We start from the raw sequence: 57,671 nt of genomic DNA, 5'->3' as shown, positions 1-57,671 counted from the left end.
TGTAAGAAGCGGTAACTATTCAACCATAGGATATTGTAAGTTTGAAGGACCTTTAAAAATAGTTCAGCGTAATGATACGCCCTTACTAATTCCATTTTCAGATGAAGATTCAAAAGGAATTGAAGATCCAAGAATTGTCAAAATAGAGGGTGTTTACTATATTACTTACACTGCTTACAATGGAATTAATGCCTTAGGAGCTCTAGTCACGTCAACTGATTTACAGACTTTTGAACAACAAGGAATTATTGTTCCCAAATTCACTTTTGACGAGTTCAAACTACTAGCCGAATGTAACAATTTGGTAAATGCAAAATATTTTCGTCACGTTCGCCATTTTGAACCTAATGAAGAAATATTCCTTTGGGATAAAGATGTAATTTTCTTTCCAAGAAAGATAAATGGAAAATTAGCTTTTTTACATCGAATTCGCCCTGGTATTCAATTGGTTTTAATCAATAGTTTAGATGAATTAACTAAAGAGTTTTGGAATGACTATTTCTTACACTTTAATGAGCATATTATTTTAGATCCCGTAGGAACTAATCATGAATCTGGTTTTATTGGCGGTGGTTGTCCTCCTATAGAAACGGAACTGGGCTGGTTACTCATTTATCACGGCGTTTTTGATACTTCTGAAGGCTATATTTATACAGCTGCGGCTGCTTTATTAGACATCGATAATCCTACAAAAGTAATTGCAAGATTGAAAGATCCTTTATTTGAACCCGAACTTGATTATGAAAAAAATGGAGTCGTTTCTAATGTAGTATTTCCAACAGGAACTGCTTTATTTGATGATACACTTTATATCTATTATGGTGCGGCAGACAAATGTATTGCTTGTGCTTCGTTAAGTTTAAAAGCATTATTGCAAGAATTATTACTAAATCCAACTCCATATGAAAGCTAATTTATTTCCAACGTATAATAATTCCTTTTTAGTTTATAATGAAGCCAAAAGGAACTTGAATGAAAGTGATTTAATGATACTCATAATGAATTCTAAATCCGAAACAATTTCTACTGATAAAGAAAACAAACTGCCAGAAATTGTCTTTATTTCATCGTATCCACCAAGAGAATGCGGTATCGCAACTTATACTCAAGATTTGAAAAATGCTATTCAAGAGAAATTTGGAAATTCTTTTTCTTTAAAAATTTGTGCTTTAGAAACTACAGAAGCAGATTATGAATATCCCAAAGAAGTTAAATACAGAATAAACACTCAACTTGAAGCACATTTTACAGCATTATCAACAAAAATCAATGCAGATAAAAATATAGCTATGGTTTTTTTGCAACATGAATTTGGCCTTTTTGGCGGTATTTACGGAAATTATTTGTTGAAGTTCATGAAGCATCTAAAGCGACCAATAGCGACTACTTTTCATTCTGTTTTACCCAATCCAGATCAAAAATTAAAAAAAGTAGTTCGAAAAATTGCTGATTATTCAAATTTTTTAGTGGTAATGACTAGTATTTCAAAGTCTATTTTGATAAGAGATTATGGTATTGCCGAACGAAAAATTATCGTAATCTCTCATGGAACTCATTTAGTAGCTTCATTTGATGATTTACAATACAAAATTAAAAACCTATTTAGTGATAGAATAGTACTAACAACCTTTGGTTTGTTGAATCAAGGAAAAAGTATAGAAACGGCTTTAGAAGCGCTACCTCAAATCATTAAAAAATTTCCCAATGTCATTTATTTAATCATTGGAAAAACGCATCCAGAAGTACTAAAATGGGAAGGTGAAAAATACCGAAATTTTCTATACGAAAAAGTACAAGAATTGCATTTGGAAAATAATGTTCGATTCATTAATAAGTATTTATCATTAGAAGAATTAATGGATTATTTACAACGAACAAAGATCTATTTGTTTACCTCTAAAGATCCAAACCAAGCGGTAAGTGGCACATTAGCTTATGCAATGGCTTGCGGTTGTCCTGTAATTGCAACCCCAATTCCACATGCCAAAGAATTTTTAAATGGAGCTGGAGTAAATTATGATTTTCAAAACGCCAATCAACTTGCCCAAAAAACAATTGAATTACTTAACAATCCAAAGCTGTTAAAAGAAATGCGTTTGAATGCTTTGCATAAAATTAGTCCAACGTCTTGGCAAAATTCGGCTATTGCTCATATCGATTTAGTTAAAAATAATAGCAATAAGTTAAAAATTGAGCTACAATATGAAATACCAGAAATTTCATTAAATCATATTAAAAGAATGACAACTGAAGATGGATTAATTCAGTTTTCAGCAATTGCTACACCAAATATTCAATCGGGTTATACTTTAGATGATAATGCAAGAGCATTAATTGCTGTTACCAAACACTATCAGCTAACGAATGAAGAAACTGATTTAGAATTGATAGATATTTATTTAAAGTTCATTCTTTTGTGTCAACAGGAAAATGGAAGTTTTCTAAATTATGTAGATAAAGATGGAAATTTCACACCTAATAATTCTAATGAAAATTTAGAAGATGCTAATGGTAGAGCTATTTGGGCTTTAGGAGAATTTATTTCATTACAAGAAATTATTCCCAATAACTTAATTAGAAAAGCAAAATTTTCAATTGAAAAAGCTTTAATAAACATTCATAAATTTCGTTCTCCAAGAGCAGTTTCATTTGCTATCAAAGGATTGTATTTTTACAATTTAGATACTCAAAGTCCAAGAATAAATTACATAATTACTTCATTAGCAGATAATTTAGTTTCAAAATACCGCGGAATTTCAGATAAAAAATGGAAATGGTTTGAAGATTATTTAACCTATGCAAACAGTATACTACCAGAAGCAATGCTTTTTGCAGGATTAAGCACAGGAAGTGAATTGTATAAAAACATTGCTAAAACTTCATTTGATTTTTTGCTTGATCTTACTTTTAAAGAAGACCAAATTAAAGTTATCTCAAATCAAGGTTGGTATCAAAAAGGGAAAAAGGTTAACCAATATGGAGAACAACCAATAGATGTAGCGTATACCATTTTAGCTTTACACACATTTTATCAAGTATATGAAGAAGAAGCTTATAAAGAAAAAATGAAAATAGCTTTTGATTGGTTCTTAGGTAAAAATCATTTGCGCCAAATAGTTTATAACCCAAAAACAGGAGGATGTTATGATGGTTTAGAAGAAAATCATATCAATCTCAACCAAGGAGCAGAATCCACAATTAGTTATTTATTATCCCGTTTAGCTCTGGAAAAGGTAATGAACACGGCAAAAGTAATGGGATACCATGAAGAAGTTTTTCAAAATAAGTGAATCATGTAACTTAAATTACGTATTGTGTAACACATTTTAAGTCATACAACCGCACCTTTGTAATATAAATTAGTAACAAAATATTATAATGCATTATGATAAAGAGTTAAAGTAATTTGTTAATCAATAATACGCATTTAACTTAAATAAAAAAAACATGAAAAAAGCAATCCTAACGATCGCATTAATTACATTATCAGTTTCAAATTCTGTTGCACAAGAATCAACTTCAACAGATAATAGAGAAAAATTATTTTTTGGATTAAAAGTAGGAGCTAATTATTCCAATGTGTATGATTCTGAAAGCGAAGATTTTGTTGCAGATAGTAAATTTGGTTTAGTAGCTGGAGCTTTTGTTTCTATTCCATTAGGAAAGTTTATTGGAGTTCAACCCGAAGTTTTATTTTCTCAAAAAGGATTCAAGTCTTCTGGTACATTTCTAGGAACAGAATACAAAGCTACTAGAACTACTAATTATATTGATGTTCCTTTGTTATTAGCGGTTAAGCCAGTTGAGTTTATAACCATTTTATTTGGACCTCAATATTCTTATTTAATGAAACAGAAAGATGAATTTACAAGTGGTAGTTTTTCTTCTTCTGAAGAAGAGGAGTTTACTAACGACAATATTCGTAAAAACACTTTTTCACTAATTGGTGGTGCCGATTTGAATTTTAATAATTTCGTTATTGGACTAAGAAGTGGATGGGATTTGAAGAACAATCAAGGAGATGGATCATCAAACACACCACGTTATAAAAATATGTGGTATCAAGCAACAGTTGGTTACAGATTTTAATTTTAAAAAAAACAAACAATGGAAAATCAAAATAACGGAAAAATAATTGTTGGCAGCTTGTTAGTAGGAGCTTTAGTAGGCGCTACTGTTGGAGTATTGTTCGCACCTCACAAAGGAAAAAAAACAAGAAAAAACATTGCTAACAGTGTAAAGAAAACAGCCAAAAAAATTAAGAGTGAAATTAATGAAGATGGTCAATATTTAAAAGACAAAGCATCAGATTTTGGCAATCTTATAGAGAGCAAAATTAGTACTGCGGCAACTTCTTTCAAAGATAAAGCCAATGAATTACTTCATAATGGTTCAGACCATCAAATGAATAAAAAATAATAAAGAAAGACCATGATTTCTTTTTTTATAGAAATCATGGTTTTATTAACATTAAACAAGAAAAAGATGAAAACATTTATTTTAAAGACAGTTTTAACTGCTAGTATAATTGGTTTTTTTATGACAAGTTGCAACAATTCACCTACTGCAAAAGAAAGTAATTTAGAGCAAGCGAAACAAGACGTAATAGATGCTCAGGCAGAATTAGATCAGGCTGAAAATGATTCTATTAGTAATTTCAACACCTATAAAAAAAGTATTCAATTGAAATTAGTTGAAAACCAAGAACTAATAAGAGACTTAAAAATGAAGATTAGTTCCAAAGTAAAAGTTGAAAGAGACATCGATCAAGTTGAAATTAATAAGTTGGAAAGCAGAAATGCAGAATTAAAACTTAAAATTGAAAACTATGAGTTGGGCCCAGAACAACGATGGGCATTATTTAAAGTAGATTTGAATAATGAATTGGATGATTTAGGAAAATCTATATCAAGTATGGCAGAACGTAACCAGAAAAAATAATTAATATGAAATCAATTTTACTATTGCCAAGACATTTTTATTTGCTAGCATTTTTATTTGTTAGTTTAGTAACATTTATCTCTTGTTCTAAGAAAATTCAATTTGAAAATTCAAATATTGTACCAGCAGCTCGAGGTGAAGTAACGGTAAAGAAAGACAATAATAACAACTATAGTATTAGGTTAGATATTTCTTATTTAGCTGAGCCTGAGCGTTTACAACCGCCAAAAAAATATTATGTAGTTTGGTTGTCTTCTGAACAAAATCAAATACCATTAAATATTGGTCAAATTGTTGGAACTTCTAAACTTCACGTTAAGTTTGAAAGTGTTTCATCATCAAAGCCAAAAAGAATTTTCGTCACCGCAGAAGACGATGTAACAACACAATATCCAAGTCGTTATGTTGTTTTGGAAACAGATAAGTTTTAGTTTGGGGGGTTAATTTGGGGAAACTGCCTTCGGGCAGTTTTTTTTATTAAAAAAAGCTCTCATTTTATTGAGAGCTTTTCTTGTATTATTTTTTATTTTCAATCCATTTTCTAGCATTCACAAAAGCTTCTAGCCATGGCGAAACTTCGTCTTTTTGTCCTCTTTCTGGATAATGTGCCCAGTTCCAAGGAAAAGTAGAACGCTCAATGTGTGGCATCATTACCAAATGTCTTCCAGTTGTATCACACATCATAGCGGTGTTAAAATCAGAACCATTTGGATTGGCTGGATAACTTTCGTAAGCATATTTGGCTACAATATTATATTTCTCTTCTGAATAAGGTAACTTGAATTTTCCTTCTCCATGCGAAATCCAAACGCCTAAAGTTGTTCCTTCCAATGTAGATAACATCACCGAATTATTCTTCTGAACCGTTACCGAAGTAAAGCCGCTTTCGTGTTTGTTCGAAGTATTGTGATGCATTTTTCCATGAACATCATGTTCTGGATTGATTAATTCCAATTCCATTAACAATTGACAACCATTACAAATCCCAACAGAAAGTGTGTCTTCGCGTTTGAAGAAGTTTTTTAAAGCGGTATTCGCTTTTTCGTTGTATAAAAACGCTCCAGCCCAACCTTTAGCCGAACCTAGAACATCTGAATTCGAAAATCCTCCAACAGCTCCAATGAATTGAATGTCTTCCAATGTTTCTCTTCCCGAAATTAAATCGGTCATGTGTACATCTTTTACGTCAAATCCTGCCAAAAACATAGCATTTGCCATTTCACGTTCCGAATTACTTCCTTTTTCACGAATGATAGCTGCTTTTGGTTTTGGTTTTGAAGCATCAATCACAGGTAATTTACCAGTAAAATGCGATGGGAAAGTGAATTGTAAAGGTTGATTTTTGTAATTATCAAAACGTTCTTGAGCCATTCCGTTTTTAGATTGTTTGGAATCCAATAAGAACGAAGTTTCAAACCAAGTATCTCTTAACGTAGCTGGATTAAAAGTGAAACTATCTTCATGATTAATTACAGTGAAAATATCTCCTTCAACTACGGAACCAATTTTGAAAATTTCGACGTTTTGTGCAGCAAATTCTTTCTCTACAGCTTCATCCGCTTGGAAAACTACTGCAATATTTTCGTTGAATAAGGCTTTAACGGTGTCTTTCTCTCCGAAAGAAGTTAAGTCAATAAAAGCGCCTAATTTGGTATCAGCAAAACACATTTCCAATAAAGTTGTGATTAAACCACCACTTCCAATATCGTGTCCCGCTTTAATTTTTCTGTCTTTAATTAAATCTTGTAAAACATTGAATGCTTTTTTGAAGAATTCTGAATTTTGAATCGTTGGAACATCATTCCCAATTTTATTCAAAACCTGACCCAATGAACTTCCGCCTAATTTGAAACTATCTTGCGATAAATTCAAATAGTAAATATTGCCGCCATTTCGCTGTAAAACAGGCTCAACCACTTTGGTAATATTGGAACAATTTCCAGCAGCTGAAATAATAACCGTTCCAGGTGCAATTACTTCATCATTTGGATATTTTTGTTTCATCGAAAGCGAATCTTTTCCTGTTGGAATATTGATTCCCAATTCAATAGCAAAATCTGAACATCCTTTAACTGCTTCATATAAACGAGCGTCTTCGCCTTCATTTTTACAAGCCCACATCCAGTTGGCAGATAATGAAACCGAAGCTAAACCATCTTTCAATGGTGCCCACACTAAATTGGATAACGCTTCACCAATAGCTGTGCGTGAACCAGAAACTGGATTTACCAAAGCCGCAATAGGTGAGTGCCCAATAGAAGTTGCAATTCCTTCTTTTCCTTTGAAATCCAATGCCATTACACCAACATTATTTAAAGGCAACTGTAATGGACCTACGCATTGTTGTTTGGCAACTCGTCCGCCAACACAACGATCCACTTTATTGGTTAACCAATCTTTACAAGCAACAGCTTCTAATTGTAAAACATGATGTAAATACGTTGGAATTTCTTCTGTTGAATATGCTAAATCGCTATAATTAGTAGCAATTGTTTTATCTGTCATTACTGTTTTTGGTGAACTTCCGAAGAAATCTTCCAAAGCATAATCCATTGGTTTTTCACCTGTCGATTTGGATTCGAATGTAAATCTATGATCATTGGTAACATCACCTACTTGATACATTGGTGAACGTTCTCTGTCAGCAATTCTTTGTAAGGTTTCGATGTCTTTTTCACCAATAACCAATCCCATTCGTTCTTGTGATTCGTTTCCGATAATTTCTTTTGCCGAAAGTGTTGGATCGCCAACAGGTAATTTATCTAAATCGATTAATCCTCCAGTTTCTTCTACTAATTCAGAAAGACAATTCAAATGTCCCCCAGCGCCATGATCGTGAATCGATACGATTGGATTGTTATCACTTTCTACCAAACCACGAATAGCATTTGCAGCACGTTTTTGCATTTCTGGATTCGAACGTTGGATGGCATTTAATTCAATTCCTGAACCAAAAGCTCCAGTATCTGCTGAAGAAACCGCAGCTCCGCCCATTCCAATTCTATAATTTTCGCCACCTAAAATAACGATTTTATCTCCTTCTTGTGGTTTCTTTTTAATCGCTTGATCTAATTTTCCGTAACCAATTCCACCCGCTTGCATGATTACCTTATCGTAACCTAATTTTCTAGCCTGTGCTGAGCCTGTCGAAGTATTTTCTTCATGCTCGAACGTTAAAATAGAACCTGTGATTAAAGGCTGTCCAAATTTATTTCCAAAATCAGAAGCTCCGTTCGAAGCCTTAATTAAAATATCCATAGGAGTTTGGTACAACCAAGGTCTTTCTGCCATTCCGTTTTCCCATGGACGTTTGTCATCTTGAGCGGAGTCGAAAGGTGCTAAACGAGAATAAGAAGTCATGTAAACTGCAGTTCCTGCTAGCGGCAACGAACCTTGTCCTCCTGCTAAACGGTCTCGAATTTCTCCACCTGAACCTGTTGCAGCTCCGTTGAATGGTTCAACCGTTGTAGGGAAGTTATGTGTTTCTGCTTTTAAAGAAAGTACTGATTCGAATTCCTTTTCTTGGTAAAAATCAGGTTTGTCAGCGCTTTTTGGAGCAAATTGGGTTACTTTAGGACCTTTTACAAAAGCTACGTTATCTTTATATGCCGAAACAATATCGTTTGGATTGGTTTCTGATGTTTTCTTGATTAATTTGAATAGAGAAGTTGGTTTTTCTTCGCCATCAATCACAAAGGTTCCATTGAAAATTTTGTGACGGCAGTGTTCAGAATTCGCTTGTGAGAAAGCAAAAATTTCAGAATCGGTTAACTTTCTTCCTAATTTCGTTGAAAGGTTATTCAAATAATCCACTTCTTCTGGACTTAATGCTAAACCTTCTGATTTGTTATATACATCAATATCCTCGATATCTATTATTGGTTCTGGTTGGATATTTATCGTATAAATTTCTTGATTTAATTCCGAATACTTTTGTGAAAGCATTGGATCGAAATCAGTATAATCAGCAGTTACTTTTTGGAATTCTTCAATTCTGATAATGCCTGAAATTCCCATATTCTGAGTAATTTCAACGGCATTTGTACTCCAAGGCGTAACCATTGCGGCACGAGGTCCAACAAAAAAATCCGACAATACGGATTTTTCTATTTTATGTGCGTTGCCAAAAAGCCAATTTAATTTGTTGCTGTCTTCTGATGAAATCTCGTTTTGCGTTTGTACCGCAAAAACCGTGTTGGATTGGTTTCCGAAGAAATGAATCATTGTAGTTGTTGTTTGTGTGTTGTTTTAAAATGCAAATTTATTCTAAAAAAAAGAACAATCAAAATTATATTTAATTAATCAAAAGTTGTCCAATTGTAAGCTCCTATATCAGATGGATTAGTTCTTGATAAGTTTAATATATCAAATGTTCCGTTTGAAAAGGTGAAATTTGCTGTTCCTCTTGCCGCTGAATTTTCTCCAATTTGCAATTGGTTTTGATTTGGATTTTTAAATTCTGGTCGGTTTACAGTTGAGTTAGTTGCAATTAAACAATTGGTATAATTAGCACTCGAAGTAAATTGGTATAAAGGATTGTTTTGGAATTGGTTACTAAAATCAGCGAATTTAATCAAACAATTTTCAAAAGAATAATTGAATGTTGTTCCTTCTTTTTTTAATGAAATTCCTAAATTACTGGAACCGTAAATAATACAATTTTTAAAATTAGCACTTTCTAAAGGTGTTGGAACATTGTTTATTGGGTCGTCACTTAAAACTACACAAGTTTGATTCGGTCTTGGCCAATAATTGGCAAACGTACAATGCGTAAAATCATAAGCACCGCCAAAAGTTCCTGCAAAAGCGGTTTCACCACAATTGTTAATCACTACATTTTGTCCTGTTATTTTTCCTGTTCTTGCCAAAATTCCCACATTGGAACAGTTGTAAACTTGAACATTATTCAAGGTTAATGAAGGGTTTGCTGTTCCGTCATTTCCTGTTACGAGCATACCAACGGTGGCATTTTTCACGGTTAAGTTGGAAAGTATATTATTCGTACTTCCTTGTGTAAACCAAATCGTTCCCCATTGTCCAGGCGTTTCTGAAAATCCGGGTTCTAGTCGATCACCTTCAAAAATTACTTGATTTTCAATAGTACCATTTACCTGTAATGAAGCATTATTAGCCACAATTAATCCTGATTCGGCATGAAAATGAATTCTTGCACCTGCATCAACGGTTAAAGTTTCGTTAGGCGGAACAGCAGCATAGCCATAAACAACATAGGGTTTGGAATTGTTCCAATGGAGTTCGTTGCCGTTTATGGGGTCATTATCATCTAAAAAGAATCCATAAATTTCATCATCACCAATGGGCAATGTTTCTGTTGTTCCATCACCAAAACGTTCTGGATAAAGGAAGTAAGCATCTTGGATTAATGTTACTAATTCCACTTTTTGAAAATTGGTACCAACACCAAATAATAATTGATCCGTATATAAAAAATCAGTAGGATTTGAACTTGCAACATCGGCATTCACTGAAACAAAAATAAACATACTGTCTTTGGCTAACATTTCAACATTCAAAAATTCTTTTCCTGGCATTCCATCTACCATCAATTGGTATTTGGAACCAGCGCCTTTTCCTAAACGAATAGATGGAATGGATATGTTTTTATTACTTCTGTTGTAAACTTTTAAGGTATAAGTACTAGAACCAATATCTGTAAAAACGGTATCTAAATAAATAGTATCTCTTGAGAAACCAAGATTACCATTACTAGGTTCAAAGGTAAAATCTTCTCTGCAAGAAGTTAGAACTAAAAAGAAACCCAAGACTATATATAGATATGTTTTCATGTATGCTATTTTGTGTAAAAGTAAGTATTTTTTCTAATTAATAAACGCAATTATTAGCGTTTTCTTATGATAAATTACCCATTTGAAATTTGTATTTTTGTAAAAAAATATAGTTTATGTTCGATAAAGCTCGTGTTTTGGAAATGTGCAAGCAGTTCAGTAAAAACACTTTAATGGAAACTTTAGAAATAGAATTTACAGATGCAGCAGAAGGCATGCTACAAGCTAAAATGCCTGTGAATCCGAGAGTTCACCAACCAATGGGATTGCTTCACGGTGGTGCTTCGGTGGCTTTGGCAGAAAGTGTGGGAAGTGCTGCTTCAGCCATGTTTGTCAATACGGATGAAGAAGAAGTTAGAGGAATTGAAATTAGCGCCAATCACTTAAAAAGCAAACGCGAAGGAATGGTTTATGGAACCGCCAGAATCATTCATAAAGGCAGAAGCATTCATTTGTGGGAAATTAAAATCACGGATGAAGAAGGTGCTTTGATTTCGTTGTGTAAGTTAACAAATATGGTTTTACCAAGAAAAAAATAATGCCAATTTTCAAAGAAATACAAGCGCTTTTAGCCAAAGAAAACCCGTTCGTTTGTTATATAAAACCAAATGAAACCAAATGGAATTTACTCATACAAAACAACGATGAAATTATTCCGTTTTCGGGGCAATCGGGTTTTGTTTTTGCGCCGTTTGATGCTGGTTTAAAGGTTGTAATTCCAATCACTGAAGCTGATTTATCAACAGGAATTTTGGAAGAAATCAAAGCAAATAAATCAATCAATTTAGATGTTTTGGTGACCAATCAAAAAGAAGCTTTTGAACAATTAGTAACCAATGGCATTCAAGCGATTACCAATGGAAATTTCGAAAAAGTAGTGCTTTCAAGAAAAATAGAAATTACCAAAGAAATTACTATTATAGAAACATTTCAGAATTTAATTTCTTCTTATCCAACGGCGTTTCGTTATTTGTTTTTTCATCCGAAAGTGGGTATTTGGTTAGGAGCAACGCCAGAGCAATTGGTAAAAATTAAAGACAATCGTTTTGAAACTATGGCTTTGGCTGGAACCCAATTGTATTCAGAAAATGTAATTTGGGAAACCAAAGAAATCGAAGAACAACAATTTGTAACCAATTATATTTTAGCTAAAGTGAAAAATAAAGCTAATATGGTAAAGGTTTCTGAATTTCAAACAGTTAAAGCTGGAAATTTAGCTCATTTACAATCATTAATTTCGGGCGAACTAACGAGTGATTTTCAAGCATTGGAATTGATTGAAAGTTTACATCCAACACCAGCAGTTTGTGGTTTACCTAAAGAAAATGCGATTGATTTCATTTCCAAAAATGAAGGGTATGACAGAAAATATTATACTGGGTTTTTAGGTGAATTCCAAATGAACAATCAAACCGATTTATTTGTAAATTTACGCTGTTTGGAAGTAGAAAAGAATACTACAAATATTTACGTAGGTTGTGGTATTACTAAAGATAGCATTCCAGAAAAAGAATTTATTGAAACTGAAAATAAATCAATGACGATGCGTAATATTTTAGTTTTCAGTGCTCAGTAAATAGTGTTCAGACAAAATAACTTAGTGACTTAGCGCCTTCGTGGCAAAATATAAAAATATGAAATTAGACATACTAGCTTTTGGAGCGCATCCCGATGATGTGGAATTAGGTTGCAGCGGAACGATTGCCAAAGAAGTGAATTTAGGAAAGAAGATCGGAATTATCGATTTAACTCGAGGTGAATTAGGTACTCGTGGCTCAGTGGAAACTCGTAATTCGGAATCGGCTAAAGCTTCTGAGATTTTAGGCGTTTCTGTTCGGGAGAACTTAGACATGCGTGATGGTTTTTTTGTGAATGACGAAGCACACCAATTGAAAGTCATTCAAATGATTCGAAAATACCAACCTGAAATTGTGTTGTGCAATGCTATTGATGACCGCCATATTGACCACGGAAAAGGGAGTAAATTAGTAAGCGATGCTTGTTTTTTATCGGGTTTACGTCAAATCAAAACGGAACTTAATGGAGAAGTTCAAGAAGCTTGGCGACCAAAAGTAGTGTATCATTACATCCAATGGAAAAACATAGAACCTGATTTTGTTGTGGATATTTCAGCATTTATGGAAACCAAAATGCAATCGGTTTTGGCATATAGTTCGCAATTTTATGATCCAAAATCCAATGAACCTGTAACGCCAATTGCCTCAAAGAACTTTTTAGATAGCATCAAATACCGTGCGCAAGACTTTGGAAGATTAGTAGGAGTGGAGTATGCTGAAGGTTTTACGGTTGAAAGATATTTGGCTGTCAATAGTTTAAGTGATTTGAAATAAAATTGCTGTAAATTTTTTATAAAAAATGTTTGTAAAAGTTTAGAATTGCACTATATTTGCACTCGCAAAACAAATGGTGATTGTAGCTCAGTTGGTTAGAGCGTCGGATTGTGGTTCCGAAGGTCGCGGGTTCGAGACCCGTCTTTCACCCTTAACATTGGAAAGCCCTGAAGAAATTCAGGGCTTTTTTTATTTACTAATTTATGATTTAAGGGTTTTCGTACTTTTTGGATTTTTTATATATTTGGAGAAACAAATACATCATTAATAATGAAACAAATACTTATTCTATTTATTAGTATTACCACTTTTGCTCAATCGAAACTAGATAAAGAAATAGCAATAATTTTAGAAGAAGGAAAATTACTTTATAATTCTGAAATAGCGTCGTGGTATGGAACAGATATTTTTTTAGAAGTTTATAAAGAAAGAGAAAAAATAGGAGGGTATTTCTCATATACAGATTCAAATAATCTTTCGAAGTGTATATTTTTTTCAAAAGAAGATAAGCCAAAAGTTATTGGTGCAATTAATTTTGAATCAACTATTAAATTAGAAACAGCTAAAGCTGATTTGAAAGTTAGAGAATTTACTAAAAATGAACTTGAACTTTATAAATTAAGAAAAGAGGCTCTAACTATTATTTATTCGGACACGATTTTTAAAACGTATTCAAATACAAATTTTAATGTAATTCCAATAATTAACAAAAATCAGAAAAAAGTTTTTGTTTTAACAGGACCAAAAATTAATAATATAGTTATTCTAGGAAATGATTACTTATTGAATTTTGATAAAAATAATAAGTTATTAAATCGTAGAGCTTTACATAAAAATATAATACCAATTCAAATTGATGAAGATAAAGAGCTTGAAGCTACGATGCATAATCATCTTCATGAAACGGGTGATTTGATAACATCAACTGATATTTGTACATTAATGTTATATGGAAAAATATACAATATGAAACAGCATTTTGTTATTTCAGAAAAATATGTCTCTATTTGGAATTGTGAAACAGATACTTTGAATGTTATGACAACAGAAGCATTCGAGAAAATGGCAAAGTAGAATATAAAAATAAAAAGCTCCGAATTATTTCGGAGCTTTTTATTTATGCAAAGTAGCATTTATAATTCTCAATAAAATTCCGTAACTTTATAGTTGCCCTAAGTTAATGTCTAATTAAATCGTAGGGGTATGAAAAAAGGAATTGTAATTTTTGTTTTGTTCTGTTTTTCATTTGTTTTCGGACAAGAAAAAGAAGCAGAAAATAACATTCAAATAGGTTCTTTGGGTTCCAGTTTGTATGTTGGAAAAATAGGAAGTGTTGGTGTTTTCTACGAACATTATTGGGAATCGTGTTCCAATTATGTGAAAGCTCTTGGATTGGAAATAAACAGTTTAGTGGCTGAAGTTCCTCAAAATGGATTTTCTTATGGAAACGGTTTAGAAGCTAGAATTGGCTATAAAATGTATCTTGTCAAACAGCGATTTACTGGATTTTATTTGAAATCAAGTTTGGTTTACGGTACTATAAACTTCGATGAAAACAATAATTCCATTTTCGTTAATTCCAATTATAACGGGAAATACAGCTATTTTTCTGTTTTTTCTCCAGAATTAGGTTACGATTTTCTGATGGTTAAAAAACTTCGCGTTGGTTTCAATTTGGGAACCCAATGGCAATTGGAAACAAAAGGAACTAGAGATGTTGATAACCAAGATTTTGACAACTGGATTTTTAGAGCCGGATTGCGATTGTCGTATGATTTTCACTTCAATTGATTTTATTTCAGCCCAACTTGAACTAACATAACAACTCCAATAAAAAGTATTAATACCAATGACAATTGTTTGAAACGATCTTGTGGAACAAATTTTAAAATTCTTTTTCCAATGTAAGTTCCAATTAACCCAATTACAAACAAAAACGGAACATAAAGCAATTCGTCTTTACCAATGTAACCACTTTGGAAATAAACAATAGTTCGGGTAAAGTCGATAAAAAAATCAATTGCTGCTGATGTAGCGATAAAAACACTTTTTTCCAAATTAAAAGCCGCCATCGTAATTCCTCTAATTGCTCCGCCAGTTCCTAGAAGTCCAGCAGTAAATCCAGAAAGTGAACCACCAATTAAAGATTGTTTTAGTTCAGGTTTGACTACCAAATTCTTTTTAATCAAGAACAACAAACTGAAAAAAATCAGAAAAATTCCCAAAGCTATTTCTAAGAAAAAAGAATCCAAATAATTGGAAAGTATGCCACCAATAATTACAAAAATCACTGATGGAACACCAATTTGAAGCAATAGTTTTTTATCCAAACCTTTTCTGAATAAAGCAATTTTACTCAAATTACTCGACAAATGGAAAATCGCCGTTAATCCGAGAACCGATTGAAAAGTAAAGAAAAAACTAGCAATGGGAACAAAAAATACGGAAGAACCAAAACCACCAATGGTTCCAATAACTTCAGCTACTAAAGACAAGAGTAAAAAAAGCCAACTAATTCTCTCGAACATATCATTGTTTTACCAAATATAAACAAAAAACTCCTACAAGTTATGCAGGAGTTTGTTATTTCAGTTGTTTTACTGAATTATAATTTATCCATATTTTGAGCCAATGTCTCAATAAATTTGGTAATTGGTCCTTTGATCATCATCGCCATCATTGGATTGAATTCGCCTTGAAAATCCAATTGCACATCAGTTGTGTCGTTAACTGCAGTTAAATTAGCAGTTAAAGTAAAAGGTAATTTACTTGAAGCCGCACCCAAAACTACTTGTGAATGTGGTGTAGCTCCTTTTTTTACCAATTTAATTTCTGGCATTCCTTTTAAACCAAATTCAAAACAATTTTCATCAATTACTTCAAATTTTGCAATGTTTTCAGGCATTAATTTTTCAAAATTCTTTACGTCAGTCAACGCGTTGAATAAATATTCCGCTGATTTGGCTACGTTTACCTTTGGACTTTCTAAGTTCATATGTTTTTTTGTTTGTAGTTTATTATTTATTGTTTCAAGTTTCAATTTTGTAACACAAAGTTTCACGAAGTTTTACACAGAGATGCACGGAGTTTTTTTAACTGGATTGTTTTGAGAGAGTTTACTTCGTCAGTTCGCTATTGCTCGGGTCACAGAGACGTTTCACTTGATTTTTGAGCTTGTACTTGAACTTGTTTTTTGTTTCAAACTATGTTGTCTAACTTCTAACTTCTAATCTCTAACTTCTATCTTCTTTTCCAAACTAAACTTCCACATTCCACTCCGCTGGATTGGCGTTCCAAGCAGCTAAAGTTTCCATTTCGTTTTCTGAAACGTATTGTTTGTCAACGGCTTTTTTAATTAAGTTTTCGTAATTACTTAATGTGTAAACATCTAAATTCGCAGCTTGAAATTTCTCTTTCGAAATTGGAAATCCGTACGTGAAAATGGCTGCCATTCCTTTTACATTGGCACCTTCATTGCGTAAAGCTTCAACCGCTAATAGACTACTTCCGCCAGTTGAAATTAAATCTTCTACTACGATTACATTTTGTCCTTTTTGTAAATAACCTTCCACTTGGTTTTGGCGACCGTGTTTTTTTGGTTCCGGACGAACGTATACAAATGGTAATCCCATCGCTTCTGCAACCAAAATTCCTATTCCAATAGCACCAGTGGCTACACCAGCAATTACATCGGGTTTGCCAAATTTGTCTTCAATTTGTTTGGCAAATTCATCACGAATGTAATTTCTAACCGCTGGAAATGACAGAATTATACGGTTATCACAATAAATCGGAGACTTCCAGCCTGAAGCCCACGTAAAAGGATTTTTAGAATTTAATTTAATTGCGTTTATTTGTAAAAGCAATTCGGCTGTTTGTTGTGCTGTGTTGGTATTAAAAATCATATTGCAAATGTATAAAGTTTTTGTGAACGATAGACCACTTTTTTTGACAAATCAAGTACAAAAAGAGACTGATTTCAAACTTTTCTTATTGGAAAGCATTGATATCAAGAAGTTGATAGTGAAAATGTTTCAGAATAAAATTCAGCAAGCATTTTTATATCATCCCGATGAGAAATTAATCATGAAAACTTTGAAAGCCAAACTTCCAGTAGTGAAAGCCGGCGGTGGATTGGTTTATAATACCAAAGGCGAAGTCTTATTCATTTTTAGAAACGGCAAATGGGATTTACCCAAAGGCGGCACCGAAAAAAACGAAACCATGGAAGAAACCGCCATTCGGGAAGTGGAAGAAGAAACTGGCGTTACAGGTTTAAAAATCACCAATAAACTCCAAAAAACCTATCATATTTTCAAACGCAACGGTCGCTACAAGCTAAAAGTTACGTATTGGTACGAAATGCAAACCGATTTTAATGGAACGCCACAAGCACAAGAAGAAGAAGGCATTGAAAAAGTAGCCTGGATTAAACCAGAAGAAATTCCAACGGTTTTAGCCAATTCGTACGAAAATATCAAGTTGTTGTTTGAAGGAGAGAAAGTGGTTTGATTTGAGAAGTTAGAGGTTAGAGGTTAGAAAATAGATTATGAGTTTAGAGGAAAAAATATCGAATAATAATAAAAAATTAGTAGATTGTCAAGTAAGGTAGCTTTCAGAATATCAATTTTCAATCTAATAATAATTTTATTTTTAATATTAGATAATCTTATACCAAATTATAAATCTGAAGTTTCTTATTTGAATTCAATTTATGGTTTTTCTGAGAAAAGTAGCTATGTTAGAGTTTCAAATAAAAGACCAGCTATTGATTTTAAGATTATACTTGAGCTAACGGATGATAAAAAATATAGATTGGGTTTTAATCCAGAAAATGAAAAATTCGAAAAGGGAATAAAAATTAAAGTTTATAAATCATTTATATCCAATAATGTAAACTTTATTGAAATCTATGATGATAGTTGGGAAAAATATTACTGTGGACTCTTAAGAAACTATGCTGTTTTATTTCCTTTTATACTTTCAATAATATTATCAATTTTTAGTTTTCAATTTTTAGAAAATAAAATTATTCATATTGGATTGATTTTGTCAATGATGTATCTGACAATTTTATTTTTTACTTATAATTTTTATTTTTAGTCTAATTCACCCTAAAAACCGGATACAACAAATGCGCTTTTTCGTAATGCGGTGATTTTTTGTACACCCAGTCTAATTGAGCGGCGCCGTTTTCTGCGAACTTTTTATCTTCTTGTTTTTTCTGTTCCAATTCGGCTTTGATTTTTGGGTTTTTATCCAGAAATTCTTTAGCTAAATCTTCAAAAACATAACTCGAAAAATATTCTTTTTGTTGTAAAATCGCATCAAAGAAATTCCAATTGAAATAACTGTCAACGGCTTCGGGTTCTAGTGTTTCCAATAAATATTTAATACCTTTTTGTTCGGTTGAAAACACATAATCACCAGCGAAAAACTGTATTTTTTCCGTTTGACGCTCTACTTTGGTATTGTAATGTCCGTAATGTCCTTCGTAAGGCGATTTTGCCGTTTCGTATTGCGCAATTTTATAGGTTTCTACTTCAATAATCGTATCTTTTTTCAATTGGGAATATTCCATTTTGTTCAATAGCAATACATCTAAAACTGGCCATTGCGATTGTGGAATCATATATGCTTTTGGAACGGTCACAAATTGAGTCGCTTTGTACTTGCCATAAAACGGAATTTTCTTCGTAAAAGGGCGACTTCTATCATAATACAAACGGTTTTTTCCTGAAACGTCGCTTGGTTTATAACCCGCTTCAAATCCTTTGAAATCGATATACGAAACTTTGGAAGAATCAATCGCCCAATCAATTGGATACGAATCACCCGCTTTATAAGTAGTCGCAGCAGCAGCTCGAACCGATTTAATTTTAGCATGATTTTTTTCAGCATAAGAAATCGCACTTACCATGAATTCGTAAGTTACTTTCACGCGTTTGTTGTAGGCTTTCAACATGTGTGTTTCGGGAACGAATCCTAAAGTGTTGAATAAAGTGGTGTAACCTGTTGCATATCTTGGCGTATCTGGAAATTGATTGAAACCGTTTTTTTCTGGCGTAGTGCCGTAAACATTCACATACGGTACCACATCAATTTTCTTTTTTTGCATGTCTTTCACCATTTCGGGATACATTTCATTAATGAAAAATTCTCCCAATGCGCCGCCCAAACGTTCATGTTGGGTTGCAATGCAAGTAAAGGTATATTGGTAATCCGCTCCGTTGGAAACGTGATTGTCTAGGAAAATATCAGGTTGTAATTCTGAAAAAATGGCTTGAAAACTTCTTGAATTTTTAGAATCCGATTTGATGAAATCGCGGTTTAAGTCAAAATTTCTTGCATTTCCTCTGAAACCGTAAGCTTCTGGACCGTTTTGATTGGCTCTTGAATAGGAATTTCGGTTCAACATACCGCCAATGTTATATACTGGAATCGCTGCAAACAATACGTTTTTTGGCGCTTTTACTTTTCCAGTGGCTAAATTGCGAAGTAGTATCATAGTAGCATCAATTCCGTCAGGTTCTCCAGGATGAATACCATTGTTGATTAGAATTACGGTTTTATTGGCATTTGATTCAAAATTGGCATCGGCTGAAAACAAGACCAAATGCAAGGGTTTTCCGCTGTCGGTTTTGCCTTTTTCTATCATTTGGATGGTTGGAAAAGCAGCGTCTAATTTTTGGTAGAAAGCAATACATTGTTCGTATGTAGTGGTTTGATTGCCGTTGCCTGTTTCATAAGGGGTTACCAATTTATTTTGTGCCAATGTTACTATTGAAAAGAAAAACAAACTGAATTTTAGTAATCGCATATTGAAAGGAAATTTGAGTTTCAAAAATAAAGTTTTTTACTTGAACCACATAGAAACATAGGTTAATTGTTAGTTGAAAAAAGTCGTTTTTACTCTCTTTTAGTTCACATAGGCTATCTGTAACCCAACTTTGGGCTATTTTATTCTTTTTCCCTTATGTTTCTATGTGGTTAAATCTTTACTCATTTAAAATCATTAAATAGGTTAATTTAAGAATGAAATAGCTTAAATCAACAATCATCACTATCTTTGCCGTATGAGTCGAAATCCGTTTTCCAACAATGTTCTTTTGAATCTTGGTATTCCAAGTTTAAACAAAATGCAAGAAGTAGCGCAACATGCTATTTTAAATGAAGATAATGTTTTATTGCTTTCTCCAACAGGTTCGGGGAAAACTTTGGCGTTTTTATTGCCTATTTTCCAATTATTGGAAGAAGACATAAAAGGCGTGCAATGTATAATTTTAGTTCCTTCGCGTGAATTAGGGTTGCAAATTGAACAAGTTTGGAAAAAAATGGGCACGCATTACAAAGTCAATACGTGTTATGGCGGCCATTCGATTGATATTGAAATCAATAATTTAAGTAATCCACCAGCCATTTTAATTGGAACACCTGGAAGAATTGCCGATCATTTAGACCGTGGCAGTTTTGCTACCGAAAATATCAAAACCTATGTTTTAGACGAATTTGATAAGTCGTTGCAATTGGGTTTTCATGAAGAAATGTCGTATATCATTGGGAAAATTACTAGAGCTAACAAACGCGTTTTAGTTTCTGCGACTTCAGGTGTTGAGATTCCGAAATATACCAAAGTGATTAACCCAAAAGTTGTCGATTTTATTCCCAAAGAAAAACAGAATGAGAATTTAGATATTCGTATTGTATTCTCGAAATCGAAAGATAAAATTGACTCGCTTTTTCAGTTGATTTGTTCGTTGAATTCGGAAGCAGCGCTAATTTTTTGCAACCATAGAGAAGCAGTGGAACGCATTCATGAAATGTTAACTGCCAAAGGAATTATTTCCACGTACTACCACGGCGGATTAGACCAAGACGAGCGCGAACGAGCGTTGATTCAGTTTAGAAATGGTAGTGTTTCGTATTTGATTACAACCGATTTAGGCGCAAGAGGATTGGATATTCCTGAAATGAAACACGTAATTCATTACCATTTACCAGCCAAAGAAGACGAATTCACGCACCGTAACGGAAGAACCGCTCGTATGTTAGCCACAGGAACCGCCTACGTTATCATCCACGAAACCGAAAAGAAAGCCGATTATTTTGATTATGGCAAACGAAGATTAGATGTTTCCAATGCGAAATCGTTACCCAAAGCACCTTTGTATCAAACGCTATACATTAGCGGCGGCAAGAAAAATAAGCTGAATAAAATTGACATTGTAGGTTTCTTTTCTCAAAAAGGCCAACTAGAAAAAGACGACATCGGTTTGATTGAAGTGAAAGATTTCATTTCGTTTGTAGCGGTAAAATATGCTAAAGTAAAAACCTTGCTGCAAAACATCAAAGACGAAAAAATGAAAGGCAAGAAATACAAAATTGAAGTAGCAAGGAAAGTGATTAAGAAGGAAGAGGAGTAGGGTTTGATGAAAAGTTTTAAGCTAATTTATTTCTTTACCTTAGCTTGTAAAACCTCTATCAAATCTTTTTTTGAATTTTCACTTTCTGTTGAAAATCCAAATTTCAATATTCCAAATCCCATTAATAACATAAACAATGGGAATATAACAACGTGAATTGGTGTCTCTCCGAAAATTGCACCGAACAAAGTCGAAATGAATGCGAATGAAACTCCTGCAAACCAAAGTGTCATTAATCCTTTCACAAATGATGCTGGTTTCAATTCAATTTCAATTTCAGTACCACTAAATTTATCAATAATTTTTCCATTAATTACAGGAAGAAATGAATTTCTATAATTTATAATTCTTGTTACATTAAAACAATCACCAATGATACTTCCTTCAAATTTTTTATCGGTTAAAATAATTTTATTCCTATGACTGAAACTTTGTTTTGGTATACTACTAGATTTTAATTTTTCTATTACTTCTGTTTTTGAAAATTCGGTAATAAGGGTTAACTTTTCACTTGGTAATATTTTCATTTTCTTAATTTTGATGAATTAATGACATGTCTTAACAATTCCAAATATACCAATTTCCTTCAAAGTTAAACAAATAATTATCTTATTCTACTACCAATTATTTTAGCTCCATAAAGGTTGTTCTTTCCAATTTTTTGGAAATCCCATTTCATCAAGTGCGATTGAAGGATTTTCATTTAATAATTCTATAATTTTTTCTTTTACGGTGTGACCTTCTGAAACCTTATTTAAAACAAATACTATACAAGAAATGCAATGAAAAACAGAATTTAAATTTGATGGAATTTCGATGAAGTTAAATTCCGTCTTGTGTAAACTTTTTGGAGGGAAATCTATGTTTCTATTCCATAATCTGCTATGATGAGCAATAATATTTCGTATGGTATTAAAAGATTGAAGCCAACTTTTTAAGAAACTAGCATTTGGTAAGTTGAATTCTTTTGCAATTCGGTCTTTTGCTGTAATATCGTTTTTAAGATTACTGTATATTTTTGACAAACAACCGAATGAAACCACTTCTAAAGTTTTGTAGGCTGGTGGTCTGTTTTCATTGCTGTATTTGTTGTAATGGCTTTCAATGAAAATTTCTTTAGTTCTTGCTAATTCTTTATCAATATCATCTAATGAATCAATAAAAAAGCTTTCATTAAAGAATATATTTTTGTCTTCAAACCACCATTGTTCTTTTTCAATAGACAAATAATAAATCATCTTTGTTCGAAGTGCAATTTCGATTCGTTCCAGAGCATCAAATAGAAGAAGTCTTAATTTGCGGTCAAAAGTGTATAAGTCAATGACACTTTCAAAAGTAGTATTTGGTTTAAATGTATGATTGTTTTTATCAATCTGAAATTCCCACCAAAATCCTTGTAATCTGAAATAGCTGATGTTTTTGAGAAAACTCTTTGCGGTTTCAACATCATTAATAATCATTCCTCTTTCTTGAAGTAACTCAATTTGTTTATCAAAAGAGAGTATCTTTTTTGGGTAATCTTTTCTGTTTGGCATATACTATAAAAAAAAGACCCGCCTGGGTACGCGTTACAATAAAGTAATGAAGCGTGGCGAGTTCGATTAGTACAAAAATACAACTTTTTTTAAATGTACCAAATTTTTTATGTTTTTTTATAGCGTCTTTAGGTTATTAAAAATTGAAATAGCTAGGTAAGTTATTTTATTTTTTAAATACCTCAATAGGTTTTGGATTCTCAGGAAATCCGATAAGTTCATTATTATAAAAATACATATTATAAATTAAACCTTTTTTGACCCCTTGAAGTAAAATACTATCTCCAATTCTTTCATTCATACCCATTTCCATTTTTTGAATGCTATCCTTTGATTTTAGTTCATAAATTGAATAATAATTTGGGTTTTCAGAGATTTCTAATTTAAAATTCCTGTTTTCAATTTTAAATTCATAGTTGGTTTTTGTGTAAGGATGATTTTCTATCCAAGAATTCAAAAAAAATGAAAATATCCAATAACTGATAAAAGAATTAATTAAGAACACAACAGAATACTTTTTATTAAAAAAGAAAACAAGGCAAGCAATAAGAATATTTGCCCCAATTATTTCCAATCTATAAGACTCCACACCTAATGACATGAAAGGATAAGGTTTAATTATACTGATCCAATATTTCATTAGAAAAATATCGACTAGTATTATTAGAAAAGCAATAATGATTATGTTTTTCTCTGATTTGGTCATTTTTATTTAAATAATATAAAACCTATTAAAATTCCATTTTTGTTTAAATGGTCATGATAGATAATTGCAATAGGTTCATTCAAGTATTTTGAAACTAATTTATCAATTTTCTTTTTGGGTAATTTGAAAGCTAATCTACTATCATTTTCATCTTGAAATTCGGCTATAATTTTATTTTCAGTTATAAATTTTACTTCCCGTTTTATAATTCTAGAATTATAGTCGTAAAAAACAAATAAATTCAAATTCTCATATTCATCTGTAATATTCAATTCGATTGTGTAAATTTTTGAATTAAAATAATTACTTTGAATTAATAACTCTGAATCTTTCGTTAATTTCCAAGTCGTTAATGTGTCAGTTTCTACTTTAGCAAAAGTAGTATTTGAAATTCCGAAAAATAAAATCAGAATTGCTACTTTAATATAATTTCTCATTTAATTAATTAACATAAGTTTAAAATAATTACAAAAAATCAAATATAATCAAAACAACCAAATTCCCCTACAAAAAAATCCCAAGTCCAGTATTTTTTGGAATTTGGGATTTGAGTCTTTTTAAGGTTTATTTTTTTTACCTGATGTTTTCAATGAATTTTGGAATTTCACTAATCGGGTTTTCTTTTAAGAAATTGATAAACGCACTTCCAATAATGGCGCCTTTTTGGTGTTTTGTGGCTTGTTGAAAAGTTTCTTGGTCTTTGATACCAAAACCTACAATTTGAGGATTTTTTAAGTTCAAATCAACAATTCTTTGGAAATACTCCATTTGCTCCAAACCAAAACCCGATTGACTTCCCGTTACCGCAGCCGAACTCACCATGTAAATAAAACTATCCGAAACCGCATCAATCTGCTGAATGCGTTCTACTGAAGTTTGTGGCGAAATCAAAAAGATGTTTTTCAAGTTGTATTTTTCGAAAATCGCTTGGTATTCGGTTTCGTAAACGTACAAAGGCAAATCAGGAATAATCAAGCCATCAATGCCAACTTCCGCACATTGTTGACAAAATTTCTCTATACCAAATTGCATCATCGGATTAAAATAGCCCATGATAATCAAAGGAATTTTTACACTTTTACGAATGTCTTTCAGCTGCTCAAATAGGAGCGAAGTCGTCATGCCGTTTTCAATAGCTTGTGTCGAACTTTCTTGAATGGTTGGACCATCCGCTAATGGATCGGAAAATGGTAAGCCAATTTCAATCATTTCCACACCGTTTTTTTCCAATTCCTGAATAATGGAAACGGTATCGTTCAATTTCGGAAATCCTGCTGTGAAATAAATCGAAAGCAATTTTTTGTTTTCTTGTAATTTTTGGTTTATTCTGTTCATTTTTTAAGATGCTAAGTTTATGCCACGAAGGCACAAAGACACAAAGTTTTTTTTATGTTTTACTAAATTAAACCGCAAAGCTTTTAACATGAAGATTTATAATATTTTGTGAGCTTTGTGCCTTCTTTGTGTCTTTGTGGTTTAAAAAAATTGTGTCTTAATAAATTAAAATTTAAAATAATCAATATACGTATTCAAATCTTTGTCGCCTCTTCCTGATAAGTTGATGACTACAATTTCGTTGGGTTCAAATTGTTTTTTATCCAAAACTGAGAAAGCGTGAGCCGTTTCTATGGCAGGAATAATGCCTTCTGTTTTTGAAATTTCCAATCCAGATTGCATGGCTTCTGAATCGGTTATAGCAATAAATTCTGCACGTTTGGTATCGTGTAAATGCGCGTGAAGTGGCCCAACACCAGGATAATCTAATCCAGCGGAAATGGAGTACGGTTCGGTGATTTGTCCGTCTTCGGTTTGCATTAATAAGGTTTTGCTTCCGTGAATAATGCCAATTTTCCCCAAAACAGATGTCGCAGCGCTTTCACCAGAATCTACGCCATGTCCAGCCGCTTCTACAGCAATTAACTTTACGGATTCTTCATCTAAAAACTCGTAAAAAGCACCAGCAGCATTACTTCCGCCACCAACACAAGCAATTACATAATCTGGATTTTCTCTGCCTTCTTGCGTTAGGAGTTGGGACTTAATTTCTTTGGAAATCACACTTTGAAAACGCGCTACCATATCGGGATAAGGATGCGGTCCAACCACCGAACCAATGATATAAAACGTATCAATCGGATTGTTTATCCAATCGCGAATCGCTTCATTTGTGGCATCTTTCAAGGTTTTCGAACCCGAAGTGGCTGGACGAACTTCTGCGCCCAACATTTTCATGCGAGCCACATTTGGCGCTTGTCTTTTGATGTCGACTTCACCCATATAAACAATGCATTCCAATCCCATTAAAGCGCAAACCGTTGCTGTTGCTACGCCGTGTTGACCAGCGCCAGTTTCTGCGATTATTCGGGTTTTTCCTAAGCGTTTGGCAACTAAAATTTGACCAATCGTGTTGTTGATTTTGTGCGCGCCAGTATGACACAAATCTTCTCGTTTTAAGTAGATTTTTGTATTGTATTTTTCCGATAATCTTTTGGCAAAATACAAAGGCGTTGGTCGTCCTACAAACTGTTGCAACAACTCATTAAATTCTTCTTGAAAAGAAGGTTCTGCCATGATTTTTAGGTAATTCTCTTTTAAATCTTCTACATTCGGATACAACATTTCAGGAATGAAAGCGCCTCCAAATTGGCCGTAAAAGCCGTTTTCGTCTACGTTATATTTCGTGTTCATAAAGCAATTTTTTAAATTTTTCTAATTCAATTGTATTTTTCAAGCCGGGTTTTGTTTCAAATTGACTATTTACGTCGATAGCGATACATTTTTCAGCCACTTTGGTTTTTTGGAACTCTATAATCGCTTCTATTTCATTTATTCCAATGCCACCACTCAAGAAAAACGGTTTTTCAAATGGATAATTTTCCAATACATTCCAATCGAAAGTAACGCCGTTTCCGCCAGGCAGTTTTCCTTTGGTATCAAAAAGAAAATAATCAACCATTGGAAGAAATTGTTCTAAAACGCTGAAATCAAAATTAGTACCAATGGAAAATACTTTGATAATTTCGACATTCAGTTGTTTGATTTCGGTACAAAAATTTGCGGATTCGTTGCCGTGTAATTGTACGATATCCAATTGATATTGATTAATTTTCGATCGAATTTCTGTCGCCGTAGCATCTACAAAAACCCCAACTTTTTTGGTAGTTTCAGGAAGTTCAGGAAGCAATCCAACATCCATCATCCGACTCGATTTTTCCCAGAAAATAAAACCCAAGTAATCTGGTTGTAACGCGGCAATTTCTGTAATGTTTTCTGGATATTTCATGCCGCAGATTTTTAATTTTTTCATTTTCTTTTATTTATTACCACATAGAAACATAGTTTTTGGTTTACTTAATTGAGGCGTTTCCCTTTTTTAAGTTTTCATAGTCTATGTTTATCTTTAAAAACATCATTATATTTTACCTTTTTCACCACATGGAAACATAGTTTTATGGTTTACATAATTGAGGCGTTTCCCTTTTTTAAGTTTTCATAGTCTATGTTTATCTTTAATAACATCATTATATTTTACCTTTTTTACCACATAGAAACATAGTTTTTGGTTTACTTAGTTGAGGCGTTTCACTTTTTTAAGTTTTCATAGTCTATGTTTACTGAGAATTCCTCTTACATTTTTAATCTATGTTTCTATGTGGTTAATTTCAAAAATTAAGTGGATCATTTTTAAAAAATTAAGTTGGTTATAAATCTTTTAGCTTCCAAACCTGGATTTTCGGTTTTCATGAAATGTTCACCCATTAAAAAACCTTGGTAACCAAAAGGTTGTAATTCTTTTACCGCTTCAACCGAACTAATACCACTTTCGGAAACTTTTACAAATTCGTCTGGAATTTTAGCTGCTAATTGTTTGCTGTAATCCAAACTCACTTCAAATGTTTTCAAATTGCGATTGTTTACGCCAATCATGTCTAAACTTGGCATAATCGACTTTTCTAATTCTTCCAAATTGTGGACTTCCAATAATACTTCCAATGCTAAACTTTGAGCAAATTCAGATAACTGTTTGATTTCTTCTCGGGTTAAAACCGCGGCAATAAGTAAAATTACATCGGCTCCGTGTGCTTTGGCTTCCAAAATTTGATACTCGTCAACAATGAATTCTTTTCGTAACAACGGAACATTTACCGAAGCTTTTGCCAATAACAAATCGTCTAAACTGCCACCAAAATATTTGCCATCCGTTAATACCGAAATCCCGCAAACGCCAGCATTTTGGTAACCCAAAACCACATCTTCCAACGAATGATTGTTGTTAATCACCAATTTTGATGGCGAACGACGTTTGTGTTCCGCAATAATTCCTGAAACGCTGTTTCTTAATAATTTACTCATGGAATACGTTCGAGAGTTGAACAAAACTGAAGCTTCCAATTGTGAAACTGGAATGATGCTTTTCTTTAATTCGACTTCTCGTTTTTTGTCGATGATGATTTTATCTAAAATATTCATAGCTATTATTTTTTTGTCACATCGAGCGGAGTTGAGATGTTCATAAGTTCTCAATTCCGATAATTCGGAACAGGCATTCGCTCGAATTGACAACTATTAATTACTTATTTCAATTAATTTTTTCAATTTTTCCAATGCTTTTCCGTTAGTTAAACTTTCTTGTGCTTTGGCTAGAGCTTCGTCATAACTTGATTTTTCAATGGTTTGAATAGCAATCGCTGCATTGACACAAACCACATTATTTTGAGCGATTGTTCCTTTTCTAGAAATGACATCGTAGAAAATTTTTGCAGCTTTATCAATGGTTGTTCCGCCTTTGATGGCTTCCAATTTACATTCGGGTAATTTGAAATCTATTGGTTTTAAAATTTGTTCGGTTGCATTGGAAATGATTTTTACTTCATCTGTCAAAGACACTTCATCAAAACCGCTTAATCCGTGTAAAATAGAGTAGTTGGTAGTAGTGTTTTGGTACAAATACGCATACATTCTGGCCAATTCCAAACTAAAAACACCCACCATTTGATTTTGTGGAAAGGAAGGATTTACCATTGGTCCCAACATATTAAAAAACGTTTTCACGCCTAATTCTTTTCGAATCGGACCCACATTTTTCATAGCAGGGTGAAAAAGTGGTGCGTGCAAAATGGCAATATTGGTTTCCTCGATGGATTTGGTTAGAAAATCTTGATTATTAGTGAATTTTACACCCATTTTTTCCATTACATTACTTGATCCTGAAATCGAAGAAACGCCGTAATTTCCGTGTTTGGCGACTTTAATTCCAGCACCCGCTACGATGAAAGAAGCTAAAGTGGAAATGTTGAACGTATCTTTTCCATCGCCACCTGTTCCACACAAATCGATGGTATTGTAAGCAGAAAAATCAACTGGAATACACAATTCCAACAAAGCTTCACGGAAACCTGATAACTCTTCAATGGTAATGCTTCGCATCATGTAAACCGTCATAAAAGCCGCAATTTGACTTGGATTGTAACTTCCTGAGGAAATGTTTACCAAAACGTCTTTGGCTTCTTCTTTGGTTAAAATTTCGTGATTGATTAATCGATTTAATATATTTTTCATTTGATTTTTTATTGACTGAACACTTCTAACTGACTTCTGAACACTAATTCTGAAGCCAATTTTCTAAGATTTTTTTTCCAAAAGGCGTTAAGACACTTTCAGGATGGTATTGCACACCTCGAATATCAAAATGAGCATGTTTCATCGACATAATTTGACCGTTTTCATCAGTTGAAGTTACGATTAAATCGGCTGGAAGGTTTTCATTGGAAACCACCCAAGAATGGTAACGACCCACTTCAAATTCGTTTGGTAAATTGTTGAAAATGAAGTCGTCTTCGGTTTTTGTGACTTTGGTAGCGACTCCGTGATAAACTTTTTCTAAGTTGGTTAATTGTCCGCCAAAAACTTCTCCAATAGCTTGTAAACCCAAACAAACGCCAAAAATACTTTTGCTTGAAGCATATTTTTTGATAACGTCTTTCAACAATCCCGCTTCATCTGGAATTCCTGATCCTGGCGAAAGTAGAATTTTATCAAATTTTTCTAGTTCATTCAATTCAAATTCGTCGTTTCTAAAAACGGTTACATTGGCATTCAAATCCTCTAAATAGTGGACTAAATTGTAGGTAAAACTGTCGTAATTGTCTATAACTGCTATTTTCATAATTTTTGTTTCAAGTTTCAAGTTTCAGGTTAGTTGAAACGTTTAAATATTTTCTGCTAAATCTAGTGCTTTTTGTAAAGCGCCTAATTTGTTGTATACTTCTTGCATTTCGTTTTCTTCGGAGGAACTTTCTACAATTCCGGCTCCGGCTTGAAAATGTAGGGTATGATTTTTGCTCAAAAAGGAACGAATCATAATCGCGTGATTGAAATTGCCTTCAAAATCTAATACTCCGATGGCGCCACCGTAGAAACTTCTGTTGGTTTTTTCAATGTTTTCAATCAATTGCATAGCTTTTACTTTTGGTGCTCCGGTTAATGTTCCTGCTGGGAAGGTTTTGGCTACTAATTCCATAAAAGTATGCTTTTCTTTTAATTTCCCAGTGACTTTTGAGACCAAATGAATCACGTGCGAGAAAAACTGCACTTCTTTGTATTTTTCTACTTTTACTTCGTGGCAACTTCTGCTTAAATCGTTTCTTGCTAAATCGACTAGCATGACGTGTTCGCTATTTTCTTTGGCGTCTTCTCCTAGTTTTTTGGCTAATTCAGCATCTTGTTCGTCGTTTCCTGTGCGTTTGAATGTTCCTGCTATTGGGTGAATTTCTGCCAAATTATTTTTGATTACCAATTGCGCTTCAGGTGATGAGCCGAATATTTTGAAATTTCCATAATCGAAATAGAATAAATATGGAGATGGATTGATGCTTCGTAAAGCGCGATATACATTGAATTCATCGCCTTTGAAACCTTGTGAAAATCTTCTAGACAATACCAATTGGAATACATCGCCACGTAAACAATGTCTTTTGGCTAACGAAACGTAGTTTTTGAATTCGTCATCAGTTAAGTTGGATGTTCCATTTCCTGATTTTTGGAAGGAAAAAGAAGCAAAGTTTTTTGCTTGTAATAATTGCTCGATTTCAGCGATATTGTTGTTACCATTAAAGCTATGACAGAACAAATACGCTTCATTTTTGAAATGATTAATTGCGATAATGTTTTGATAAACAGCGTAAAAGATTTCAGGAATTTTGTTTTCTAATGACTTTTCAGCAATCGTAACTTTCTCAAAATATTGAATGGCATCATAAGCTAAATAACCAAATAATCCTTGCGTAATGAATTTAAAATCAGATTTTTCGGTTTGGAATTGATTAGCGAAATTCTCGATTTCTTTGGCAACATTAACATCGGAATCAATTGGAATGATTTCTGAAAAACCATCTGGAAAATTCGTTTCAATTTTTTGATTTTCCACTTTTATGGAAGCAATCGGATTGAAACAGATGTACGAAAAACTGTTGTCATTCGCATGATAATCAGAACTTTCCAATAAAATACTATTTGGAAATTTATCGCGAATTTTTAAATAAACACTCACTGGCGTAATGGTGTCGGCTAGAATTTGTTTGAAGTTGGTATTTAATTTATATTTTTTCATAATTTTTTAATTTTTAGCAATAAAAAAAGGCTTGTCGTGATTGACAAGCCTTTTCTATGTATTTGGTTTTAAATGATACTATAGCAGGTTTCGCTCACGACGTTTGACGTAAGTTAGACCACCACCAAGTATTGTTTAAAATTGAAATCATTTTTTACTATTGTATGATGCAAATATTGCTAATTAATTTTTGAATAACCAAATTATTTTAAAAAATTAATATTTGTTCAGGATTTGGGCAATTGTTTAAATAGTATTCTAAATCGTCTTCGTGGCAAACGCCGGGATAATCTCCGTGATGCGATTGCATGTCTTTAATTAGTTGAAAATGAAGATGTGGTGCATAGTTTCCATTCACGGATTCGTCGCCTAGCGTTGCGATGATTTCTCCTTTTTTTACTTTTTGACCAATGGTTTTATTCTCCAAACTTTTTACTGATAAATGTCCGTATAAGGTATGAAAAATTTCTCCGTTGTGTTCGTGTTTTATGATGATGGTTGGGCCGTAATTGCCATAACCTTCGTTGTTTTGGAAGCTGTGAATTTCGCCATCGTAAGCGGCTAAAATGGGTGTTTCGGCTTCAATCCACAAATCTAAACCAATGTGAATGTCACGTTCTTTGGCTTCATTTTGTTTGAAAACATTGCTTTTTCGATATAAATTTCGTTTTTCGTTGTAACCGCCGTACGCAATGTTAGCATTGTTTTTTTGGTATAAAGCGTTCAAATAGTCTTGAAAAGCACTAACGTTACTAACGTCAATTTTAGCGAGTTCTTCATTGGTTACAGACAAATCCAAAAAAACATAATTGTCTTTTTCAAAAGTTGATTGAATGACTTGCGTTTTGGGTAATTGGTTTAGAAAGTTCATATTTTTTTCTACGAATATAAAAAAATAAGCCTGAATTTCTTCAGACTTATTATAGCAATTTTTCCCTTTTTTGTGATTTACATTACTAAACTTACTTCTAATTCGAAGTCGTCGTAGATGAAGTTGTCACCTAAACTATCGAAGAAGCTTTTTGACTTGTATTTAATGTCATATTTTGTTCTGTCGATGATTACTTTAGTAGTTGCAGTTGAACCGTTTACTACTAAGTCAAAAGTTACAGGATTAGTAATTCCTTTGATAGTTAAATCAGCAGTTACTGAGTATGTTCCGTTTCCTTTATCACCAATTTTTTTGAATTCTAAAGTAGCTGTTGGGAATTTTTCAACACCAAAGAAATCATCTGCTTTTAAGTGACCGTCTAATTTTCCTTTCATGTCACCAGTTAAATCTGTAGTGTTGATAGTAGTCATATCCACTGTGAATTTTCCACCAGTTACTTTGTCTCCTTTCATTACCAAAGCACCATCTTTGATTTTGATAGTTCCATCGTGTTGACCACTTACTTTTTTTCCAATCCAGTGAATGTTACTTTTTTCTACGTTTATTTTTTTAGTTTGGGCGTTTACAGTAAACGATACTAAAGCTACTACAGCTAATGCAATTGATTTTAAATTTTTCATTTTAATTATTTATTTGTTATTAGTTATTTTACAATTTCGAATAAATCAGCTTCTGATTTTCTTACCTTTTTGGCAAATTGATTAACATCTTCTTCATGACGGTAACCAACAGTTGCCACTAAAGTTGCGTTTAAACCAAGTGCATTTAAACCAAGAATTTCGTTGTATTTTTCTGGTTCAAAGCCTTCCATTGGCGTTACATCAATTTTCAATTCGGCAGCGGCATTCATTAGGTTGGCCAAAGCTAAATAGGTTTGTTTTGATGTCCAAATCGCTTTTTTGTCTTTTGGCATTGGGACAATTTTTGATTTCATGAAATCGCTGTAACCTTGTAAATCAGTAACATTTAAGCCTCTCGTTGCAGCGATATTTTCCATGTAAGTGTCAATGTGCGCATCATCGATATCGGTATAATTAGCAAAAACGAATAGGTGAGAAGCATCTACAATTTGCGATTGTCCCCAAGAAACAGGTTGTAATTGTTTTCTGATTTCTTCGTTTTCAATGATTAATACTTTATAAGGTTGTAATCCGTATGAAGATGTACTTAAACGAATAGCTTCTTTCAAGACAGCTAAATCAGCATCTGATACTTTTTTTGTAGCATCAAATTTTTTAGTGGCGTAGCGCCAATTTTGATTTTCAATAAAATTATTCATGTGTTTATATAGTTCTAAATTTTTCTAATAAAGTGTTGAAGATTTCTAATTCTTCTGAAGTCAGGTTTTTGGCAAAACTCATTTCATGTTCAATTACAATTGGATCTAAAACTTCCAAAAGTTTTTGTCCTTTTTCTGTAATAGTGATTTCCATCTTTCTGCGATTTTCCGAACAAACTTCTCTTGTAACGAGTTCTTTTAATAGTAATTTATCAACCAATCTCGTGGTATTACTAGTTTTAGCAATCATGCGCTCTTGAATCATACACATATTAGCCGGTTTTCCTTTCTGACCTCTTAAAATACGTAAAACGTTAAATTGTTCAGAAGACAAATCATGAGGTTTCAAAATTTCATTAAATTTGTCTGCTACTACATTTTGAGTAAAGAGCACGTTTAATAATGCCTTTTTTGCTAAAGACATTTCGCTGGTTGTTTTTATAATTTCTTCAATCTTCATTTTCCGTTACAAAATTTGTATGTACAAATGTAGTAAATGTTTTTATTTGTATATACAACTATGTGTTAAATTTTTATTAAATAATTGAAGTTGGTTTTTGGAATGCTTAATTTTAACAAAAAAGTAATGATGTTGAGAAAGTTAGTACTATTATTTTTTGTTGGTATTTCCATGTTTGCACAGGAAGTTCCTAAGGAAAAACAAGTCTATAAAGAGGGATCAATTGAAGTAAAGTCGTATGATTACCAAAATTTAGCACTTTTACTTCAACCGAAGGACGAAACGGTTTATGTTGTGAATTTTTGGGCGACTTGGTGTGCGCCTTGTATTAAAGAGTTGCCCTATTTTGAGCAATTACATGAAAATTACAAAGATAAAAACGTAAAAGTCATTTTGGTAAGCTTAGATTTTCCAAAGAAAGCCCAATCGAATTTACTTTCATTCATCAAGAGAAAGAAATTAAAAGCTACTGTAGTTCATTTGGATGATCCTGATGCCAATTCGTGGATTGAAAAAGTGGCGAGTGAGTGGAGTGGAGCTATTCCGGCAACTCTAATATATGATAAGAACCAAAAAAAATTTTATGAGCAAGCGTTTACTTATGAAGAATTGGAAAATGCATTGCAACTTCTATTAAAAACCAATTAATTAAAAAGGAATACTATGAGAAATTTTAAAATGGCAGCTACGGTTGTTTTGTTTGGGTTATTAACTGCTTTTGGGGTTAAAAATGCGGTTTCAGGTTATCAAATTGGCGATATGGCTACTGATTTCAAACTGAAAAATGTGGACAGCAAGATGGTTTCTATGGCAGATTACAAGGATGCTAAAGGATTTATTGTAATTTTCACTTGTAACCATTGTCCGTATGCGGTGGCTTATGAAGATAGAATTATAGCATTGGACAAGAAATACAAGAAACTAGGTTATCCTGTTATCGCTATAAATCCTAACAATCCAGAAGTGCAGCCGCAAGACAGTTTTGAATTGATGCAAGTGCGTGCCAAAGAGAAAAAGTTTACCTTTCCGTATTTGTTTGATGAAGGTCAGCATATTTATCCGCAATATGGTGCTACCAAAACGCCTCATGTTTACGTGTTACAAAAAACGAAAGCTGGAAATGAAGTAAAATATATTGGAGCTATAGACGACAACCACAGCGATGAAAAAGCGGTAAAGACCAAATATGTGGAAGCAGCCGTTGATGCGTTATTGAAAAACCAAGAAGTGGCAACAAAAACTACCAAAGCAATTGGTTGTTCCATTAAAGCTTAGTATTTTTGGCAAAAAATAAATGATGAATTTGAGTCAAAACGAATGGTGGTCGCAATATCTTGGTGATGCTAATGCAGTTATTTTAGATGTTAGAACCGAAGATGAAGTTGCCAATGGAAAAATACCAGGAGCAATTAACATTGATATTTACAAAGGTCAAGGGTTTGTTTATCAAGTAGACGAACTTGACAAAACCAAAAACTATTATGTGTATTGTGCCGCTGGAGTACGAAGTGCTAATGCTTGTGGCGTAATGCAGCAAATGGGTTTTGAAAAGACGTATAACTTAGTTGGTGGTTTTTCGAATTGGGAAGGCCCAACGGAATAGAAAAGAAACCTCTTGAAAAAGAGGTTTTTTTGTGGGTTGAATTTTGTGTTTTTAACACTACAAATACTTTATTTAATTAATATATTTATTGGTGATATCTATTTGCATATAATTTTTAGATTTAAAAATAATTAATGACAATGGGAAAATAATTATTGAAAGTGCACTACCCAAGCCAACAGCAAAGTCTAAGATTGGAAAAATTAATAAAATTATTCCATGTAAAAAGAAAAAGAAACAAATTACTAAGTTAAATAATATAAATATTTTTTTGTTGATTGTTCTTTTTGATACTTGAAATCCAACAGTAAAAATTACAAGTGAGATATAGAAAATTACCAATTCCAGTTCTTTAAAAATGAAGTTTGGAACCCAAAATAATTTTTCTGTTTCGCTTGTGTTGTTTAAGGAATAGGTAAAAGGGACGAATAAAATAATTACTATTAATAGATTTAACAGATTTATAGTTTTATGAACTCGAATATAATTCCAAATTTCTTTTATCATTTCTTGATAATTTCTATTATTGTTTATTTTAAGTTAATGGTTGGTAACAGTTACCGCTTTTGTGTGTAATATTTATTTAATATATTTAAAGGTACTGTAGTCAAATTCGTGAGATTTATTTCCAATAGAATCGTAACCAATTTCGATTCCGATATTTTTATTGTTTAAATATTCACCACTTTTCCTGATTTTCCCATTTCTATGGAAGCAATTGTATTTTCCATTTTTAATTCCTTTCTTATCAATCTTAAATAGACATTGAACTTGTCCATTATCGAAATATTCAGCTGTATTTATTTCAGTGTTATTTTTATAAAATGAAATTGCATATACTGTTCCTTTTGGTCTTTCATAAACTTTAAAAAAAGTTTTTCCAGCTAAATTCGAATAAATAAGAGGTTTTGGATTAAAATCTGTTTTTGCAGTATCCTCGAAAATTTCTGTTGAATTTTTTTCAATTAATTTAAGAACTTTTTTAGAATCGATTTTTTTAATCGCAAAAATTTTATCACTTAACTCAACCATTTGATTCTGTTTTTTCAAATCAAATTGCACATCTTCTTTGCAGCTATAAATTGCAAAAAGTAAGACACATATAGTAATTATTTTCTTCATTATTGATTTTTAGTTTGTAGGAATGGTTTTTTTTGTTTTCTGGCTGAGCAGTCTACTTGATTGTAAGTAGTGTTTAATCATCAACTTTAATCATGATACTTCCACTAATAATATCATGAAGTGCTCTTCCTTTCTGGTTCATTAAAATAAAAATAAGTGAAATCCAGCCTAAAGAAATTTTCAAAAAGTATCTCAATAAGGATTGAAAAAAATTAAGCTTTTTAGTTGTGTCTTTATTTTGTCTAACTCTAATTGAATTTTTATGATTTCCGAATGTACCATTTAATGAAATAAAAATAGGCTCATACATTAATATGCAAATGAAAAGTAAAATTCTTAATGATTCAGAAACATTATTCATCGAGTTAAGGATATCACTTAATAAATAAAAACAAGCAATTAATAACAAAGTATCAATTGTTGTTGACTTCACCCTATCGATTACAGATGCGTAATTAGTATTCATTTTTTATAACATTATTTATGATGGCATACATGAAATATTGGAGATTATGGATATCATATCTGACTGCCGTTACAAAAACTAGTACGGGTAGAAAGATTTGCATAAGCGTAATTTTTTAAATGTACATTAGTAAACGTTTATTGTTCTTCAATTTCAATTTTATTTGTCTTTAAATTGTACTTGTAGTATTTTCCCGTTGCAGTACATAACACACCAAAAACTTCCATTTTACATAGTTCTCCATAGAGTCTAAATGTGCAAATATCAGTTGCTGTTATGTGTGGAGTTGTCTTTAAATGTGAGTGAAATGATGTAACCACTTTTTCGCCATTTGATCCTTTTGAGTATGCAGGAATCATTCTTGAGTGAAATTTTTTCCATCTAATGATAATTCCTTCAGAATCTGCCCAGAAAAGATAATCATTCCCAAACGGAATAACTCCAGATTCTGTTGTACCCATTACTATATAGAGTTTAAATCCTGTATTTTCTTTAAACAGAATCAAATTTGGGCTATATCCTTCTTGAATAGTTACATTATATTTGCTATCGGAAAGTTGATTAATCATTTTAATCTTAATATCAAGTAGTTCTTTTTCTGAAATCTTTAAAGGAGAAGATTCCATACTTACAAGTAAAGGTTTATTTAAGTTTGTAGCAATGTATGTATACCTTGCGATACTCTCTTTCTGATTTTTTCCATAGTAGGTTACAAAAATTGAATCACCAGAATGTCTAACTACATAACCGTCATATTTCTTTTTTAGTCTTATGTTACCCATTAATAAATCTGTAGAATTCCAAACTGCTTTCTCATATTTGTACATTAAATCAGCTTCTGAAATTATTGAATCTAGTTTTAACTGCAGACTTTCATCTTGTGAATATGCATTATGAAAAAATGTAGTTAAGAAAAATAGAATTATAATCTGTCTCATAGTTTTTTGTGTATGTATATTTTAACTAACGTCCTCAGAACATATGACTGTTGTCTAATTTCAAGATTAACATTATCAAATATATTTAAATTTTTGAAAGAAAAAACGTAAAGAAAAAAGATTAATTAAACTTTACAAATAAAATACTTGCCTAAAATAGTAAAAAATACTTGTTAGCGAAAGTGATTATTTTATCATTTCCATGATTGTTTTTACATAAATCCAATCCTTCCCTTTTCGTTTATAAAGTTTTAAGTATGCACTGGCTTTTCTTCCCGGACCAGATGTTATCTTTCTTAAAAGTAAATATTTTTTATCTTTTGATATTATTGGTAATCCGAACTCTTGAATAGTTCCTATTTCTTTGTCAAATTCTTCATAGAAATCATATTTTATACCTTTCTCATAATCTTCTTCACTCTTTATTACAAAATCATCAATCTTTTTTTTGTCAATAAATTTATAGTCTTTTTTATTTTGAGTTAAAATTAATTTTACATTTTTATATTTGTTAATTTGATCAAAATAATAAGTTGAATCGGCAAGATTAAAAAAAGGCTCGATTTTTGAAAAAATATCTTTATGGATATAAAATTCAGGCGGTGCTTGAATTTGAGAGTTGAAACCATCTACTATTTGTATATCTTTTATGATAAGTGTAGAATCACGATCAACAAAGTAATTAATTATTTTATTTACAAATTTTGTCTCTTTATTAATATTCTGAGCCGATAAATTCAATGTAATTATAAAAAAAGGAAGGAAATACTTTTTCATTGGTTTTTTATTTTTAAGGGTGTATAATTGTCGCTAACTTGGTTATCTATATCAAAACTAGTTTTTCCGTAAATATAAAAACATTTACACTTTCATCCAACAAAAAATCCGCTTGTCGCGGATTTTCTTATTGCAATCGTTTTAATTTGTTTTTGTCTAGAAGTGTAATTTTTTTCCCAGTTAAAGCAATATAACCTAATTTGTTTAACTCCGAAAGCAAACGAATGCAACTTTCTGTAGCGGTTCCAATCATGCCTGCTAATTCTTCTCTAGAAAGTTGGATGTGCAACGATTTATCTTCATTTACACCAAAAGTCTCTTCCAAATAAATTAAAGTATCGGCTAAGCGTTGTTTCACTGTTTTTTGTGCCATGTTTACCATGTGACTATCGGAATCTTTCAAATCATCACAAATCGTTTTCATGACATTCATAGAAAACTGGTTGTTGTTATTAAAGAAACCCATAACTTCTGATCGAGGTATAAAACAAACCTCCATATCTTCTAAAGCAACGGCACTTAAATTGGCAGGCTCGTCACTAATCATGGAGCGTTGACCTAAAAGTTCGCCACTTTTTACCAATTTTACGATTTGGTCTTTGCCATTATCGCTCAATTTGGTCATTTTACAAACGCCTTCTTTAATACAATAAACCCCATTAACGGTTTCGCCTTCCTCAAAAATAGGTTCGCCTTTTTTGATGGTGTAAGAGGTTTTACAATCAGCCATTCTCAATAATTCCTCTTTATTCAAGGCTTTAAGAGAACTGAATTGCCTTACAATGCATTGTTCACATTTGCTCATTATGCTTTGTTTTTGTTTTTACAAATATAATTAAAGTATGACAAATATCATATTTTAAATTGAAAGCTTTTGTGACCTTTGTTACAGGTAAATGAGCAAATTATGGTTACAACAAATTGTTTCCATTGTGGTAATGAAATTAATAAAAAAGACGAGGTTGTTTTTGACGAAAAAAAGTTTTGTTGTACGGGTTGTAAAACCGTGTATGAAATTTTTAGTCAAAATGACCTAACGTGTTATTATGATTTTCAAGCTTCTCCAGGAGCTACACCACAAGATATTAATGGAAAATATGAATTTTTAGACGATGAAAAGATTATTGACAAACTTCTCGAATTCCAAGAAGACACAACACATATTGTTTCACTCTACATTCCTCATATACACTGTAGTTCGTGTATTTGGATTTTGGAAAATTTACAAAAATTAAAAGAAGGAATTGGTACTTCTCAAGTTAATTTTCCAGAAAAAAAAGTCCGAATTACGTTTAATTCGGAACAAACTTCTTTAAAGGAAATTGTCTATTTATTGAGTTCCATTGGCTACGAACCTTACATTAGTTTAGAGAATTTTGATGAAGGAAAGAAAAAAGTAGATCGAAGTTTAATTTACAAGATAGGAATTGCTTTTTTCTGTTTTGGAAACATTATGCTATTGTCATTCCCAGAATATTTTGAAGTAGAAGAATTTTGGATCAATCAATACCGCGGATTTTTTCGTTGGTTGATTTTCGCTTTGGCTTTGCCTTCTTTTATTTATTCGGCTTCTGGTTACTATGTTTCCGCTTGGAAAAGTATCAAATCGGGTTTATTGAATATTGATATTCCAATTGCGTTGGGAATTGTAGTCATGTTCCTAAGAAGTACGGTCGATATTATTTTTGATTTTGGTCAAGGATTTTTCGATAGTATGACAGGATTGATTTTCTTTATGCTTTTAGGTAAGTTATTCCAACAAAAAACCTATGATTTCTTATCCTTTGAACGCGATTATAAATCCTATTTTCCAATAGCCATTACTAAATTATTGCCCAATGGAGAAGAAATTGCCGTTCAAGTCTACGATATTGAAAAAGGCGATAGATTATTGATTCGAAACCAAGAATTGATTCCAGTTGATGGGATTTTAATTTCCGAAAAGGCGTCTATTGATTACAGTTTTGTTACCGGTGAAGCGGTTCCGATTGAAAAAAAATCAGGCGATAAATTGTACGCTGGCGGAAAGCAACAAGGAAAAGTGATTGAAATGGAAGTGCTTTTTTCGGTTTCCCAAAGTTACTTGACGCAATTGTGGAGCAATGATGTGTTTCAGAAAAAAGTGAACCAACATCACAAAACCATCACGGATAAAATTAGTCGCTATTTTACTCCGGCTTTATTGGCATTGGCATTTCTTTCCTTTTTCTATTGGATTTTTATTGATACCGCAACGGCTTTCAATGTATTTACTGCAATTTTGATTGTGGCTTGTCCGTGTGCTTTGGCACTAACGGCTCCGTTTACACTTGGAAATGTGCTTCGTATTATGGGAAACAGAAAGTTTTACTTAAAAAATGCTTTGGTAGTAGAGCAATTGGCACAAGTAGATACTTTGGTATTTGATAAAACAGGAACGATTACTACCAATAAAAAAACAGCGATTGTTTACGAAGGAGAAACTTTAACTTCCAATGAACTCCAGTTGCTAAAGAATACGCTTCGAGGTTCTAATCATCCGTTGAGTCGCCGATTGTATGATTTTCTTCCTGAATTCGAAAGAATGAATGTGGATGAATTTGAAGAAGTGATTGGTAAAGGAATTTTTGCTAAATTTGATACAAATGATGTGAAGTTAGGTTCTTCAAGTTTTGTAAAAAATCTCAACGAAAGCACGCATAAAAAGACAAAAGTTCATGTGGAAATTAATGGCATTTACAAAGGAAGTTATGTGTTCAATAACCAATATAGAAAAGGATTAGAACAACTTTTTGAATCACTAGCCAAAGAATATGATTTGGTAGTGCTTTCCGGTGATAATGATGGAGAAAGAGCCATTTTAACCAAAATGTTGCCTTCCAAAACTACATTAGTTTTCAATCAAAAACCGGAACAAAAATTAGCTTATATCGAACAATTACAGCAAAAAGGAAAAAACGTAATGATGATTGGCGATGGCTTAAACGACGCTGGCGCATTGGCACAAAGTAATGTAGGATTATCGATTTCTGAAAACGTAAATGTATTTTCTCCAGCTTGTGATGGCATTATGGATGCGAGTCAGTTTGATAAAATTGGTTTCTTCATGAAGTATTCCAAAAATGCCATGAAAACGATTTATATGAGTTTTGGATTGTCTATTTTGTACAACATTGTGGGATTAAGCTATGCCGTTACTGGGAATTTATCGCCATTGGTAGCTGCTATCATCATGCCGTTGAGTACGATTACGATTGTAAGTTTTGTGACAATAATGTCCAATTATTACGCGAGAAATAAAAAGTAAACTTTTTTAGTGATATGACAAATGTCATGTTTTATGAAAGTAGCCAATAGTAACTTTGTTAACACAAATTTAAGGTATGAGTGTCATTTATATATTAATAGTAATAAGTATTGTTGTGGCGATTGTTTTTTTAGTTGCTTTTATTAAAGCGGTAAAGGGCGGTCAATACGATGATGATTATACGCCGTCTGTCAGAATGCTTTTTGACGACGAACTCGTGAAAAACAAATCAAATAAATTAATACAAACAGAAAAACAAAAATCAATCTAAATTATGGAAATGCAGCAATTTTATTACGACAACAAAATTGTAAAGAAATTCCTTTATGCTAGTATACTCTTTGGAGTTGTTGGTATGTTAGTAGGGTTAATAGTAGCATTTATGTTCCTATTTCCAAATCTTACAGACGGAATTTCATGGTTAAGCTTTGGACGCTTACGACCTTTACACACTAATGCAGTAATTTTCGCCTTTGTAGGAAACGCCATTTTTGCTGGTGTTTATTACTCATTACAACGTTTACTTAAAGCGCGTATGTATAGCGATGTATTAAGTAATATTAACTTTTGGGGATGGCAATTAATTATTGTTGCCGCAGCAATTACGCTTCCATTAGGAATAACTACATCAAAAGAATATGCGGAACTAGAATGGCCTATTGATATTGCTATTGCTCTTGTTTGGGTAGTTTTTGGTATCAATATGATTATGACCATTTTACGTCGTAGAGAGCGTCACTTATATGTAGCCATTTGGTTTTACTTAGCTACGTTTGTAACGGTTGCTGTTTTGCATATTTTCAATAGTTTGGCATTGCCAGTTTCGGCTTTAAAAAGTTATTCGGTTTATGCTGGTGTTCAAGATGCCTTAGTGCAATGGTGGTACGGACATAATGCGGTTGCTTTCTTCCTTACAACGCCTTTCCTTGGATTGATGTACTATTTTGTACCAAAAATTGCTAATAGACCCGTTTACTCGTATAGATTATCGATTATTCACTTTTGGTCATTGATTTTTATTTACATTTGGGCTGGACCTCACCATTTATTATACACAGCTTTGCCAGATTGGGCTCAAAACTTAGGAGTTGTATTCTCTATCATGTTGATTGCTCCATCTTGGGGTGGTATGATTAACGGATTGTTAACTTTAAGAGGTGTTTGGGATAAAGTTCGTGTGGATCCTGTTTTGAAATTCTTTGTTGTAGCTATTACAGGTTATGGTATGGCAACTTTCGAAGGACCAATGTTATCACTTAAAAATGTAAATGCTATTGCGCACTATACAGATTGGATTGTGGCTCACGTGCACGTGGGAGCATTGGCTTGGAATGGTTTCATGACTTTTGGTATGATTTATTGGTTAATACCAAGAATGACTAAAACCAAATTATATTCTACGGCATTAGCTAACTTCCATTTTTGGATTGGAACATTAGGAATTATCTTATATGCACTTCCAATGTATGTGGCTGGGTTTACTCAAGCTTCTATGTGGAAACAATTCAAACCAGACGGAACTTTAGAATATGGAAACTTCCTTGAAACAGTAACTGAAATCATGCCAATGTATGCGATGCGTGCTATTGGTGGTACATTGTTCTTCATTGGTTTATTGATATTGGTTTACAATATTATTAGAACGGTAATGGCAGGCCAAACAGTAGAAGATGAATTAGCAGAAGCACCAGCTTTAACAACTATTTCAGCTAACAGATTGAAAGGGGAAAAATGGCATACTTGGTTAGAGAGAAGACCAATTCAGTTGACCATTTTAGCAACAGTTGCTATTTTAATTGGTGGTATTATTCAGATTATCCCAACGATTATGGTAAAATCTAATATTCCAACGATTGCAAGCGTAAAACCTTATACACCATTAGAATTAGAAGGTAGAGATTTATACATCAGAGAAGGATGTAATAACTGTCACTCTCAAATGATTCGTCCGTTCCGTTCAGAAGTGGTGCGTTATGGTGAGTATTCTAAAGGAGGCGAGTTTGTATACGATCATCCCTTCTTATGGGGTTCTAAACGTACCGGACCAGATTTAGCTAGAGAAGGAGTTACAGGAAAACCGTTTAATGGTGGTAGAGCAGATGATTGGCATTTCAATCACATGTGGGATCCACAAAGTACTTCTTCGGGTTCTATTATGCCAGGTTATAAATGGATGATTAAGGATGAAGTGGATAAAACGATGATTCAGTCTAAAATGCAAGTAATGCAAAAATTAGGAGTTCCTTATACGGATGAAGAAGTAGCAAATGCTTTGGTACATTGGGATAAACAAGCAACTAAGATTGAGGAAAACTTAATGAAGAATAAAGACATCAGAAAATCTTTTGAAGAGCAAAAAGCGGCGCAAGGAGCTGATTTTATTCCAGTTAAAGATAGAGAAGTAGTGGCGTTAATTGCTTACTTACAACGATTAGGTACTGATATTACTAAAGATAACACTAAATAATTGCGTCATGTTAAAGTTCATTAAACACAATTTAGAAACTATTTCAGGGATTGAGATATTTCCAATTATTTCGCTACTTATCTTCTTTGCATTCTTTGTTGGACTATTCTTTTGGGTATTTACTTATAAGAAGGATAAAATTAAAGAATTAAGTGAATTACCAATTAAAGATTAATTACAAACTTATTTTATATGAAAAAACTTATTCCATCATATGTAAGAGTTCCAGTGATTTTCGCAGCGGTGTTTGCGGCTATGGAATACTTTATCGATTCAGGTGAAAAACCAGCCTTTATTGAGTACCCAATGGTGTCACTTTTTCTTGGTGTATTTTTATTCTTATTAATTGCCATTGAAATTGTAGTTAGTGCAGTAGATAAAATCACTTTCCATTTACTAACTGACGAACAAAAGAAACAATTAGAAGAAGCACAATCTTTTTCATTCGCGGATAGCAAATTGATGAAAATGCTAACGCGTTCAAAAGACATAGAAGAAGAAGCTGATGTAATGTTAGACCACGACTACGATGGCATCAAAGAATTAGACAATGTATTGCCACCATGGTGGGTGTATTTGTTCTACGGTTGTATCATCTTTGCTGTAGTTTATTTAGTAAGATTCCATGTTATTGGAGATTACACACAAGCGGAAGAATATGAAAAAGAAGTGGCGTTAGCTGAAGAAGCACATGCAAAATACTTATTAACAGCTCCAGATTTGGTAAATGTAGATAATGTAGAATTGTTAACGGATGCAGCAAGTATTGCTGAAGGTAAGAAAGTATATGAAGCTAATAATTGTATTTCTTGCCACGGACAAAATCTTGAAGGAGGAATTGGTCCAAATTTAGTTGATGCCAATTGGATTAATGGAGGTGGAGTTAAAAATATCTTTAGATTAGTTTCTGAAGGAAGTACAAATAATCCAGTTATGGCGCCATGGAAAGATGTTATTAAACCGTCTGATATTCAAAAACTATCTAGTTATATAGTTTCTTTAGGCGGAACAAATCCAGCTAATGCAAAAGATCCAGAAGGCGAAATTTGGGTAGATGAAGTTGTAACAGAAACAGAAACTGCAACAACAATTTCAGATTCTACCAAAGTAGAATAAAAGTAAAAAAAAGAGGTTTGAATCCGTTCGAACCTCTTTTAAAAATAATATAAACAATGGAAACTCCAGAAAAAGAAAGCTTTAGAGATACCATCGCCACCATCGATGAATCGGGTAAGAGAAATTTTATTTATCCCAAAAAACCTGTAGGGAAGTTTTATGACAGGCGAAAGGTATTAAGCTATATTTTATTGGTATTTTTAATTGCAGCTCCATTTATAAAAATTAATGGAAGTCAGTTTTTATTATTTAATGTTTTAGAAAGGAAGTTCTCCATTTTTGGATTTCCTTTTTGGCCACAAGATTTCTACTTGTTTGTCATTTCCATGATAATTGGAGTAGTAGGACTAACCTTGTTTACAGTAGCTTTTGGTAGAATTTTTTGTGGTTGGTTTTGTCCGCAAACGATTTTTATGGAAATGGTTTTTCGTAGAATAGAATATTGGATTGATGGCGATAGAGGTTCCCAAATACGTTTAGCCAAACAAAAATGGGATGCTGAAAAAATCAGAAAACGAGCCTTAAAACTTACGATTTTCTTTTTTCTATCGTTTTTAATTGCTAATGTTTTTCTAGCGTATTTAATTGGAAGTGATGAACTACTAAAATTAGTAACCGAAGGACCAGCAGCTAATTTAGGAACGTTAATTCCGCTGTTAATTTTTACTGGAGTTTTCTATTTTGTATTTGCTTGGTTCAGAGAACAGGTTTGTATCATTGCTTGTCCGTATGGTAGAATGCAAGGCGTTTTATTGGACAATAAATCTATAAATGTTGCTTACGACCACGTTAGAGGGGAAGGAACTGCCGGAAGAGCCAAATTTGATAAAAGAGAAGACAGAAGTACAACAGGAAAAGGCGATTGTATCGATTGTAAGCAATGTATTCATGTTTGTCCAACAGGAATTGATATCAGAAACGGAACACAATTAGAGTGTATCAATTGCACCGCTTGTATTGATGAATGTGATACGATAATGGATAAAGTTGGTTTTCCACGAGGATTGATTCGTTATGCTAGTGAAGATGAAATTGTGAAAAAAGAAAAATTCACTTTAACACTTAGAATGAAAGGGTATATCGCTGTACTTACCATTTTAATCGTGGCTTTAGTTGGACTTTTATTTTTAAGAAATGATGTAGAAGCTACAATTTTAAGACTTCCAGGTCAATTGTATGAGAAAAAAGGGGAGAACATCAGTAATGTTTTCACTTATAAAATCATTAACAAAACAGTAGCTGATTTTGAAAATGTAACCCTTGTTTTAGAAAACCCAAAAGGAACAATAAAACTAGTTGGAAATACCAAATTAAGAATTCCAAAAGAAGGAACTTTGAAAGGAACCATGTTCATCGAAATTAATCCAAGTTTGATTGAAGGCGATAAAATGAAGATAAAAATTGGAGTTTATAACGATGGTAAATTAATAGAAACAACGAAGACCACATTTTTAGGTCCAAGAAGTTTCAACTAAAAAAAAACACTATGAAAATTAATTGGGGAACAGGAATTGTTATAGCTTTTGGCTTATTCATGACGTTTATTTTATACTTCGTGTTTAAAGTGCAAACCGACTCTAAATATGATAACGAATTGGTAGTAGAAGACTATTACCAACAAGAAATGAAAGTGCAAGGCAATATTGAAAAGAAGCAAAATGCCAATGCCTTAGAACAAAAAGTAAAAATTTCTAAATCAGCAGAAGGAATTGTAGTTCAATTTCCTGCCGATTTTGATTTTCAAACGATAAAAGGAAAAGTGTCCCTTTACCGACCGTCTAACCAGAAACTTGATTTTGAAATTCCGATTTCATTGTCAACTTCACATTTGCTCATACCTAAAAGTAACTTGGTGGGCGGTCTTTGGGACATTACTATTGAATGGGAATACAACGAAGTGAATTATTTAAATAAGGAATCGGTTTATTATTAGTGTTTTAGAAGTTAGAGATTAGAAGTTAGAGAATGGACTTGATTTTTGATTTTTAACCACAAAGCGCACTAAGAAGGCACTAAGTTCACAAAGGTTTTATAATTGATTTTCGGATTTTCAGAATTTAAACTTGTAATTGTTTTTGAACTTGAACTTGAACTTGACTTTGGAATTTGGAATTTTTGCTATTGGAATTTTTGCTTGAACTTGAACTTGACTTTTAAACTTAATTATGTTATACACGGCAATCATATTTGGATTAATTAGTAGTTTTCACTGCATTGGCATGTGTGGACCTATTGCCATGATGTTGCCTGTGGATAGAAGTAACGAAACGAAAAGAATTTTGCAATTGTTCTTGTATCATTTGGGAAGATTAACTGCTTATGGTTCAATGGGATTGCTTCTTGGATTATTAGGGAAAGGATTTTATTTGGCGGGTTGGCAACAACAACTTTCCATATTTGTGGGAATTGTAATGATTGTAATTGCTGTTGTTCCTGAGAAAGAATTGGCAAAATATAATTTTTCAAAACCCGTTTACCGATTAATTTCCAAAGTAAAATCAAGTTTAGGCCAACAATTCAAAAGTAGAAGTTTGAAATCTTTTTTTACCATTGGATTATTAAATGGGTATTTACCATGCGGAATGGTTTATGTAGCGCTTTTTGGAGCTTTAGCCATGCCAAATATTTCCGTTAGTGTGTTGTATATGTTGCTTTTTGGAATTGGAACTATTCCAATGATGAGTGCAGTTGTGCTAATTTCTAATGTGTTATCAATTCCAATAAGAAATAAAATTCAGAAGGTGATTCCTGTTTTGGCAGTTGTAATTGGGGTTTTGTTTATTATGCGTGGCATGGGATTAGATATTCCGTATTTGTCGCCAAGTAATATTAGTTTGTTTGTTCAAAGTGACGCGCATTGTCACTAAAAGATAGTTTTTCAATTAGTTTTATTGGTTTTTTAAAGAAAAAGCATCAAATCGAAAGAAATGATGCTTTTTTGATTTATGTATTTGAGAACGATTAATTCACAATAACTTTTTTGGTCACAGAAGTATTTTCTGTTTGTAATTGCAGCATGTAAAAACCAGTTGCCAAATTATTTACTTTGTACGTTGAAGTTTCAATTGCATTCGGATTTTTAATTTCTTGAACCAATTGTCCGTTTATATTATAAATCGCAATATTTTTTAATTCAGCAGTTGTTGTAATTGAAAATTCTCCATTTTTAGAAGGATTTGGAAAAACTGCTACATTGTTTAATATAAATTCTTGTGACGATAGAGTAGCGCATTGAGTTGGCCAAATATCACAAACAAAATCAGGATTATCTATAAAAGGATTTCTATTATTTTGGTAGGTATAAATTGCATTATTTCTATCAATTTCTCTTTGCGATACAGGATCATTTAAATGCCAAGTTAATAAAATATTTAAAAAAGTATTTGTTAATACTTGATTTGAAGTTCCATTAAACATATCATAACTCCATCCTGCTACTTGGTCTTGGTATCTTGTAATAAAGTAAAAATACATTCTAGCAATATCGCCTTTAAATTCGTCAATAGGTTCAAAAACGTTTGCTGTATAACCGGCTGAATATCCTGAATTTAAATTTGAACCTCTTTTAGACCCATTTGATGAAGTCCAATTAACAGAGTTTACAACTCCAAATGGTAAATTTCCTCTTTGTGCGTTTACATATTTGTCAGATGGTACAACGAAATGCGCATCGGAGTGCATTGGTGTTGCTGAACTAAAAACAGATTGTGGAATAATATGTTCTCTGTTGTATTTCTGACATTCAGAAGTTCCTCCTGTACCATCATCTTGATTGATACCATAAGTGTATTCACATAAATCTGGACCAGTTGGATTTTCAGTATACATGTCTAATACTGTTCCGTTATTTTCGTAATATAAATCAATATCAGAAGTTAAATAGGTAGTATATAATGCTCCGTATCCTGGATCAATAGTTCCTGTAGAAATAATATTGAATAGTTGTGTTTTCAATGTATAACCAGTTCCAGTTGCACTATCATAATAACCAGCTGGAATTTGTCCAAAACTCAATAAAGAGACTAATCCAATAATTAATGTAAAGTTCTTTTTCATTCTTATATGTTTTAATTTTTTCTTTCTAATAACGCCATGTAAAATCCGTCAAAACCACTTTCGTGAGCTAAAACTTTCTTCTCTTTTACGAAGGTGAATTCTTTTCCAGCTTCAGTATTTAAGAATTTTTTAATTTGTTCTTCATTTTCTGATGGTAAAACCGAACAAGTAGCATAAACTAATTTTCCACCTGGTTTTACGATTTTAGAATAGTTTTGTAAAACTTCTTCTTGAACTTTTTTAATATTATCGATAAATTCGGGTTGTAATTTCCACTTACTATCCGGATTTCTTTTCATTACACCTAAGCCTGAACAAGGTGCGTCAATTAGCACTCTATCTGCTTTTTCGTGTAATTTTTTAATCGTTTTTGAACTTTCAATTACTCTTGGTTCGATGTTGAAAGCACCATTTCTTTTCGCTCTTAGTTTCAATTGCTTTAGCTTACTTTCGTATAAATCCATGGCAATTAATTGGCCTTTATTTTGCATTAATGAAGCTAAGTGTAATGTTTTTCCACCAGCACCAGCACAAGTATCTACCACACGCATGCCAGGTTGTACATCAAGAAAATAAGCTACTAATTGAGAAGAAGCATCTTGTACTTCAAATAAACCGTCTTTAAAAGCTTGTGTCATGAAAACATTGGCACGTTCTTTTAAAACCAAAGCGTCTTCATAATCTTTAACTGGATTGGTTTCAATATCTAAATCCATTAAAAGTGCTCTTAGTTTTTCTTTGGTAGTTTTTAATGTATTTACTCTAAGAATTACTTGCGCTTGTTGATTTTGAGCAGCCAATTCTTTAGACCATTTTTCTTCTCCAAGTTCTTTTACTCCCAATTCATCCATCCAATCAGGAATAGATTCTTTGAATTTTCGTACTCTAGATAATTCGTCGAATTTTCCTTTTATTTTTCGTGATGGTGTATCTTCAAAATATTTCCAATCTGGTAAATTAATACCTCTTAAAACTGCCCAAACTGCAAAAATTCGCCATACATTATCTCTGTCATATGGTTCTCTAACTTCTGCAATTTCTGCATATAATCGCTTCCAACGTACAATTTCGTATATGGTTTCTGCAACAAATTTTCTATCGGCACTTCCCCAACGTTTATCTTTTTTTAAAGCTCTAGCAACGGCTTTATCTGCGTATTCACCTTCGTTAAAAATTGCCATTAGCGAATCTATAACCGTGAATACTAAATTTCTGTGTAATCTCATTTTTATTTTTAAATCAGCCTACAAAGATAGTAATTAAAATAAAAAAGCTGTCGGTTAAGACAGCTTTATTTTGTGTTACGAACGACCATTTCTATTGGAACTATTTCCTCGACTTCCTCCTGAATTTCCACTTTGTCTTGGAGTTGATGCTCTACTTGGCGCACTCATTGTTGAGTTTCGAGAATTTCCTCCTGAATTAACAGTGCTTCTAGGAGAATTAGTAGCCGAATTTCTTGGTGTTACATTATTTCTAGTCGGTGAATTGCTTGTTACGGCTGTTGTTCTCGGATTAGAATTAGTTCTTGGATTCACATTTGTGCCAGAATTGTTATTTCTTGGCGTTGGTGAATTTTGAGAATACGTTCTCGGATTTCCAGTTGTATTTGAATTATTTCTCGGATTCACTGTTGTTCCCGAACTAGTAGCTCTAGGTGTTGGTGAATTTTGCGAATAACTTCTTGGATTTCCTGTTGCACTTGAATTACTTCTTGGATTTACACCGCTATTTCCATTTACTGAGTTTCTTGGATTAGAAGTTGTCACTCCATTCTTTCTAGGATTATTTCCGTTATTTCTTGGCGAATTACCATTATTTGAAGCCAATTCTCTGCTACCTGGAACTCTTGTGCGAATATCTCTATTGTTATCTAATTCTCTTCTATTAGAATAACCACTATTTCTATTAGTGAACGAACGATTTGGATGCATTCTTTCATAAGCATTTCCTCTTCGTCCATAATAGCTGTTGTAGGCATAATGACATCTTCTGTGGTTTACGTAATGAAAAGAGTGACCAAAATTGATATGTAATGCAATGTGATTTCTATATCTAAAAATTGGAAATGGTTGCCAAAAAGAATAATAACTTGGATAATAACCCCAATACCAACTAGAGTAGTACGGACGATACATTGGTGCCCAAAAAGTAGTATAGATTATTGGTCTATGCACATAAACGGGTTCGTAGATATAATTGGTTCCATACATATAAACATCACCAACCACTTGAACGGTTACATTGTTATTTCTATCTTTTTCAACTTCAACAGAAGCTACGTCTTGGAACAAATCTTTTCCTAAAACCGCCTGAATTACAATGATGTGTGCATTTCCTTCTACGACTTCAATTACTCGTAAATAATCCACATAATTGTCGTTGTTCAAATCTAAATTTGAAATTTGACTTTTTGGATCGTTCAAACGTCTTTCGAAGTCTTCTAAATCTCTAGAATCTCCAAAAATAGTTGCAACGGCCCTCAAATCTAAATTATCACTAATATCAGAACTATTGGCTCTAATAGTAGTTTTATCTTGTGCTATTACTGGAATCGAAAGCAATAGAGCAAAGAAAATCGAAGTTAAATATCTTGCATTCATCATTTCTATGGTTTTAAGTTAATACTCACTTATATTTGTAAAACCAATTATTGTGCCAAAATAATAAACCGTTGTTTTTCAATAGGATATTTTAAAAAGTTTGTGTTATGAAAAAGTATATTTCTCTTTATTTAGTATTGATTTTGTTTTGTTCCTGCAAGAATGAAATCCAAACGGAACCCATTATTTCATCTGTTGAAATTGAAACTATATTAGAAGATTCTATTAGTATTAGAGCTATTTGGGTAGGAGAGAAGGAACTTTGGTACGCAGGAAATGATGGAAAATATGGTGCTATTCAATTGGAAAACTTCCAAAAGTTTAAAGGTAAAATTATAAAAGATTCATTAGCACTAGAGTTTAGAAGTTTGGCAAAAACCGATAGCGCAACTTTTGTGTTAAATGTTGGAAATCCAGCTTATTTATATAAAATTTCAAATGATAAATCGCATACTCAGTTGGTTTATACCGAATCACATGAAAAAGTATTTTATGATAGTATGCAATTTTTAGATGCTACTTTTGGAATAGCAATGGGTGATCCAATAGAAAATTGTTTGAATGTAATTGTAACTAAAGATGGCGGTAATTCTTGGAGCAAAATTCCTTGTGAGAATTTACCAAAAATTATTGAAGGAGAAGCTGCTTTTGCGGCAAGTAATACCAATTTAATAGTAAGAGGAAATTCTATTTTTATGGTTTCTGGTGGAAAGAAATCGAGATGTTTTGTTAGTATAGATAAAGGCAATTCTTGGCAAGTTTATGAAACGCCAATCATTCAAGGGGAATCAATGACGGGAATTTTCACCGCTGATTTTTATGATGCTAAAATCGGATTTATAGCTGGAGGAAATTATGAAAATCCATCGAGTAATAAACAAAACAAAGCGATTACTTTTGATGGAGGAAAAACTTGGAAATTAGTTGCTGATGGTAGTGGTTTTGGATATGCTTCTTGCGTGCAATTTGTTCCTAATAGCAAAGGGAAATCGCTGATTTGCGTTGGTAAAACCGGAATTCATTATTCCAATGATTTTGGTGAAAATTGGAAACTTTTAGATGCAATGGATGATTTGTATACCATTCGTTTTTTAAACGATTCGGTAGCTTATGCTGCTGGAAAAAATAAGATTGTAAAATTAATTCTTAAAAGCAAAGAAGCCATTAAGTAATACAACTAATGGCTTCTTATTAATGAATTAGAAGGTAGAGGAAAAACTAATTCATTTTAACAATAATAAATTCACTTCTTCGGTTTTTTTGGTGCTCTTCTTCAGAACATGGAACACCATCAGAACAACCGTTTACTAATTGTGTTTCACCATAACCTTTTGCGGTTAATCGTTTTCTATCGATTCCGTTTTTAACCATAAATTCTAACGTAGATTTTGCTCTTCTATCAGAAAGTAATTCGTTGTATTTATGTGTTTGACGACTATCGGTATGCGAACGAATATCTACAGTCATATTTGGATATTGTTGCATAACTTCTATGATTTTTTGTAAATCTTTAGCAGCATCCGGACGAATATTCCATTTGTCCAAATCAAAGTAAATCATACTTATATCAAATATTTTAGCTAAATCTGTTCCTTCATCAATTGGGAACACCGTTCTTTCAAGAGCAATATCCACTTTAGTTTCTCCAGTTTCTTTTGCTGTTGTAACCATTTTTTCGTTAGACTCGTATTCTTCTTTTGATGCGCGAACAGTGTATTTATGATTACAATCTGCTGTAAAACTATAATAGCCTTTATCATCTGCGAAAACTTCAGATAGCTTTTTCATTTGTTCATCATAAAGTTCTACTTTGGCATTTGGTAAGACTTCTTTTGTTTTCAAATCTGTAATTACACCATGAATTTTTTGGGAACAAACGGTAAAAGTATAAATGTCATCAAAACCATTTCCGCCCTCGCGATTGGATGAAAGATAACCTGCATTTTTATCATTTACAATAAAACCAAAATCATCCATTGAGCTGTTAATTGGTTTTCCTAAATTCAACGGTTTCGAGTAAGAACCATTGTTAAATTTGGTTTCAAAAACATCCAAACCACCTAATCCTAAATGACCATCTGATGCAAAATACAGCGTATTATCATGACCAACAAACGGAAAACTTTCTCTAGCTGGCGTATTTATGATATTTCCAAGGTTTTCAGGATTACCAAAAGTTCCATCTTCTTTAATACTTACTTTGTACAAATCTGAACCACCCAATCCGCCTGGCATATCTGAAGCAAAATACAAGGTTTTTTCATCTGGACTTAGAGCAGGATGTGCCACTTGGTAATTGTCACTGTTGAAAGGTAACTCGGTAATGTTTGCCCATTTTCCATAAACTAATGAAGCTTTATAGATTTTAAGCAACATAGTTTTTTCATCATCTTTTCCTTTTTTACCATCATTGAAATTATTTCGAGTGAAATACATGGTTTTTCCATCTTTGGTAAATACAGGTGAAGATTCGTTGAATTTGGTATTTATTTCTTTCGAGAAATTTTCAACTGGAGAAAAACTACCATCAGCATTCTTGGTTGCTACATATAAATCGGTAAAATTTTGTTTGGTCCAACTATGAATTTTACTGTAAATAGCTCCTTCTTTTCTTGCAGAAGTAAAGACTATTTGGTTATTAAAAAATGATGGACTAAAATCGGAGTATTCAGAATTTATATTTATAGTTCCCAAAGTGTATTTACCTGAATTTTCTTCAATTTTTTCGAGATAATTTGGATTATTTAGAAATGCGTCACCTCTAGGGTCATTCGAGTTTTTTGCAAATAATTCGAGATATTTGTTTGCATTCTCATAATCTTTTATTGCTTTTAGACATTGTGCATATCTGAAATAATATTCAGGTTCAACTTCCTCATTTAAATTGAATAAATCTTTATACCAATGAGCAGCTTTATCTAGTTCTGCATTGAAATAATAAGAGTTTCCAAGTTTTTTAAATAGTTCTGCTGATTTGTGTCCTTTTTCAGCCACTTTTTCGTAAATTTCAATAGCGTCGATATAAGAATATTTTTCATATTTCTTATCAGCAGTTTTTAATTGCGATGTTTGTCCAAAACTCACAAAATAAAAACCTATTAGTAAAAATGTATATAGCGTTTTCATAATCATGTCAGTTTAAAAGAATCTTGGAGAAGTGACTCTATTGTTATTAAATAGTTCAAAACGAAAGAAAATTTCATGAGAACCTGAATTGTAATTAGATAATTTAGTAGTTTCCATATCATAACCATATCCTATGAACATGCTATTGGAAATTTGAAAACCAACTAAACCACTAACAGCAGAATCCCATCTGTAGGCGCCACCAATTGTGAATTTTTCGTTTATTAAAAAGTTGGCAGTAACATCCAGTTGGAATGGAGCTCCTTCTACAATTTTACTTAAAAATGCAGGTTTGAATTTAATACTCGGACTTAATTCAAAAACGTGTCCAGCAATTAAATAAAAGTGCATTTTTTCTCTTGTAATAGCTACATCATTATCATTGTAATGTTTGGTTTCAAAAAAGTTTGGAATAGATAATCCTACATAAGTGGCATCGGAGAATAAATACAATCCGGCACCAATATTTGGAGTGAAATCTGCATTCAAATTTTGAAACTGTGGGTCATTTTGATCAAAAATATTCAATCGATTGACATCTATATTGAAAATATTAGCCGTACCTTTTAGTCCAACAGAAAGTTTATAATTGGCAGAAATTTGAATGAAATAAGCTAAATCCGCTGAAATCATATTTTCTGTTGCAGGACCAATTCGATCATTAACAAACGATAAACCAACACCAAAGTTTGAGTCGCCAATTGGCATGTGTAGTGAAGCATTGTTTGTTACTGGTGCACCGTCTAAACCAACCCATTGTGTTCTATGTAAAAGAAATATACTTAGAGCATCTCTAGAGCCAGCATAAGCTGGATTTATGTTTACAGTATTATACATGTATTGTGTATACTGAGAGTCTTGTTGAGCGAAGCTATATAACGATGATAAAACTAACGCTATGCATATATATATTGTTTTCATGATTCAAGTTTTAAATTAAATAATTTATTGGATATTTAGTTTAACGGTTTACATACAAGTAACCTGATCTATCGTGCCATTTGTTATCTTCATCTTTGTATCGTAAGATATAAAAATAAGTTCCATCTGGTACCAGTTCATTTCGGTTAAATGTTGAACGTCCGTCTGAATATCCTTTAAAAGCTTTTGTACTATTATCATAGCCTCTAGTTTCATAAATTAGTATGCCCCATCTGTTATAAATTTCAACTGAATTGTCTGGATAACATTCAATTCCATCAATTAAGAAAAGGTCATTTAAACCATCATTGTTAGGCGAGACAGCATTAAATACTTCTACTGTACAAGCTGGTAAAACAATACAATCATCATTAACATTTAAGTATATTTCAAACACCATCGGACATGCATCATCTTCAACAGTTACTACATATTGTAGTGTATAATAACCTGTTGGAATGTTTATTGGATTAAACATATTTCCATTTAAACCACCAGTATTACTTAAATCTACCCATTCTCCATTTGTAGGGATTTCTGCCCCTAATATAGTAAATAAATCAATAGGGTCTTCAATACTACATACAGAAAATGGAATCGCATCAAATGGCTCATCAACACTTACATTTATTGTTTGGGTAAATGTTTCGAAATTACCACATGTATCACTCACAATCCAAGTACGAATGATTATATATTCATAGATTGAAATAATTGTGGTTTCCTCTGAAAATTCCACTTCTGCAATTTCAGAACAATTATCACTAAATTCTAAATTTGGTATTTCAGGAATCTCTGAACATCTAACATTTACTTCAGTATCTAAATTTGAAATTAATGCTGGAGGTGTTGTGTCATAAACGGTAATTGTTTGTGAATGAGAAATACTGTTGCCACAATCGTCAGTTAATGTCCATGTTCTAATCAAGATGTAGTTCCCTGCACAACTTTCTTCATCTGAAATAATTTCTTCACTAAAAGTATGAGTTGTTGTAGAACAATTGTCTAATCCTTCCAAAATTCCTGGTCTCGGGATATTATCACAAGAAGCTGAAATATCTTCAGGAAGTACAGAGGTAAAATATGGGTTTTCTGTATCTTGAATAGTAAAAGTAGCAGAAGTTGATTCTGAATTTCCACACTCATCAGTAGCGGTGAAGGTTACGGTTACTGAACCAGTAGCGCCA

59 protein-coding genes and 1 tRNA gene (1 of these 60 running past the window's edge) are annotated in these 57,671 nt (G+C 32.6%); 27 read left to right on the top strand and 33 right to left on the bottom strand.

Features of this window, described 5'->3' with window-relative positions:
• The 6 genes from DPN68_RS07635 to DPN68_RS07610 form a co-directional block, all read left to right on the top strand.
• A protein-coding gene (locus DPN68_RS07635; protein WP_113989058.1) for a glycoside hydrolase family 130 protein crosses the window boundary here: on the top strand, window positions 1–913 show its 3' portion. 122 nt of this gene lie to the left of the window's left edge; the window shows 913 of its 1,035 coding nt (coding positions 123–1,035); the start codon falls outside the window, past its left edge; the stop codon is at window positions 911–913.
• Entirely contained in the window at window positions 903–3,290 is a 2,388-nt protein-coding gene (locus DPN68_RS07630; protein WP_113989057.1) for a glycosyltransferase, read from the top strand. Before DPN68_RS07635 ends, DPN68_RS07630 begins: the two co-directional genes overlap by 11 nt.
• Window positions 3,291–3,447: 157 nt before the next feature.
• Window positions 3,448–4,089, top strand: coding sequence for a porin family protein (locus DPN68_RS07625; protein WP_113989056.1), 642 nt, complete (start codon window positions 3,448–3,450; stop codon window positions 4,087–4,089).
• Window positions 4,090–4,107: 18 nt separating this feature from the next.
• On the top strand, window positions 4,108–4,419 hold the full coding sequence (locus DPN68_RS07620; RefSeq protein WP_113989055.1) for a YtxH domain-containing protein: 312 nt from the start codon (window positions 4,108–4,110) through the stop codon (window positions 4,417–4,419).
• Between the two features lie 66 nt (window positions 4,420–4,485).
• Window positions 4,486–4,941, top strand: a complete 456-nt coding sequence (locus DPN68_RS07615) for a hypothetical protein (protein ID WP_133256579.1) — start codon at window positions 4,486–4,488, stop codon at window positions 4,939–4,941.
• Window positions 4,942–4,946: 5 nt separating this feature from the next.
• Window positions 4,947–5,372 carry a hypothetical protein gene (locus DPN68_RS07610; protein WP_113989053.1) on the top strand — a complete coding sequence of 142 codons (426 nt, stop codon included), beginning with the start codon at window positions 4,947–4,949 and terminating at the stop codon, window positions 5,370–5,372.
• Window positions 5,373–5,457: 85 nt separating this feature from the next.
• Here DPN68_RS07610 and purL read toward each other — a convergent pair whose 3' ends face one another.
• Window positions 5,458–9,165 (bottom strand): phosphoribosylformylglycinamidine synthase, encoded by a 3,708-nt coding sequence (purL, locus tag DPN68_RS07605; protein ID WP_113989052.1) that lies wholly within the window; start codon window positions 9,163–9,165, stop codon window positions 5,458–5,460.
• 74 nt (window positions 9,166–9,239) lie between these two features.
• Complete coding sequence (locus DPN68_RS07600; RefSeq protein WP_113989051.1) at window positions 9,240–10,748, bottom strand: hypothetical protein; 1,509 nt, start codon at window positions 10,746–10,748, stop codon at window positions 9,240–9,242.
• A gap of 116 nt (window positions 10,749–10,864) precedes the next feature.
• Here DPN68_RS07600 and DPN68_RS07595 point away from each other — a divergent pair, with 116 nt between their 5' ends.
• The 6 genes from DPN68_RS07595 to DPN68_RS07570 all read left to right on the top strand — a co-directional run bounded on the left by DPN68_RS07595 (window position 10,865) and on the right by DPN68_RS07570 (window position 14,890).
• Window positions 10,865–11,287, top strand: a complete 423-nt coding sequence (locus DPN68_RS07595) for a PaaI family thioesterase (RefSeq protein WP_113989050.1) — start codon at window positions 10,865–10,867, stop codon at window positions 11,285–11,287.
• Entirely contained in the window at window positions 11,287–12,324 is a 1,038-nt protein-coding gene (locus tag DPN68_RS07590; protein ID WP_113989049.1) for a chorismate-binding protein, read from the top strand. Before DPN68_RS07595 ends, DPN68_RS07590 begins: the two co-directional genes overlap by 1 nt.
• A gap of 58 nt (window positions 12,325–12,382) precedes the next feature.
• Entirely contained in the window at window positions 12,383–13,099 is a 717-nt protein-coding gene (gene bshB1, locus DPN68_RS07585) for a bacillithiol biosynthesis deacetylase BshB1 (RefSeq protein WP_113989048.1), read from the top strand.
• 75 nt (window positions 13,100–13,174) lie between these two features.
• Window positions 13,175–13,250: transfer RNA gene (locus tag DPN68_RS07580), tRNA-His, on the top strand.
• A gap of 119 nt (window positions 13,251–13,369) precedes the next feature.
• On the top strand, window positions 13,370–14,173 hold the full coding sequence (locus DPN68_RS07575) for a hypothetical protein (RefSeq protein WP_113989047.1): 804 nt from the start codon (window positions 13,370–13,372) through the stop codon (window positions 14,171–14,173).
• 129 nt (window positions 14,174–14,302) lie between these two features.
• Entirely contained in the window at window positions 14,303–14,890 is a 588-nt protein-coding gene (locus DPN68_RS07570) for an autotransporter domain-containing protein (RefSeq protein WP_113989046.1), read from the top strand.
• 2 nt (window positions 14,891–14,892) lie between these two features.
• On the opposite strand, the gene DPN68_RS07565 is transcribed toward DPN68_RS07570, so the two are convergent.
• From DPN68_RS07565 to pyrE, 3 genes are all read right to left on the bottom strand, one after another.
• Window positions 14,893–15,627 (bottom strand): sulfite exporter TauE/SafE family protein, encoded by a 735-nt coding sequence (locus DPN68_RS07565; RefSeq protein WP_113989045.1) that lies wholly within the window; start codon window positions 15,625–15,627, stop codon window positions 14,893–14,895.
• 77 nt (window positions 15,628–15,704) lie between these two features.
• Complete coding sequence (locus DPN68_RS07560; RefSeq protein ID WP_113989142.1) at window positions 15,705–16,094, bottom strand: SRPBCC family protein; 390 nt, start codon at window positions 16,092–16,094, stop codon at window positions 15,705–15,707.
• Window positions 16,095–16,356: 262 nt separating this feature from the next.
• Complete coding sequence (gene pyrE / locus DPN68_RS07555; protein WP_113989044.1) at window positions 16,357–17,004, bottom strand: orotate phosphoribosyltransferase; 648 nt, start codon at window positions 17,002–17,004, stop codon at window positions 16,357–16,359.
• A 7-nt stretch (window positions 17,005–17,011) separates the two neighbouring features.
• Here pyrE and DPN68_RS07550 point away from each other — a divergent pair, with 7 nt between their 5' ends.
• Both DPN68_RS07550 and DPN68_RS07545 read left to right on the top strand, forming a co-directional pair.
• Window positions 17,012–17,611, top strand: coding sequence for an NUDIX hydrolase (locus DPN68_RS07550; protein ID WP_113989141.1), 600 nt, complete (start codon window positions 17,012–17,014; stop codon window positions 17,609–17,611).
• An 84-nt stretch (window positions 17,612–17,695) separates the two neighbouring features.
• Complete coding sequence (locus tag DPN68_RS07545) at window positions 17,696–18,202, top strand: hypothetical protein (protein WP_113989043.1); 507 nt, start codon at window positions 17,696–17,698, stop codon at window positions 18,200–18,202.
• Between the two features lies 1 nt (window position 18,203).
• Here the strand turns inward: DPN68_RS07545 and DPN68_RS07540 are convergent, their stop codons facing one another.
• Window positions 18,204–19,919, bottom strand: a complete 1,716-nt coding sequence (locus tag DPN68_RS07540; protein WP_113989042.1) for a M14 family zinc carboxypeptidase — start codon at window positions 19,917–19,919, stop codon at window positions 18,204–18,206.
• A gap of 256 nt (window positions 19,920–20,175) precedes the next feature.
• On the opposite strand from DPN68_RS07540, the gene DPN68_RS07535 reads away from it, so the two are divergent.
• On the top strand, window positions 20,176–21,522 hold the full coding sequence (locus DPN68_RS07535) for a DEAD/DEAH box helicase (RefSeq protein ID WP_113989041.1): 1,347 nt from the start codon (window positions 20,176–20,178) through the stop codon (window positions 21,520–21,522).
• Between the two features lie 26 nt (window positions 21,523–21,548).
• On the opposite strand, the gene DPN68_RS07530 is transcribed toward DPN68_RS07535, so the two are convergent.
• The 15 genes from DPN68_RS07530 to DPN68_RS07460 all read right to left on the bottom strand — a co-directional run bounded on the left by DPN68_RS07530 (window position 21,549) and on the right by DPN68_RS07460 (window position 34,003).
• Window positions 21,549–22,049 (bottom strand): hypothetical protein, encoded by a 501-nt coding sequence (locus tag DPN68_RS07530; RefSeq protein ID WP_113989040.1) that lies wholly within the window; start codon window positions 22,047–22,049, stop codon window positions 21,549–21,551.
• A gap of 102 nt (window positions 22,050–22,151) precedes the next feature.
• Window positions 22,152–23,057, bottom strand: a complete 906-nt coding sequence (locus tag DPN68_RS07525; protein WP_113989039.1) for an Abi family protein — start codon at window positions 23,055–23,057, stop codon at window positions 22,152–22,154.
• A 166-nt stretch (window positions 23,058–23,223) separates the two neighbouring features.
• Window positions 23,224–23,763, bottom strand: coding sequence for a hypothetical protein (locus DPN68_RS07520; protein ID WP_113989038.1), 540 nt, complete (start codon window positions 23,761–23,763; stop codon window positions 23,224–23,226).
• Window positions 23,764–23,765: 2 nt separating this feature from the next.
• On the bottom strand, window positions 23,766–24,200 hold the full coding sequence (locus DPN68_RS07515; RefSeq protein WP_113989037.1) for a hypothetical protein: 435 nt from the start codon (window positions 24,198–24,200) through the stop codon (window positions 23,766–23,768).
• A gap of 136 nt (window positions 24,201–24,336) precedes the next feature.
• Window positions 24,337–25,098 (bottom strand): tryptophan synthase subunit alpha, encoded by a 762-nt coding sequence (gene trpA, locus DPN68_RS07510; RefSeq protein ID WP_113989036.1) that lies wholly within the window; start codon window positions 25,096–25,098, stop codon window positions 24,337–24,339.
• A 165-nt stretch (window positions 25,099–25,263) separates the two neighbouring features.
• On the bottom strand, window positions 25,264–26,451 hold the full coding sequence (gene trpB, locus DPN68_RS07505) for a tryptophan synthase subunit beta (RefSeq protein WP_113989035.1): 1,188 nt from the start codon (window positions 26,449–26,451) through the stop codon (window positions 25,264–25,266).
• Window positions 26,435–27,070: a phosphoribosylanthranilate isomerase gene (locus DPN68_RS07500; protein ID WP_239987054.1), complete on the bottom strand. Its 636-nt coding sequence runs from the start codon at window positions 27,068–27,070 to the stop codon at window positions 26,435–26,437. The genes trpB and DPN68_RS07500 overlap by 17 nt, the downstream gene beginning before the upstream one ends.
• Window positions 27,071–27,447: 377 nt before the next feature.
• Window positions 27,448–28,233: an indole-3-glycerol phosphate synthase TrpC gene (trpC, locus tag DPN68_RS07495; RefSeq protein ID WP_113989033.1), complete on the bottom strand. Its 786-nt coding sequence runs from the start codon at window positions 28,231–28,233 to the stop codon at window positions 27,448–27,450.
• Window positions 28,234–28,329: 96 nt separating this feature from the next.
• The gene (gene trpD / locus DPN68_RS07490; protein WP_113989032.1) at window positions 28,330–29,322 is read right to left on the bottom strand and encodes an anthranilate phosphoribosyltransferase; all 993 of its coding nucleotides are present in this window, start codon (window positions 29,320–29,322) and stop codon (window positions 28,330–28,332) included.
• 43 nt (window positions 29,323–29,365) lie between these two features.
• Window positions 29,366–29,932, bottom strand: a complete 567-nt coding sequence (locus DPN68_RS07485) for an anthranilate synthase component II (protein WP_162298405.1) — start codon at window positions 29,930–29,932, stop codon at window positions 29,366–29,368.
• A gap of 39 nt (window positions 29,933–29,971) precedes the next feature.
• Entirely contained in the window at window positions 29,972–31,372 is a 1,401-nt protein-coding gene (locus DPN68_RS07480) for an anthranilate synthase component I family protein (RefSeq protein ID WP_113989031.1), read from the bottom strand.
• Between the two features lie 208 nt (window positions 31,373–31,580).
• A complete protein-coding gene (locus DPN68_RS07475; RefSeq protein WP_113989030.1) occupies window positions 31,581–32,243 on the bottom strand; it encodes a peptidoglycan DD-metalloendopeptidase family protein in 663 nt (220 codons plus the stop codon).
• 77 nt (window positions 32,244–32,320) lie between these two features.
• The gene (locus DPN68_RS07470) at window positions 32,321–32,884 is read right to left on the bottom strand and encodes a YceI family protein (protein WP_113989029.1); all 564 of its coding nucleotides are present in this window, start codon (window positions 32,882–32,884) and stop codon (window positions 32,321–32,323) included.
• Between the two features lie 23 nt (window positions 32,885–32,907).
• Window positions 32,908–33,543 carry an NAD(P)H-dependent oxidoreductase gene (locus DPN68_RS07465; protein ID WP_113989028.1) on the bottom strand — a complete coding sequence of 212 codons (636 nt, stop codon included), beginning with the start codon at window positions 33,541–33,543 and terminating at the stop codon, window positions 32,908–32,910.
• A gap of 4 nt (window positions 33,544–33,547) precedes the next feature.
• Complete coding sequence (locus tag DPN68_RS07460; RefSeq protein WP_113989027.1) at window positions 33,548–34,003, bottom strand: MarR family winged helix-turn-helix transcriptional regulator; 456 nt, start codon at window positions 34,001–34,003, stop codon at window positions 33,548–33,550.
• 126 nt (window positions 34,004–34,129) lie between these two features.
• Here DPN68_RS07460 and DPN68_RS07455 point away from each other — a divergent pair, with 126 nt between their 5' ends.
• From DPN68_RS07455 to DPN68_RS07445, 3 genes are read left to right on the top strand one after another with little or no spacing between them, the layout of a single operon-like run.
• Complete coding sequence (locus tag DPN68_RS07455; RefSeq protein WP_113989139.1) at window positions 34,130–34,651, top strand: TlpA family protein disulfide reductase; 522 nt, start codon at window positions 34,130–34,132, stop codon at window positions 34,649–34,651.
• Window positions 34,652–34,666: 15 nt separating this feature from the next.
• Window positions 34,667–35,278, top strand: a complete 612-nt coding sequence (locus DPN68_RS07450) for a thioredoxin family protein (RefSeq protein WP_113989026.1) — start codon at window positions 34,667–34,669, stop codon at window positions 35,276–35,278.
• Between the two features lie 19 nt (window positions 35,279–35,297).
• Window positions 35,298–35,606 (top strand): rhodanese-like domain-containing protein, encoded by a 309-nt coding sequence (locus tag DPN68_RS07445; RefSeq protein WP_162298402.1) that lies wholly within the window; start codon window positions 35,298–35,300, stop codon window positions 35,604–35,606.
• Between the two features lie 72 nt (window positions 35,607–35,678).
• Here the strand turns inward: DPN68_RS07445 and DPN68_RS07440 are convergent, their stop codons facing one another.
• The 6 genes from DPN68_RS07440 to DPN68_RS07415 form a co-directional block, all read right to left on the bottom strand.
• Window positions 35,679–36,113 (bottom strand): hypothetical protein, encoded by a 435-nt coding sequence (locus DPN68_RS07440; RefSeq protein WP_113989024.1) that lies wholly within the window; start codon window positions 36,111–36,113, stop codon window positions 35,679–35,681.
• 72 nt (window positions 36,114–36,185) lie between these two features.
• A complete protein-coding gene (locus DPN68_RS07435) occupies window positions 36,186–36,728 on the bottom strand; it encodes a toxin-antitoxin system YwqK family antitoxin (RefSeq protein WP_133256578.1) in 543 nt (180 codons plus the stop codon).
• Window positions 36,729–36,801: 73 nt separating this feature from the next.
• On the bottom strand, window positions 36,802–37,194 hold the full coding sequence (locus DPN68_RS07430; protein WP_113989022.1) for an RDD family protein: 393 nt from the start codon (window positions 37,192–37,194) through the stop codon (window positions 36,802–36,804).
• A 137-nt stretch (window positions 37,195–37,331) separates the two neighbouring features.
• Window positions 37,332–38,132: a hypothetical protein gene (locus DPN68_RS07425; protein ID WP_113989021.1), complete on the bottom strand. Its 801-nt coding sequence runs from the start codon at window positions 38,130–38,132 to the stop codon at window positions 37,332–37,334.
• Between the two features lie 186 nt (window positions 38,133–38,318).
• Entirely contained in the window at window positions 38,319–38,909 is a 591-nt protein-coding gene (locus tag DPN68_RS07420; RefSeq protein ID WP_113989020.1) for a hypothetical protein, read from the bottom strand.
• 127 nt (window positions 38,910–39,036) lie between these two features.
• A complete protein-coding gene (locus DPN68_RS07415) occupies window positions 39,037–39,714 on the bottom strand; it encodes a Crp/Fnr family transcriptional regulator (protein ID WP_113989019.1) in 678 nt (225 codons plus the stop codon).
• A gap of 102 nt (window positions 39,715–39,816) precedes the next feature.
• Between DPN68_RS07415 and DPN68_RS07410 the strand changes: the two genes are divergently transcribed.
• From DPN68_RS07410 to DPN68_RS07375, 8 genes are all read left to right on the top strand, one after another.
• Window positions 39,817–42,195: a heavy metal translocating P-type ATPase gene (locus DPN68_RS07410; protein WP_113989018.1), complete on the top strand. Its 2,379-nt coding sequence runs from the start codon at window positions 39,817–39,819 to the stop codon at window positions 42,193–42,195.
• 76 nt (window positions 42,196–42,271) lie between these two features.
• The gene (gene ccoS / locus DPN68_RS07405) at window positions 42,272–42,466 is read left to right on the top strand and encodes a cbb3-type cytochrome oxidase assembly protein CcoS (protein WP_113989017.1); all 195 of its coding nucleotides are present in this window, start codon (window positions 42,272–42,274) and stop codon (window positions 42,464–42,466) included.
• 3 nt (window positions 42,467–42,469) lie between these two features.
• Entirely contained in the window at window positions 42,470–44,662 is a 2,193-nt protein-coding gene (ccoN, locus tag DPN68_RS07400) for a cytochrome-c oxidase, cbb3-type subunit I (RefSeq protein ID WP_113989016.1), read from the top strand.
• Between the two features lie 7 nt (window positions 44,663–44,669).
• Complete coding sequence (locus DPN68_RS07395; RefSeq protein WP_113989015.1) at window positions 44,670–44,837, top strand: CcoQ/FixQ family Cbb3-type cytochrome c oxidase assembly chaperone; 168 nt, start codon at window positions 44,670–44,672, stop codon at window positions 44,835–44,837.
• A gap of 17 nt (window positions 44,838–44,854) precedes the next feature.
• Window positions 44,855–45,778, top strand: coding sequence for a cbb3-type cytochrome c oxidase N-terminal domain-containing protein (locus DPN68_RS07390; RefSeq protein WP_113989014.1), 924 nt, complete (start codon window positions 44,855–44,857; stop codon window positions 45,776–45,778).
• A 56-nt stretch (window positions 45,779–45,834) separates the two neighbouring features.
• The gene (gene ccoG, locus DPN68_RS07385) at window positions 45,835–47,253 is read left to right on the top strand and encodes a cytochrome c oxidase accessory protein CcoG (RefSeq protein WP_113989013.1); all 1,419 of its coding nucleotides are present in this window, start codon (window positions 45,835–45,837) and stop codon (window positions 47,251–47,253) included.
• Between the two features lie 11 nt (window positions 47,254–47,264).
• Complete coding sequence (locus DPN68_RS07380) at window positions 47,265–47,711, top strand: FixH family protein (RefSeq protein ID WP_113989012.1); 447 nt, start codon at window positions 47,265–47,267, stop codon at window positions 47,709–47,711.
• Window positions 47,712–47,943: 232 nt separating this feature from the next.
• A complete protein-coding gene (locus tag DPN68_RS07375) occupies window positions 47,944–48,645 on the top strand; it encodes a sulfite exporter TauE/SafE family protein (RefSeq protein WP_113989011.1) in 702 nt (233 codons plus the stop codon).
• 94 nt (window positions 48,646–48,739) lie between these two features.
• Here DPN68_RS07375 and DPN68_RS07370 read toward each other — a convergent pair whose 3' ends face one another.
• From DPN68_RS07370 to DPN68_RS07360, 3 genes are all read right to left on the bottom strand, one after another.
• Window positions 48,740–49,834, bottom strand: a complete 1,095-nt coding sequence (locus DPN68_RS07370) for an HNH endonuclease signature motif containing protein (protein ID WP_113989010.1) — start codon at window positions 49,832–49,834, stop codon at window positions 48,740–48,742.
• Window positions 49,835–49,845: 11 nt separating this feature from the next.
• A complete protein-coding gene (locus tag DPN68_RS07365; protein WP_113989009.1) occupies window positions 49,846–51,060 on the bottom strand; it encodes an RsmB/NOP family class I SAM-dependent RNA methyltransferase in 1,215 nt (404 codons plus the stop codon).
• A gap of 75 nt (window positions 51,061–51,135) precedes the next feature.
• Window positions 51,136–52,440 carry a hypothetical protein gene (locus tag DPN68_RS07360; protein ID WP_193477857.1) on the bottom strand — a complete coding sequence of 435 codons (1,305 nt, stop codon included), beginning with the start codon at window positions 52,438–52,440 and terminating at the stop codon, window positions 51,136–51,138.
• Window positions 52,441–52,544: 104 nt separating this feature from the next.
• On the opposite strand from DPN68_RS07360, the gene DPN68_RS07355 reads away from it, so the two are divergent.
• Window positions 52,545–53,609, top strand: coding sequence for a WD40/YVTN/BNR-like repeat-containing protein (locus tag DPN68_RS07355; RefSeq protein WP_113989008.1), 1,065 nt, complete (start codon window positions 52,545–52,547; stop codon window positions 53,607–53,609).
• Between the two features lie 46 nt (window positions 53,610–53,655).
• Here DPN68_RS07355 and DPN68_RS07350 read toward each other — a convergent pair whose 3' ends face one another.
• The 3 genes from DPN68_RS07350 to DPN68_RS07340 form a co-directional block, all read right to left on the bottom strand.
• Entirely contained in the window at window positions 53,656–55,563 is a 1,908-nt protein-coding gene (locus DPN68_RS07350) for an OmpA family protein (protein WP_113989007.1), read from the bottom strand.
• 12 nt (window positions 55,564–55,575) lie between these two features.
• Window positions 55,576–56,484, bottom strand: a complete 909-nt coding sequence (locus DPN68_RS07345; RefSeq protein WP_113989006.1) for a PorP/SprF family type IX secretion system membrane protein — start codon at window positions 56,482–56,484, stop codon at window positions 55,576–55,578.
• A gap of 40 nt (window positions 56,485–56,524) precedes the next feature.
• On the bottom strand, window positions 56,525–57,671 hold a 1,147-nt coding region (locus DPN68_RS07340; protein WP_133256577.1), incomplete at its 5' end, for a gliding motility-associated C-terminal domain-containing protein.

It is taken from the genome of Flavobacterium tibetense (genome assembly GCF_003293845.1).
Taxonomy (GTDB): domain Bacteria; phylum Bacteroidota; class Bacteroidia; order Flavobacteriales; family Flavobacteriaceae; genus Flavobacterium; species Flavobacterium tibetense.
This window is presented reverse-complemented; position numbering and strand designations above follow the sequence as displayed.

Bases quoted from the DNA above. Each gene is read 5' to 3' on its own strand.
- DPN68_RS07630 (WP_113989057.1), top strand. From the start codon at position 903: ATGAAAGCTAATTTATTTCCAACGTATAATAATTCCTTTTTAGTTTAT.
- DPN68_RS07625 (WP_113989056.1), top strand. From the start codon at position 3,448: ATGAAAAAAGCAATCCTAACGATCGCATTAATTACATTATCAGTTTCA.
- DPN68_RS07620 (WP_113989055.1), top strand. From the start codon at position 4,108: ATGGAAAATCAAAATAACGGAAAAATAATTGTTGGCAGCTTGTTAGTA.
- DPN68_RS07615 (WP_133256579.1), top strand. From the start codon at position 4,486: ATGAAAACATTTATTTTAAAGACAGTTTTAACTGCTAGTATAATTGGT.
- DPN68_RS07610 (WP_113989053.1), top strand. From the start codon at position 4,947: ATGAAATCAATTTTACTATTGCCAAGACATTTTTATTTGCTAGCATTT.
- purL (WP_113989052.1), bottom strand. From the start codon at position 9,165: ATGATTCATTTCTTCGGAAACCAATCCAACACGGTTTTTGCGGTACAA.
- DPN68_RS07600 (WP_113989051.1), bottom strand. From the start codon at position 10,748: ATGAAAACATATCTATATATAGTCTTGGGTTTCTTTTTAGTTCTAACT.
- DPN68_RS07595 (WP_113989050.1), top strand. From the start codon at position 10,865: ATGTTCGATAAAGCTCGTGTTTTGGAAATGTGCAAGCAGTTCAGTAAA.
- DPN68_RS07590 (WP_113989049.1), top strand. From the start codon at position 11,287: ATGCCAATTTTCAAAGAAATACAAGCGCTTTTAGCCAAAGAAAACCCG.
- bshB1 (WP_113989048.1), top strand. From the start codon at position 12,383: ATGAAATTAGACATACTAGCTTTTGGAGCGCATCCCGATGATGTGGAA.
- DPN68_RS07575 (WP_113989047.1), top strand. From the start codon at position 13,370: ATGAAACAAATACTTATTCTATTTATTAGTATTACCACTTTTGCTCAA.
- DPN68_RS07570 (WP_113989046.1), top strand. From the start codon at position 14,303: ATGAAAAAAGGAATTGTAATTTTTGTTTTGTTCTGTTTTTCATTTGTT.
- DPN68_RS07565 (WP_113989045.1), bottom strand. From the start codon at position 15,627: ATGTTCGAGAGAATTAGTTGGCTTTTTTTACTCTTGTCTTTAGTAGCT.
- DPN68_RS07560 (WP_113989142.1), bottom strand. From the start codon at position 16,094: ATGAACTTAGAAAGTCCAAAGGTAAACGTAGCCAAATCAGCGGAATAT.
- pyrE (WP_113989044.1), bottom strand. From the start codon at position 17,004: ATGATTTTTAATACCAACACAGCACAACAAACAGCCGAATTGCTTTTA.
- DPN68_RS07550 (WP_113989141.1), top strand. From the start codon at position 17,012: ATGTATAAAGTTTTTGTGAACGATAGACCACTTTTTTTGACAAATCAA.
- DPN68_RS07540 (WP_113989042.1), bottom strand. From the start codon at position 19,919: ATGCGATTACTAAAATTCAGTTTGTTTTTCTTTTCAATAGTAACATTG.
- DPN68_RS07535 (WP_113989041.1), top strand. From the start codon at position 20,176: ATGAGTCGAAATCCGTTTTCCAACAATGTTCTTTTGAATCTTGGTATT.
- DPN68_RS07530 (WP_113989040.1), bottom strand. From the start codon at position 22,049: ATGAAAATATTACCAAGTGAAAAGTTAACCCTTATTACCGAATTTTCA.
- DPN68_RS07525 (WP_113989039.1), bottom strand. From the start codon at position 23,057: ATGCCAAACAGAAAAGATTACCCAAAAAAGATACTCTCTTTTGATAAA.
- DPN68_RS07520 (WP_113989038.1), bottom strand. From the start codon at position 23,763: ATGACCAAATCAGAGAAAAACATAATCATTATTGCTTTTCTAATAATA.
- DPN68_RS07515 (WP_113989037.1), bottom strand. From the start codon at position 24,200: ATGAGAAATTATATTAAAGTAGCAATTCTGATTTTATTTTTCGGAATT.
- trpA (WP_113989036.1), bottom strand. From the start codon at position 25,098: ATGAACAGAATAAACCAAAAATTACAAGAAAACAAAAAATTGCTTTCG.
- trpB (WP_113989035.1), bottom strand. From the start codon at position 26,451: ATGAACACGAAATATAACGTAGACGAAAACGGCTTTTACGGCCAATTT.
- DPN68_RS07500 (WP_239987054.1), bottom strand. From the start codon at position 27,070: ATGAAAAAATTAAAAATCTGCGGCATGAAATATCCAGAAAACATTACA.
- trpC (WP_113989033.1), bottom strand. From the start codon at position 28,233: ATGAATATTTTAGATAAAATCATCATCGACAAAAAACGAGAAGTCGAA.
- trpD (WP_113989032.1), bottom strand. From the start codon at position 29,322: ATGAAAAATATATTAAATCGATTAATCAATCACGAAATTTTAACCAAA.
- DPN68_RS07480 (WP_113989031.1), bottom strand. From the start codon at position 31,372: ATGAAAAAATATAAATTAAATACCAACTTCAAACAAATTCTAGCCGAC.
- DPN68_RS07475 (WP_113989030.1), bottom strand. From the start codon at position 32,243: ATGAACTTTCTAAACCAATTACCCAAAACGCAAGTCATTCAATCAACT.
- DPN68_RS07470 (WP_113989029.1), bottom strand. From the start codon at position 32,884: ATGAAAAATTTAAAATCAATTGCATTAGCTGTAGTAGCTTTAGTATCG.
- DPN68_RS07465 (WP_113989028.1), bottom strand. From the start codon at position 33,543: ATGAATAATTTTATTGAAAATCAAAATTGGCGCTACGCCACTAAAAAA.
- DPN68_RS07460 (WP_113989027.1), bottom strand. From the start codon at position 34,003: ATGAAGATTGAAGAAATTATAAAAACAACCAGCGAAATGTCTTTAGCA.
- DPN68_RS07455 (WP_113989139.1), top strand. From the start codon at position 34,130: ATGATGTTGAGAAAGTTAGTACTATTATTTTTTGTTGGTATTTCCATG.
- DPN68_RS07450 (WP_113989026.1), top strand. From the start codon at position 34,667: ATGAGAAATTTTAAAATGGCAGCTACGGTTGTTTTGTTTGGGTTATTA.
- DPN68_RS07445 (WP_162298402.1), top strand. From the start codon at position 35,298: ATGATGAATTTGAGTCAAAACGAATGGTGGTCGCAATATCTTGGTGAT.
- DPN68_RS07440 (WP_113989024.1), bottom strand. From the start codon at position 36,113: ATGATAAAAGAAATTTGGAATTATATTCGAGTTCATAAAACTATAAAT.
- DPN68_RS07435 (WP_133256578.1), bottom strand. From the start codon at position 36,728: ATGAAGAAAATAATTACTATATGTGTCTTACTTTTTGCAATTTATAGC.
- DPN68_RS07430 (WP_113989022.1), bottom strand. From the start codon at position 37,194: ATGAATACTAATTACGCATCTGTAATCGATAGGGTGAAGTCAACAACA.
- DPN68_RS07425 (WP_113989021.1), bottom strand. From the start codon at position 38,132: ATGAGACAGATTATAATTCTATTTTTCTTAACTACATTTTTTCATAAT.
- DPN68_RS07420 (WP_113989020.1), bottom strand. From the start codon at position 38,909: ATGAAAAAGTATTTCCTTCCTTTTTTTATAATTACATTGAATTTATCG.
- DPN68_RS07415 (WP_113989019.1), bottom strand. From the start codon at position 39,714: ATGAGCAAATGTGAACAATGCATTGTAAGGCAATTCAGTTCTCTTAAA.
- DPN68_RS07410 (WP_113989018.1), top strand. From the start codon at position 39,817: ATGGTTACAACAAATTGTTTCCATTGTGGTAATGAAATTAATAAAAAA.
- ccoS (WP_113989017.1), top strand. From the start codon at position 42,272: ATGAGTGTCATTTATATATTAATAGTAATAAGTATTGTTGTGGCGATT.
- ccoN (WP_113989016.1), top strand. From the start codon at position 42,470: ATGGAAATGCAGCAATTTTATTACGACAACAAAATTGTAAAGAAATTC.
- DPN68_RS07395 (WP_113989015.1), top strand. From the start codon at position 44,670: ATGTTAAAGTTCATTAAACACAATTTAGAAACTATTTCAGGGATTGAG.
- DPN68_RS07390 (WP_113989014.1), top strand. From the start codon at position 44,855: ATGAAAAAACTTATTCCATCATATGTAAGAGTTCCAGTGATTTTCGCA.
- ccoG (WP_113989013.1), top strand. From the start codon at position 45,835: ATGGAAACTCCAGAAAAAGAAAGCTTTAGAGATACCATCGCCACCATC.
- DPN68_RS07380 (WP_113989012.1), top strand. From the start codon at position 47,265: ATGAAAATTAATTGGGGAACAGGAATTGTTATAGCTTTTGGCTTATTC.
- DPN68_RS07375 (WP_113989011.1), top strand. From the start codon at position 47,944: ATGTTATACACGGCAATCATATTTGGATTAATTAGTAGTTTTCACTGC.
- DPN68_RS07370 (WP_113989010.1), bottom strand. From the start codon at position 49,834: ATGAAAAAGAACTTTACATTAATTATTGGATTAGTCTCTTTATTGAGT.
- DPN68_RS07365 (WP_113989009.1), bottom strand. From the start codon at position 51,060: ATGAGATTACACAGAAATTTAGTATTCACGGTTATAGATTCGCTAATG.
- DPN68_RS07360 (WP_193477857.1), bottom strand. From the start codon at position 52,440: ATGATGAATGCAAGATATTTAACTTCGATTTTCTTTGCTCTATTGCTT.
- DPN68_RS07355 (WP_113989008.1), top strand. From the start codon at position 52,545: ATGAAAAAGTATATTTCTCTTTATTTAGTATTGATTTTGTTTTGTTCC.
- DPN68_RS07350 (WP_113989007.1), bottom strand. From the start codon at position 55,563: ATGAAAACGCTATATACATTTTTACTAATAGGTTTTTATTTTGTGAGT.
- DPN68_RS07345 (WP_113989006.1), bottom strand. From the start codon at position 56,484: ATGAAAACAATATATATATGCATAGCGTTAGTTTTATCATCGTTATAT.